Source organism: Janthinobacterium longum (assembly GCF_051380735.1).
Lineage (GTDB): Bacteria > Pseudomonadota > Gammaproteobacteria > Burkholderiales > Burkholderiaceae_D > Janthinobacterium.
On sequence record NZ_JBNYXQ010000012.1, the window covers coordinates 56,908 to 112,448 of the forward strand.

At 62.6% G+C, this 55,541-nt stretch carries 54 protein-coding genes and 1 tRNA gene (2 of these 55 only partly in view); 26 read left to right on the plus strand and 29 right to left on the minus strand.

The annotated features are described in order from the left end of the window. Nucleotides 1-154, plus strand: partial view of a hypothetical protein gene (locus tag ACQ4WM_RS22510; protein ID WP_436548884.1) — the 3' portion only. It extends 437 nt beyond the left edge of the window; the window shows 154 of its 591 coding nt (coding positions 438-591); its start codon lies beyond the left edge, outside the window; its stop codon occupies nt 152-154. Between the two features lie 91 nt (nt 155-245). Here the strand turns inward: ACQ4WM_RS22510 and ACQ4WM_RS22515 are convergent, their stop codons facing one another. The 5 genes from ACQ4WM_RS22515 to ACQ4WM_RS22535 all read right to left on the minus strand — a co-directional run bounded on the left by ACQ4WM_RS22515 (nt 246) and on the right by ACQ4WM_RS22535 (nt 4,121). After that, the gene (locus ACQ4WM_RS22515) at nt 246-1,367 is read right to left on the minus strand and encodes a DUF1906 domain-containing protein (protein WP_436548885.1); all 1,122 of its coding nucleotides are present in this window, start codon (nt 1,365-1,367) and stop codon (nt 246-248) included. Nucleotides 1,368-1,391: 24 nt separating this feature from the next. Further along, on the minus strand, nt 1,392-2,081 hold the full coding sequence (locus tag ACQ4WM_RS22520) for a hypothetical protein (RefSeq protein ID WP_436548886.1): 690 nt from the start codon (nt 2,079-2,081) through the stop codon (nt 1,392-1,394). 6 nt (nt 2,082-2,087) lie between these two features. Beyond that, nucleotides 2,088-2,750: a RhiA family protein gene (locus ACQ4WM_RS22525; RefSeq protein WP_436548887.1), complete on the minus strand. Its 663-nt coding sequence runs from the start codon at nt 2,748-2,750 to the stop codon at nt 2,088-2,090. Then, nucleotides 2,747-3,418: a RhiA family protein gene (locus tag ACQ4WM_RS22530; RefSeq protein ID WP_436548888.1), complete on the minus strand. Its 672-nt coding sequence runs from the start codon at nt 3,416-3,418 to the stop codon at nt 2,747-2,749. The genes ACQ4WM_RS22525 and ACQ4WM_RS22530 overlap by 4 nt, the downstream gene beginning before the upstream one ends. A gap of 88 nt (nt 3,419-3,506) precedes the next feature. Then, on the minus strand, nt 3,507-4,121 hold the full coding sequence (locus ACQ4WM_RS22535) for a RhiA family protein (RefSeq protein WP_436548889.1): 615 nt from the start codon (nt 4,119-4,121) through the stop codon (nt 3,507-3,509). A 347-nt stretch (nt 4,122-4,468) separates the two neighbouring features. Here ACQ4WM_RS22535 and ACQ4WM_RS22540 point away from each other — a divergent pair, with 347 nt between their 5' ends. From ACQ4WM_RS22540 to ACQ4WM_RS22560, 5 genes are all read left to right on the plus strand, one after another. After that, a complete protein-coding gene (locus ACQ4WM_RS22540) occupies nt 4,469-7,258 on the plus strand; it encodes a hypothetical protein (protein WP_436548890.1) in 2,790 nt (929 codons plus the stop codon). Next, the gene (locus ACQ4WM_RS22545) at nt 7,255-7,926 is read left to right on the plus strand and encodes a tail fiber protein (RefSeq protein ID WP_436548891.1); all 672 of its coding nucleotides are present in this window, start codon (nt 7,255-7,257) and stop codon (nt 7,924-7,926) included. Before ACQ4WM_RS22540 ends, ACQ4WM_RS22545 begins: the two co-directional genes overlap by 4 nt. Continuing rightward, nucleotides 7,923-9,371, plus strand: a complete 1,449-nt coding sequence (locus tag ACQ4WM_RS22550) for a glycosyltransferase family 2 protein (protein WP_436548892.1) — start codon at nt 7,923-7,925, stop codon at nt 9,369-9,371. Before ACQ4WM_RS22545 ends, ACQ4WM_RS22550 begins: the two co-directional genes overlap by 4 nt. After that, entirely contained in the window at nt 9,368-9,847 is a 480-nt protein-coding gene (locus ACQ4WM_RS22555) for a hypothetical protein (RefSeq protein ID WP_436548893.1), read from the plus strand. Before ACQ4WM_RS22550 ends, ACQ4WM_RS22555 begins: the two co-directional genes overlap by 4 nt. Before the next feature lie 69 nt (nt 9,848-9,916). Beyond that, nucleotides 9,917-11,413: a sigma 54-interacting transcriptional regulator gene (locus ACQ4WM_RS22560; protein ID WP_436548894.1), complete on the plus strand. Its 1,497-nt coding sequence runs from the start codon at nt 9,917-9,919 to the stop codon at nt 11,411-11,413. Nucleotides 11,414-11,452: 39 nt separating this feature from the next. Here ACQ4WM_RS22560 and ACQ4WM_RS22565 read toward each other — a convergent pair whose 3' ends face one another. The 6 genes from ACQ4WM_RS22565 to ACQ4WM_RS22590 all read right to left on the minus strand — a co-directional run bounded on the left by ACQ4WM_RS22565 (nt 11,453) and on the right by ACQ4WM_RS22590 (nt 17,542). Then, nucleotides 11,453-12,058, minus strand: a complete 606-nt coding sequence (locus tag ACQ4WM_RS22565; RefSeq protein WP_436548895.1) for a glutathione S-transferase — start codon at nt 12,056-12,058, stop codon at nt 11,453-11,455. A gap of 40 nt (nt 12,059-12,098) precedes the next feature. Continuing rightward, nucleotides 12,099-12,779 (minus strand): DUF1906 domain-containing protein, encoded by a 681-nt coding sequence (locus tag ACQ4WM_RS22570; RefSeq protein WP_436548896.1) that lies wholly within the window; start codon nt 12,777-12,779, stop codon nt 12,099-12,101. A gap of 67 nt (nt 12,780-12,846) precedes the next feature. Beyond that, nucleotides 12,847-13,980 carry an ABC transporter permease gene (locus ACQ4WM_RS22575; protein ID WP_436548897.1) on the minus strand — a complete coding sequence of 378 codons (1,134 nt, stop codon included), beginning with the start codon at nt 13,978-13,980 and terminating at the stop codon, nt 12,847-12,849. Then, complete coding sequence (locus tag ACQ4WM_RS22580; RefSeq protein WP_436548898.1) at nt 13,977-15,158, minus strand: ABC transporter permease; 1,182 nt, start codon at nt 15,156-15,158, stop codon at nt 13,977-13,979. The genes ACQ4WM_RS22575 and ACQ4WM_RS22580 overlap by 4 nt, the downstream gene beginning before the upstream one ends. A 6-nt stretch (nt 15,159-15,164) precedes the next feature. Then, nucleotides 15,165-16,139 (minus strand): HlyD family secretion protein, encoded by a 975-nt coding sequence (locus ACQ4WM_RS22585; protein WP_436548899.1) that lies wholly within the window; start codon nt 16,137-16,139, stop codon nt 15,165-15,167. Next, on the minus strand, nt 16,136-17,542 hold the full coding sequence (locus tag ACQ4WM_RS22590) for a TolC family protein (protein WP_436548900.1): 1,407 nt from the start codon (nt 17,540-17,542) through the stop codon (nt 16,136-16,138). Before ACQ4WM_RS22590 ends, ACQ4WM_RS22585 begins: the two co-directional genes overlap by 4 nt. Nucleotides 17,543-17,791: 249 nt before the next feature. Here ACQ4WM_RS22590 and ACQ4WM_RS22595 point away from each other — a divergent pair, with 249 nt between their 5' ends. After that, nucleotides 17,792-18,067, plus strand: a complete 276-nt coding sequence (locus ACQ4WM_RS22595) for a heavy-metal-associated domain-containing protein (protein WP_436548901.1) — start codon at nt 17,792-17,794, stop codon at nt 18,065-18,067. Here the strand turns inward: ACQ4WM_RS22595 and ubiT are convergent. From ubiT to ubiU, 3 genes are read right to left on the minus strand one after another with little or no spacing between them, the layout of a single operon-like run. Continuing rightward, on the minus strand, nt 18,064-18,552 hold the full coding sequence (gene ubiT / locus ACQ4WM_RS22600) for a ubiquinone anaerobic biosynthesis accessory factor UbiT (protein ID WP_436548902.1): 489 nt from the start codon (nt 18,550-18,552) through the stop codon (nt 18,064-18,066). The two genes, ACQ4WM_RS22595 and ubiT, sit on opposite strands and share 4 nt — an antisense overlap. Nucleotides 18,553-18,567: 15 nt before the next feature. Beyond that, nucleotides 18,568-19,470 (minus strand): U32 family peptidase, encoded by a 903-nt coding sequence (locus ACQ4WM_RS22605; protein WP_436548903.1) that lies wholly within the window; start codon nt 19,468-19,470, stop codon nt 18,568-18,570. A gap of 9 nt (nt 19,471-19,479) precedes the next feature. Further along, complete coding sequence (ubiU, locus tag ACQ4WM_RS22610) at nt 19,480-20,526, minus strand: ubiquinone anaerobic biosynthesis protein UbiU (RefSeq protein ID WP_436548904.1); 1,047 nt, start codon at nt 20,524-20,526, stop codon at nt 19,480-19,482. Between the two features lie 160 nt (nt 20,527-20,686). On the opposite strand from ubiU, the gene ACQ4WM_RS22615 reads away from it, so the two are divergent. From ACQ4WM_RS22615 to ACQ4WM_RS22640, 6 genes are all read left to right on the plus strand, one after another. Then, entirely contained in the window at nt 20,687-21,103 is a 417-nt protein-coding gene (locus tag ACQ4WM_RS22615; protein WP_436548905.1) for a hypothetical protein, read from the plus strand. Nucleotides 21,104-21,362: 259 nt separating this feature from the next. After that, nucleotides 21,363-23,123, plus strand: a complete 1,761-nt coding sequence (locus ACQ4WM_RS22620; protein WP_436548906.1) for a ribonucleoside triphosphate reductase — start codon at nt 21,363-21,365, stop codon at nt 23,121-23,123. Beyond that, entirely contained in the window at nt 23,120-23,323 is a 204-nt protein-coding gene (gene nrdD, locus ACQ4WM_RS22625; RefSeq protein WP_436548907.1) for an anaerobic ribonucleoside-triphosphate reductase, read from the plus strand. The genes ACQ4WM_RS22620 and nrdD overlap by 4 nt, the downstream gene beginning before the upstream one ends. After that, nucleotides 23,323-24,030, plus strand: coding sequence for an anaerobic ribonucleoside-triphosphate reductase activating protein (locus ACQ4WM_RS22630; RefSeq protein WP_436548908.1), 708 nt, complete (start codon nt 23,323-23,325; stop codon nt 24,028-24,030). Before nrdD ends, ACQ4WM_RS22630 begins: the two co-directional genes overlap by 1 nt. 148 nt (nt 24,031-24,178) lie before the next feature. After that, nucleotides 24,179-28,225, plus strand: coding sequence for a Pls/PosA family non-ribosomal peptide synthetase (locus tag ACQ4WM_RS22635; RefSeq protein ID WP_436548909.1), 4,047 nt, complete (start codon nt 24,179-24,181; stop codon nt 28,223-28,225). Next, complete coding sequence (locus tag ACQ4WM_RS22640; RefSeq protein WP_436548910.1) at nt 28,222-28,749, plus strand: 4'-phosphopantetheinyl transferase family protein; 528 nt, start codon at nt 28,222-28,224, stop codon at nt 28,747-28,749. Before ACQ4WM_RS22635 ends, ACQ4WM_RS22640 begins: the two co-directional genes overlap by 4 nt. A 43-nt stretch (nt 28,750-28,792) precedes the next feature. On the opposite strand, the gene ACQ4WM_RS22645 is transcribed toward ACQ4WM_RS22640, so the two are convergent. Further along, complete coding sequence (locus ACQ4WM_RS22645) at nt 28,793-29,470, minus strand: phosphoribosylanthranilate isomerase (protein WP_436548911.1); 678 nt, start codon at nt 29,468-29,470, stop codon at nt 28,793-28,795. Between the two features lie 109 nt (nt 29,471-29,579). Between ACQ4WM_RS22645 and ACQ4WM_RS22650 the strand changes: the two genes are divergently transcribed. Beyond that, nucleotides 29,580-29,984 (plus strand): hypothetical protein, encoded by a 405-nt coding sequence (locus tag ACQ4WM_RS22650; RefSeq protein WP_436548912.1) that lies wholly within the window; start codon nt 29,580-29,582, stop codon nt 29,982-29,984. Between the two features lie 221 nt (nt 29,985-30,205). Here the strand turns inward: ACQ4WM_RS22650 and ACQ4WM_RS22655 are convergent, their stop codons facing one another. The 3 genes from ACQ4WM_RS22655 to ACQ4WM_RS22665 form a co-directional block, all read right to left on the minus strand. Beyond that, nucleotides 30,206-31,231: an RNA methyltransferase gene (locus tag ACQ4WM_RS22655; protein ID WP_436548913.1), complete on the minus strand. Its 1,026-nt coding sequence runs from the start codon at nt 31,229-31,231 to the stop codon at nt 30,206-30,208. Nucleotides 31,232-31,256: 25 nt separating this feature from the next. Further along, entirely contained in the window at nt 31,257-31,598 is a 342-nt protein-coding gene (locus tag ACQ4WM_RS22660) for a zinc ribbon domain-containing protein YjdM (protein ID WP_436548914.1), read from the minus strand. A 100-nt stretch (nt 31,599-31,698) separates the two neighbouring features. Then, nucleotides 31,699-32,577, minus strand: a complete 879-nt coding sequence (locus ACQ4WM_RS22665; RefSeq protein WP_436548940.1) for an alpha/beta fold hydrolase — start codon at nt 32,575-32,577, stop codon at nt 31,699-31,701. Nucleotides 32,578-32,739: 162 nt separating this feature from the next. Here ACQ4WM_RS22665 and ACQ4WM_RS22670 point away from each other — a divergent pair, with 162 nt between their 5' ends. Then, nucleotides 32,740-33,315 (plus strand): CGNR zinc finger domain-containing protein, encoded by a 576-nt coding sequence (locus ACQ4WM_RS22670; protein WP_436548915.1) that lies wholly within the window; start codon nt 32,740-32,742, stop codon nt 33,313-33,315. 65 nt (nt 33,316-33,380) lie between these two features. Continuing rightward, complete coding sequence (locus ACQ4WM_RS22675; protein WP_436548916.1) at nt 33,381-34,826, plus strand: NAD-dependent succinate-semialdehyde dehydrogenase; 1,446 nt, start codon at nt 33,381-33,383, stop codon at nt 34,824-34,826. Nucleotides 34,827-34,831: 5 nt separating this feature from the next. On the opposite strand, the gene ACQ4WM_RS22680 is transcribed toward ACQ4WM_RS22675, so the two are convergent. Continuing rightward, entirely contained in the window at nt 34,832-35,476 is a 645-nt protein-coding gene (locus tag ACQ4WM_RS22680; protein ID WP_436548917.1) for a TetR/AcrR family transcriptional regulator, read from the minus strand. A gap of 125 nt (nt 35,477-35,601) precedes the next feature. Between ACQ4WM_RS22680 and ACQ4WM_RS22685 the strand changes: the two genes are divergently transcribed. Beyond that, nucleotides 35,602-36,756 carry an epoxide hydrolase family protein gene (locus ACQ4WM_RS22685; RefSeq protein ID WP_436548918.1) on the plus strand — a complete coding sequence of 385 codons (1,155 nt, stop codon included), beginning with the start codon at nt 35,602-35,604 and terminating at the stop codon, nt 36,754-36,756. Nucleotides 36,757-36,768: 12 nt separating this feature from the next. Here ACQ4WM_RS22685 and dmeF read toward each other — a convergent pair whose 3' ends face one another. Continuing rightward, complete coding sequence (gene dmeF, locus ACQ4WM_RS22690) at nt 36,769-37,728, minus strand: CDF family Co(II)/Ni(II) efflux transporter DmeF (RefSeq protein WP_436548941.1); 960 nt, start codon at nt 37,726-37,728, stop codon at nt 36,769-36,771. A 22-nt stretch (nt 37,729-37,750) separates the two neighbouring features. After that, a complete protein-coding gene (locus tag ACQ4WM_RS22695; RefSeq protein WP_436548919.1) occupies nt 37,751-38,029 on the minus strand; it encodes a metal/formaldehyde-sensitive transcriptional repressor in 279 nt (92 codons plus the stop codon). Nucleotides 38,030-38,268: 239 nt separating this feature from the next. Here ACQ4WM_RS22695 and ACQ4WM_RS22700 point away from each other — a divergent pair, with 239 nt between their 5' ends. Together ACQ4WM_RS22700 and ACQ4WM_RS22705 are read left to right on the plus strand one after the other, a co-directional pair. After that, complete coding sequence (locus ACQ4WM_RS22700; RefSeq protein WP_436548920.1) at nt 38,269-39,837, plus strand: methyl-accepting chemotaxis protein; 1,569 nt, start codon at nt 38,269-38,271, stop codon at nt 39,835-39,837. Nucleotides 39,838-39,878: 41 nt separating this feature from the next. After that, entirely contained in the window at nt 39,879-40,469 is a 591-nt protein-coding gene (locus ACQ4WM_RS22705; RefSeq protein ID WP_436548921.1) for a hypothetical protein, read from the plus strand. Between the two features lie 5 nt (nt 40,470-40,474). Here ACQ4WM_RS22705 and ACQ4WM_RS22710 read toward each other — a convergent pair whose 3' ends face one another. Continuing rightward, entirely contained in the window at nt 40,475-41,176 is a 702-nt protein-coding gene (locus tag ACQ4WM_RS22710; protein ID WP_436548922.1) for a DUF2325 domain-containing protein, read from the minus strand. 193 nt (nt 41,177-41,369) lie between these two features. On the opposite strand from ACQ4WM_RS22710, the gene ACQ4WM_RS22715 reads away from it, so the two are divergent. Next, nucleotides 41,370-41,843 carry a hypothetical protein gene (locus ACQ4WM_RS22715; protein WP_436548923.1) on the plus strand — a complete coding sequence of 158 codons (474 nt, stop codon included), beginning with the start codon at nt 41,370-41,372 and terminating at the stop codon, nt 41,841-41,843. Here ACQ4WM_RS22715 and ACQ4WM_RS22720 read toward each other — a convergent pair. From ACQ4WM_RS22720 to cysS, 7 genes are all read right to left on the minus strand, one after another. After that, nucleotides 41,786-43,072, minus strand: a complete 1,287-nt coding sequence (locus tag ACQ4WM_RS22720) for a glucoamylase family protein (RefSeq protein ID WP_436548924.1) — start codon at nt 43,070-43,072, stop codon at nt 41,786-41,788. The two genes, ACQ4WM_RS22715 and ACQ4WM_RS22720, sit on opposite strands and share 58 nt — an antisense overlap. A gap of 260 nt (nt 43,073-43,332) precedes the next feature. Then, nucleotides 43,333-43,425, minus strand: a tRNA-Ser gene (locus ACQ4WM_RS22725). A 110-nt stretch (nt 43,426-43,535) separates the two neighbouring features. After that, nucleotides 43,536-44,783 carry an aspartate kinase gene (locus ACQ4WM_RS22730; protein ID WP_436548925.1) on the minus strand — a complete coding sequence of 416 codons (1,248 nt, stop codon included), beginning with the start codon at nt 44,781-44,783 and terminating at the stop codon, nt 43,536-43,538. A gap of 154 nt (nt 44,784-44,937) precedes the next feature. Beyond that, nucleotides 44,938-46,365: a tRNA lysidine(34) synthetase TilS gene (gene tilS, locus ACQ4WM_RS22735; RefSeq protein WP_436548926.1), complete on the minus strand. Its 1,428-nt coding sequence runs from the start codon at nt 46,363-46,365 to the stop codon at nt 44,938-44,940. A 152-nt stretch (nt 46,366-46,517) separates the two neighbouring features. After that, nucleotides 46,518-47,492 carry an acetyl-CoA carboxylase carboxyltransferase subunit alpha gene (locus tag ACQ4WM_RS22740; protein WP_436548927.1) on the minus strand — a complete coding sequence of 325 codons (975 nt, stop codon included), beginning with the start codon at nt 47,490-47,492 and terminating at the stop codon, nt 46,518-46,520. Nucleotides 47,493-47,565: 73 nt separating this feature from the next. Next, a complete protein-coding gene (locus ACQ4WM_RS22745) occupies nt 47,566-48,258 on the minus strand; it encodes a DNA-3-methyladenine glycosylase family protein (RefSeq protein ID WP_436548942.1) in 693 nt (230 codons plus the stop codon). After that, nucleotides 48,258-49,655 (minus strand): cysteine--tRNA ligase, encoded by a 1,398-nt coding sequence (cysS, locus tag ACQ4WM_RS22750; protein ID WP_436548928.1) that lies wholly within the window; start codon nt 49,653-49,655, stop codon nt 48,258-48,260. The genes ACQ4WM_RS22745 and cysS overlap by 1 nt, the downstream gene beginning before the upstream one ends. A gap of 285 nt (nt 49,656-49,940) precedes the next feature. Here cysS and ACQ4WM_RS22755 point away from each other — a divergent pair, with 285 nt between their 5' ends. The 6 genes from ACQ4WM_RS22755 to ACQ4WM_RS22780 all read left to right on the plus strand — a co-directional run. Continuing rightward, nucleotides 49,941-50,579: a peptidylprolyl isomerase gene (locus ACQ4WM_RS22755; protein ID WP_436548929.1), complete on the plus strand. Its 639-nt coding sequence runs from the start codon at nt 49,941-49,943 to the stop codon at nt 50,577-50,579. A 79-nt stretch (nt 50,580-50,658) separates the two neighbouring features. Then, nucleotides 50,659-51,150, plus strand: a complete 492-nt coding sequence (locus ACQ4WM_RS22760) for a peptidylprolyl isomerase (protein WP_436548930.1) — start codon at nt 50,659-50,661, stop codon at nt 51,148-51,150. 78 nt (nt 51,151-51,228) lie between these two features. Further along, nucleotides 51,229-51,975 (plus strand): UDP-2,3-diacylglucosamine diphosphatase, encoded by a 747-nt coding sequence (locus ACQ4WM_RS22765; RefSeq protein ID WP_436548931.1) that lies wholly within the window; start codon nt 51,229-51,231, stop codon nt 51,973-51,975. 69 nt (nt 51,976-52,044) lie between these two features. After that, entirely contained in the window at nt 52,045-52,764 is a 720-nt protein-coding gene (locus ACQ4WM_RS22770) for a DUF72 domain-containing protein (RefSeq protein WP_436548932.1), read from the plus strand. A 110-nt stretch (nt 52,765-52,874) separates the two neighbouring features. Continuing rightward, nucleotides 52,875-55,211 carry a T6SS effector phospholipase Tle3 domain-containing protein gene (locus tag ACQ4WM_RS22775; protein WP_436548933.1) on the plus strand — a complete coding sequence of 779 codons (2,337 nt, stop codon included), beginning with the start codon at nt 52,875-52,877 and terminating at the stop codon, nt 55,209-55,211. Between the two features lie 40 nt (nt 55,212-55,251). Then, nucleotides 55,252-55,541: the beginning of a type VI lipase adapter Tla3 domain-containing protein gene (locus ACQ4WM_RS22780; protein ID WP_436548934.1), read on the plus strand. Its footprint extends 1,333 nt past the window's final position; the window shows 290 of its 1,623 coding nt (coding positions 1-290); its start codon is at nt 55,252-55,254; its stop codon lies beyond the right edge, outside the window.

Genomic DNA, 55,541 nt, shown 5'->3' on the forward strand with positions numbered 1-55,541 from the left:
AGGTTCGCTGGACATCGGCGTGAGTCCCGGCATGTGGGATTTATCACTGGTACTGACGGTGCGCATTACGCGCGGTCCCGGCGCCATCAGCGAAGTCCGTGTATTCTGGTTTGATCCGGAAACCGAAGTGGGCAGCACCGGCACAATGAAATAGCGGCTGCGAGCGATGTCAGACGGTCCGTAAAGGGCGGATCTTGCCGGGCATCGCTCCAGGCCCGGGATCCGCTTGCCTGGCAGCCAGTGTGTCAGTGCGCCTTGGTCCACCATTGCGCCACCCCACCATACTGGTCGGCCATGGCCGTATTGTGGTCTATCTCCAGCCCGTTGACGACGCGGTCAGGATTTTTCTGCACCATCTGGTAGCCCCGGCCCGGTATGTCGGGCACCTCCAAAGATGCCGATTTCCAGTAGTGCTCGAATGGAAGTTCGTACAGTTGCCGACCGTCCAGTCCGCAACCGTAGCCGACATACAGGCCAGGCAGGTATCGATAGATTTTCACCGCCTCATACCAATTGGTGCAATAGGCAATCACATCTTTAGCCTTGGCCCTGGAACTCACCCCCTCCAGGTCCAGCCAGATATTGGCGCAGAACGGCAGGCCTATGCTTTGTGCCTGGGTCGCGGCATGGGTACCGTATTGCGCACCGAGCAGCGCAGTCGGCATCCAGCCGGGCCTGCGCACATGTTGCACCGGCATCAAGGCCAGCCCTCCATTGAGGATATCCTGCGCTTCGCCGGCGGTAAGGTCGCCCGGGGCCGTCTTGTCATGCAAGGACAGATACCGCAGGCAGAAGCGGTAACCCTGCTCGGCAAACTGCTGCGCGGCGGTTTGGGTCAGGACCGCGTCGGTGTCGAAACCATGCGCACCGTTGGCTGCGCCCTGGACCGTCCCCGCAAACGTGCCTGACGGATAATTGACCGGTACGGGTATCCTGGCAAAAGCGTTCGGATGCGCCCTGGGGCCAAGCAGGCGATCGCTCGCGGCCAACACACTGACGCCGCCATCCTTGCGGGCAAACACCCCATGGCCGGCATAATTTTCCGCGGCCGCGAAAAAGTGCTGCATGCCTTTCCAGATGGCCAGGGTTGCCCCTGTCGATTCAGCTGTGGTCGCGGCGACCAGCCGCCGGGGTTGCTGGCGCAGCGCATTGGTCAGCATGGAGAAGGTGGCAGCCTGAATATCGGCGAGTTTGTGCTCGCCTTTATGGCAACTGGTATCGAAGTTGGCGCACCATTTGGAGCCGTCCGGCATGATGGCGACCATACCCACGCCAACGGCGCAACTGTCGGTACCGACAGACTGCTCTTGCATTGCTTGATTGAGTGAGCCTGGCGGCACCAGAACGTCAACCTTGAAATCAGTCATGGCTATCCTTTTTCGGTCATGGATTCAGGGTGCGCCGATCACGAAGGCGGTATAGTTCATGCCAGTGAGCTGGGATGCCAGGCCCGTGGTCAGGTGGCCTGTGGTCGCACGACCGTAGTTGGAATCGTACGCCGTGTAGGTGCCCGGAGCTCCAGTCACCGGATTGGCCACTGCGGTGATGATGAAGCCCAGCACGTGATTGTTGTTGCCGGCCCATATCCTGGTCCCCACAGGGTAGCCAGGCAGCGCCGCAGCCAGGGCCGAGGCACTGGCAAGAGTGCTGCTGTGTGCGATGCTGTTGGCCGCCTCCGTGACCTGGTCTTGCAGGCTGTTCAGACTGATCAACTGCCCCGCCATCGATAACTGAACCGTGCTGCTCAGTGCCTGGATGCCATAGGTCAAAGGCACATTCGGGTCATTGAGCCAGCAGGTGGTAAGCAAAGAGCAGAATTGATTTACGTAATACCAGTTTCCGCCAGGGGCGGCGGTCTGAATCAGGTAGTTGACGACTGGTCTACCGAGTGTCGTGAGGTCGACCCACAGTGAAGGATTCGACGAGTTGATCGTGCCGACATTAATATGGTTGACCGGCGGCGCTGTTGCGGGAACCGGCGCGGCAGGTAACGCCGGTGCAGGTGCAGGTGCAGGTGCAGGTGCAGGTGCAGGTGCAGATGTGGCGGCAGTGGGCTTGGCAGGCATTTTGGGCATGATCATCTTTCTCTAGGATTGAAGGGGTACCGGCGGCACACAGGTGACGCCCCCGGCTTGCTGTGTAGCGGACAGGCATGGACGCCATTGGTCCTGCTGGTCCAGGTAAAAACTGAGCGTGCTGACGTTGGCCGGAAAGCGTAGATCCAGCCAGGGCGCCTGCATGCCGGGATCCATCACGCCAGCCGGCGGCACCTCCTTGCCGGCCGCGATACGGTAACGCGGCGTAAAGTCGTAGCTCTGCGTCATCAGCGCGGGCGTGGTCAGGGTGGCCATGCCATCCATGCCAGTGCCGATGGCGTATATCTTGTTAGGTACGTTGGCGGCCACCGTCACCGTCATCGAACCCGGCGCCAGGCCGCTGGAACAATCCTCGAAACCGGGTGCATTGCGGTCCAGATTGAACAGCACGCCATGGCTTGCCGTGCGATCGACACGGCGCCTGCCGCCGGCCTTGAATGGCATGCCGGATGCATGTTCCGAACCGGCGCACCAGATGAAGTTGAGCTCGTCGCTCCACATCAGGGTCGCATGCGCGCCAACCGCCACAGTGCATGGGCTGCGTATCCACACCCGCGAAACGATGCGCGCATCGGGCGTGGCAGGCACCTGGTAAATGAAAAAAAACCAGTCCCGTAACGACGCGTTGTACAAATGCAAGCAGTAACAATTCATGATCGATAGCGCCCCACTGTGCTGCGGTGCGAGTCGGGGCTGCCGACATGCACCTGCCACTCGTTCTGTTCATCGAGCACGGCAGTGAGGGTATCCACATTGGCGGGAAAGCAAATCCGTGCAGGCGGGTTCAGCACGGCCGTGTCGAGCACGGCATCGGGCAGCAAGCCATATGCCCCAAAGCTGATCCAGTAGACCAACTGGGCGTCCGGCACCGGCGTAAAAACAGTAACGATATTGGGACTGGCCGGCACGGCAAAACTGCCACCGCCATCCATGCCGATACCCAGCCGCAGCGAGCCGCCCGCCTCGATGCTGCGATCGGCGTGAATAAGCACTTGCCCGCGCGCGGACTGCTCAGGCAGGGCCCGGAACTGGCAGCCGTAGAGATTGCGCTCCAGCATGACCGAGCTGCCCGCCAGCGGGTCGGCGCGCTCGAACTGGCGCGCGCTGGCGCTGCCCGCCTGCTCGAACCACACGCATTCGTAGGCCGCCTCCCATACAAAGCACAGTTGCACCTGCGGATGGGCGGGCGCCAGGCGCCAGGCCAGTTGCGCCACCTGGGGCAGGCTGCATGGCGCATTGGCGTGATCCTGGTAGACGCAGGCCTGGCCACTGAGCAGGGATTCGTTGACGAACCAGAGCGTGTATCGCCGGTTGCTGCGCATAGTCAGATTTCCAGTGGAAAAATTCGCTGATGAATGCCCCCCGACAGCGCACGCCAGCCCGCGACTGACCATGCGCGCCGGTGACGAATCAGACTTTGTTCCAGACGTTGTCCTGGCCCAGGCTGTAGGTCAGCGCGTAGGTATTGACCGGGAACACAATTTCGGCATTCTGGTTGACCGTGGTGATGTCGAGGATGGTGCCAACCTGCACGTTGGTGCCGGCTGCGATCCAGTAGGTCGGCGTCGGGGTAAAGGTGTGGGTCAGGTTCGGGCCGGCGGGGGTAACGAAGGTGCCGGTGCCGCTCATGCTCACGCCGACCGTGAAGACATTATTGGGGACGTTGGAGGCATCGCTGATGACCAGCGAACCGGATGGGTTGCCGGTGATCTGGTTGATAAAGCTGGGAGTGTTGTTCGAGTTGGCGAAGCAGATGGTGTTGTTCGAGGTCAGATCGGCCGGCACGCAATCGGATGCGTTGAAGGTCACGCCTGGGCGTACGGAGCCGCACGCGCCCCACACGAAGCCATAGTCGACCGTCCAGTCAAAGGTAATCTGAGTACCGGGTGCCATGGTGAAAGGGCTGGCGAACCATGCCAGGGAGAACACGTTGCTGCTGGCCTGGTTCGGCGCCTGCTGGTAGACGTAAAACGTCCATGGCATGGCCGAGTTGTTTTCCAGGGTCAGGTTATAGGCGGTTGACATATGAGTGATCTCCGATAAATGGTGGGTTGGTTACGGCCTGCTTGGTCCGTGGAAAAATTATCGCCGCATGCCGTGGACAAAACCATTACACCGCATTACACGGCATTACACCGCCATGCCTGGCCCCGCCCCGTGACAGCGCCTGCAAGCCAAGCGGACAAACCATGTAAAGCGCCGTGTTGACATGTAAATCAAAAAACGATGCTCGCGTGCTTACATGCGAACAGCGACGATAAGGTGCATTTACCGGCCTGCGCGGCGCCGCAGATGCTGGCACGCATCCTGCTGAGGGTATCTCGCATCGTTTTTTCATCGAATCTATACGGAACCTCCCAATGGCATTTGCAATGAACACCACATGGACCAGCCCTTGCGGTGCATTGAGCATGGATGGCAGCGTGCAGGCAAGTAGCATGGACTTGTCGGTACGCATTTACCGCAGCGCCCTGCCGACACAGTGCGACACTGTTGCCGTCGTGCCGGGAGTGCCGGCCCAGTTCAGCATCCATTTCCCCGGCGGCTACTACGCCTACGGCTACCTGAACCTGGAACCGGCGCCTGCCGGCTTCGGCGCGGTCTGCCTGATCGATGTCCACCATGGCCCCGGCAATGGCACGCCCGAACTGAGCGCCAGCGGGCACTTGGGGCCGTTTCCTGTTCCCGTGCCGCCCACCCCAACACCCTGCCCACCGCAGCCGAAATCCGATCCTGCTCCCGATCCAGATCCCGCCCCTGATCCGGACCCCGATCCGGCCCCGGAACCGGACCCGGATGCTGGAAACCATGACAACGCGCTGTTTCCGTATATGTATATCCGGACATGGCCACTGGTCAAACCGCTCCAGGCACAGTTGCGCTTTGTGAACTACACGCCGCTGATGAGCAGCCCGCCGCAAGACAGCTTCTATGGCAGCCTGGCATGCGCAGCCACCAGAGCCGAGATGGAAGCGTGTGCACTTGACTTCATCGAGGGGGCAGCGCCATATCAAGGCCAGTTCCTCACGGCCGCCGAGCTGCAGGCCGCCCCGTTCCTCCAGCTTGCCGAACTGGCTGACGCAGTCATCGGGCTGGAGTACGTCCCCGCCGCCGTCCAAGCCTGGATTGCTGACAACCAGTTGGCGGCCCTCGCGGGCACTGCCGCCTACACATCCGCTCTGGCACGCCTGTGGGACAGCTATTTCGCTCTCGTGATTGCCCCCTGGAGCGAGCCGGCCTTGCTGCCGCGCTATGGCGCACTACTGGTATCGGCCCACACGCTGGCCTGCGTGATGACGCCGCCGCCAGCAACCGTGCCCGACCGGAAAATGCTGCGGGAACTGACACAAGCATCGATCGTGCTGCCCAAGGCCGTGTTCCCTTTGCCGGCAGCCACCAGCTCGCCGCCAGCCGCCTCGCCGCCGTCCGGCGTCAGCGGCTGGATCGGACCGTACGCCATCGGCGATCTGCATATGGTACGCCAGCGCCTGCTCGCTTACGCCCCCGGGGAGGTTGCGGCGATCGAAACCGTCATGCGTGGCGAGCGCAAGGAAGTGAGCCGGCACCATGCACGCCACCAGATCGAGGTCGACGTGGCGCAACGTGGCTCAGGCGAACAACTCGACAACAATACCGCTGATACGCGCAGCGACCTGCTGAGTGAAACGCTGAGGACTATTGCAGAAAAGACCACCAACAAAAACTACAACAACCTCAATTCAAGCTATGGCCCGCCTACCACCGCCACCGTCAGTGGCGGCCCGGTCGTGACGACCGTCCAGCAAGGCCCCAACAGCGACGACATGACGCGCTTTGCACGTGAAGTGCTCAACAAGACCGTCAACCGGATCAGCCGCAGCGTCGGCGCCCTGCGCTCAAGCAGCCTGGCGCTGGAGTCGACCGAGACCGTGACCAGCACAGTCGATAACACCGAAGGCACGGACAGCCAAATGTGCGTCTTTCGCTGGATTAACAAAGTCTATACAGCGCGGGTGGTCAACTACGGCCAGCGCCTGATGATCGAATTCATGCTCGACACCCCGGCGCTTGCCTACCGACGCGAGGTGGAGCTGGGACAGCGCGCGGCCCTGTATGCGCCGCGCTCACCGGCGGCGCAAGGCATCCTGAGCTTCGAAGACATCGAGCGCGACAACTATGCGCGCCTGGCGGCCGAGTACCACGCCACCGATATCGTCCCGCCGCCGCCGGAAATGAGCTATGTGTCGGCGGTGCTGGGAGCGGGCGAAGCAAAGCTGGTGGGCCTGCCACCGGCCTGCCGCGCCAGGTTCGCAGTAGTCAACGCAATCGTCTCGCCCGGCAGTACCGCGCCGGCGGTGATGGTCGGCAACAAGACCGTACTGGCGCCGTATGGCGCGGTGGCCATGCCCGCCGGCTGCGGCAGTAGCCTGCCGGTAGCAGTAGCCGGTACGCCAGCATCACTATCGCCGCCCGCAGTTGGCCCGGCAGACACGGCCCAGGTACTGGTCACCGTCACGATTACCTGTGTGCCGAGCGACAGCGCGATGGCCGAGTGGCGCATCCAGACCTACAAGACCCTGATGCAGGCCTACAGCGTGCTGTGCACCGGGCGCACGGGCCAGGAACTGCCCGGCCATCCTGATTTTCGGCAACGCCCTGCGCTGGCGGCGCGACGCATCGAGACAAGTGAGCTGCGGCGTGCTTGCCTGCGCCTGGTGCAGGAGCGATGCGCCGCACTGACCGGCCTGCCGTACGCGGCCAGGCCGATGCGGCCGGGGCCGGGGCATGGCGAATTTATCGATGACATGTTCGAATGGAATGAAATGAGTGTCCGTTATTACCGCAGAGATGGCGTCGGCGCGCCTCTTCCAGACCTCGACCAGGAAGCGGATGGGGCAATGCCACTGGCCGCTTTCCTCGATGCCGGCCTGGCGCGTGTCATGGTACCCGCGCGACCGCAGCAAGCCATGGAATTACTGTACCTGCTGTCGAGTGGCACACCGTGGCAGGGCGGCGCCGGTCTGGTGCCGGTCGACAGCGTCGATGTGCCGGTCGTCAACGAACTAAAGACGCTTGGCAGCGCCCCCCGGCCGGCAGGACAATGTGTCGGCCAGGCCTGGCAGGTAGTGGTGCCAACCGCCATGCAAGTCATCGACGGTATTCCTCTCGGAGCACTGCAATGAACCGGCACCGTCATGAAGAACACGACATGGTTCCGTTTGCCGTGCTGGGCGCAGGCCAATTGCCGGTGGGCGCCGTGACGGCCTTCGCTGGTGCGCTGGGCACGCCGATACCGGCCACTGCCGCGCCGCCCACCAGCGTGCCGCCCGCCGGCGTGCCTGTGACCAACGCCATCGAAGCGTGGGGCTGGATGTTGTGCGACGGACGCGCACTCGATTGCGGCCTGTATCCGCAATTGTTCGCCGTGCTTGGCTATACCTACGGCGGCAGCGGTGGCAGTTTCAAGCTGCCCGACTACCGCGGCAACTTCCTGCGCGGCACGGACTGCGGCGCAGGCACAGATCCGGATGCCGCCCTGCGTACCAGCGCGGCCGGTGGCAACGCGGCGGATGACGGGGTCGGCTCGCGCCAGACTGCAGCCATGTTGAAACATGAACACAATTATTCGACCGTACCATCGGCCGTCACGCCATCGCAGGATGGCAGTACGGCCAGCGGCGCGCCGGCCAAGGGAATCACGTCCGCGCCGACCAATGCCAGTGGCACGCTGCTGAACAACGATACCGGCGTGAGTGCGAACGAAACGCGCCCGGCCAATATCGCCGTCAACTTCCTGATCAAATTCACCTACGGTGCGCAGCGTGGCGCGATGCACGGAGCATGGGCATGAACACGCCATTGCCACTGGTTTCGTGCGTGATGCCCACCGCCGGACGAGCCGATATGGTCGCGCGTGCAGTGCGTTATTTTTTGCGCCAGGATTACCCGCGCAAAGAATTGTTGATCGCTTACGACCACCCGGGTGACCTTCCGGAGAATCTGGACGATCCGCGCATCGTCCTTCTTTCGTGCGTGCCTGGCACGAGCATCGGCGCCAAGCGCAACAATGCCATACACCATGCGGCCGGCACGCTGATTGCCCAGTGGGACGACGATGACTGGTATGCGCCGCAGCGCTTGTCGCATCAGCTTGCCCCCATCCTTGAAGGCTCGGCCGACATCAGCGGCCTGCATGACACCTTGTTCCTGTCGAGCGGCACGGCGCGGTGCTGGCAGGCAAGCGAAAAACTCTACGCGCGCCTGTTCGCCGAAAATATACATGGCGGCACCCTGGCCTACCGGCGTAGTGTGTGGGAGCACCAGGCGCGCTATCCTGACCGGTCGCTGCGCGAAGACGCCGATTTTCTGCAGGCGGCTATGGCCAACGGCGCGCGCCTGGGCCGGGTGCCCGGCCGTGAACTGTTCATCTATGTACGGCACGGCGGCAACAGCTGGCAATTCGAAGCCGGACACTACTTGGCCGCCACCGACTGGCGCCAGGTGCCCGCACCCGCCTGCCTCGGCACGGATGCTGCCTGTTACGGCGTGTCCGTCGCTGACGTCCCCAAACCACCCGCCTTGCCGTCCACCGCAGCGCCTGCCGATGGCGTGCTGGTCTCGTGCATCATGCCCACTGCCCAGCGCCGCTGTTTCGCCGCGCGCGCCATCAGCTACTTTCTGCGGCAGGATTATCCGCACAAAGAATTGATCATCGTCGACGATGGAAGCGACCCTATGGAGGATCTGATACCGCCCGGCGAACCTGTACGCTATCTGCGTCTGGAGCAGCGCGCCAGCGTCGGCGCCAAGCGCAATCTGGCCTGCTCCATGGCCAGCGGCAGCATTGTGGCGCATTGGGACGACGATGACTGGATGGCGCCGACATGGCTCTCATCGCAAGTGGCGACGCTGTTGGGCGCGGCCGCCGACGTGTGTGGGCTGGAGAAAGTGCTGTTTCACGCGCCGGCCCTACAGCAAGCCTGGAAATATGTCTACGACGGCGCGCGCCCCTGGGTGTACGGCGGCACGCTGTGCTACACCAAGTCTTTCTGGGAGAACAATAAATTTCCCGACATCAATATCGGTGAAGACAATACCTTCGTCTGGAGCCGGCGTCCAAAGCGCATCGTCTGCAATCCCGCGCTGCGCTTGTACGTCGCCACTGTTCACTCAGGCAACACCAGCCCGAAACACACTGGCGACCGGCGCTGGCACCCTCTGCCAGCCCGGGAAATCACACGCATCAAGCAATCTTTCGATGACATCGACCAACTTCATGGCGTACACCTATCATGACACCATCAGAAACCGTCACGCTTTCCACAGAAGAACGTCAGCAGCCGCTGCCGGTGGCGCGCGCACCAGCCTTGCACCTGGATTTTTCGGTGAGCCAGAACGAGGAGCATGTCACGTTGCAGTTGTCGACCACGCACACCAGACTGGCGTTGGGAGAACGCACCCACCACTACAGCTTGCTGGCATTGGCACGCCAGCGTCTGCACGACGCGCGGCGCGGGCTCGACGCCTCCAGCCAGGGATGGATGGAAACCGGACAGCTCGCGCTCAGCCTCGGCCTGGATCCGGCGCATTTGAACATCCATATTTTTCGCGCCCGCAGCCAGTTCCGCGCCGTAGCGGGCCAGACCGGCGAACTGATCGAGCGGCGACGCGGCGAACTGCGCTTCGGCGAGCTCAGTTTCCGCATAGTGCGAGGCTCGCTTCTCGAAGGAATTTTCCAGTCGGCAACAACATCTGCATATGGGGAAGAATAAAGTGTGTAACATATACAACTTGTATTCATCATGCTTTCAGCCGGTTCGTGCCCTGTCCTCCCCATTCTCATGCCAGATACCGATCTCACCCTCAGCTCGCCGCTTGCGGGCAGCTTTCTGGAGGCGCCGGCTTTGCTGTGCCTGACGCTGCTATGGCATCCCGATCCGCGCCGGATCGGCGCACAGGTCACCACCAGCCTGGCCCAGGCGCCAATCGCCTTGTCGCGCTACAGCCCCGCCTTCCAGCATCCGGGCCAGGAAGAAGGCGCGGCGCTCGGCTATGGCGGGATTTCACGCGCACCCTTGCATATTGAGGCGGGCGATGACGACGGCGTGCTGCTGCAGGTGCCGCACAGCCGCATGACCGTCGAGCTCAATGGCGCCGCCATTGAGGGCGAAGTCAATCTGACATTCAGCCAGGTAGCAGCGGGGGCGGTGCTGGGCTTGGGTGGCGCAGTGCTGATCTGCCTGCACTGGATGCATGGCTTGCCCAAGGACAACCGCATTGCGGGGCTGGCTGGCGTCGGCACGGCGGCGATCTGCATGCGCGATCTGATATTGCAGGTGGCAGCCACCGATACCACCGTGCTGTTGCTGGGCGAAACTGGCTGCGGCAAGGATGTTGCGGCGCGCGCCATCCATGCCCTGAGCCGGCGTGCGCAGCACCCGATGGTAGCTGTCAACCTGGCTACGCTCAATGAAGGCCTGGCCTCGGCCGAACTTTTCGGATCAGCCAAGGGGGCTTACACCGGAGCACACAGCAGCCGCCCGGGCTTGTTTGCACAGGCAAACGAAAGCAGTCTTTTTCTTGATGAAATTGGCAATGCGCCAGCCAGCGTGCAACCGATGCTGCTGCGCGTGCTGGAAACCGGCGACTATCGGCCGCTGGGCTCGGTCCAGGACGCGCACGCAAATGCACGCCTGATTGCCGCGACCGACCAGAACCTGTACCAGGCCAGTTTCAACCAGGCCTTGCTGCGCCGCCTGGAAAGTTTCGTCATTGCCGTTGAACCCCTGCGCCACCGGCGCGAAGATATCGGCGTGCTGATCCTGCAACTGCTGGGGGAAGCGGCCACCATGCTGACGTTCGACCTGGTCACCTGCATTGCCTGCCATGACTGGCCAGGCAATGTACGCCAGCTCAAGCATGTGCTACAGCGCTGCGTGCTGGCCTTGCAGGCAGGTGAACCGGCCGACTTTGCGCGCATGATCACGCCACACCCGGGCCACAGCGCTGCAGTCTCGGGCAAGGCGGCGACACCGATGGCATTGCCGCGCAAACGCCTGGCCCATATTGACAACGCGGCGGTGCTGGCGGCCATGCAGGCGCATGCCTGGCAAATCAGCGCGGCCGCAGTTGCCCTGGGCGTATCGCGCCCATCCATGTACAAGCTTTTGGAAGGTCACCCCGACATCCGCCGCGCCGGGCAGATTTCTGTCGATGAGATCAGACAGGCGCTGGCCGCGTCTGGCCAGCAGCTTGAGCACTGTGCGGCCCTGCTCAAGACGCCATGCGAAGCGCTGCGGCGTCACTTGCAGACGCTGGGCATGCCCGTGCTGTACTGACATCGCCGGGCCTGCACCGCCATCGACAAACCCGGCAAATCAGCCAGCCATCGGCGTGGCCAGAAATACCGGCTGCTGTTCGGCAAGGGCCGTCAGCGCTGTCACGGCCGGATAGTCGCTGCCCGCCATCACATCGGGCACCAGCCGATGCGCAAAGCTCCAGCCCACGGCGATGGTGATGCCGGCATTGCTCAGGCAGTCGGGCGTCTGCTCGTGCAGCGATTGCTCCAGTTGCCGCCACGCCCCATGCAGCTGCAGTTGGACACGGTCCAGCCAGGGCTGGTGCTGCTTTTCCTGGGGCCGCAGGCGCCGTTCATAAACGATTTGCACGGCTTTTTCACAGGCCGCCAGCGCGTAGCCGACCTGGCACAGCCCGCGCAGCCTGGAATGGCCCGGTTCCGGGCTGATGCGCTGACCATTGACCGCCAGCTCTTCCAGGTAAGCCAGGATCAGGCTTGAATCCATCAGCACCTGGCCGTCGCCGGTGACCAGGGTCGGCACCTTGACGGCGGGGTTGATGGCGTGCACCTGGTCGAAATCGGCAAACACCGACAGCGGGCGGTGCTCATGGTCCAGGCCCAAAACTTTCATGGCGATGGCAACGCGCCGCACATAGGGTGAATCGAGCATTCCTATCAATAGCATGGTCTGTTTCTCGCTATATCAGGTAAACGCATGTGCAACCTCATGTGCCAGCCCTGACCCACCATTGCGGCACGCCGCCGAGCTGGTCCAGCATGACAGTATCCACATCGATCGACAGGCCGTTGACCAAGCCGGAATGACCTGTCTGCACCATTTGGTAGCCCCGGCCGGGAATCGCCGGCACATTGCTCAGCGACTGCCAGTAGTGCTGGAACGGCAGGTCGTACAGTTGCTGGCCATCGAGGCCGCAACTGGCGCCGACATACAGGCCTGGCAGGTAGTTATCGATTGCCACGGCACTGAACCAGTTGCTGCAATAAGCGATGACGTCCTGCGCGCTGGCGCTGGTGCTGACGCCTTCCAGATCCAGCCACAGATTGACCTGGGCTGGCACACCGATGGCCAGCGCCTGGGCGGCGGCATTGGCGCCATGCTGCTCACCGAGTTGCGCCGTCGGCTGCCAGCCTGGGTCTAGCACGTGCTGGACAGGCATCAGGGCCAGGCCGCCATCGAGAATAGCTTGGGCTTCGCCGGCGGTCAGGTCGCCCGGAGCAGTTTGCGCCTGCAGGGAAAGATAGCGGGCGCAGAAGCTGTAGCCCTGGCTGGCGAAGGCCTGCGCTGTGGCCAGGCTGATGATGCTGTCGGCGTCGAAGCCGCGGGATTGATCGGGTGCTGGCTGGACGATTCCTACTGAACTGGTAACGGACTGATTGACTGGCATCGCTATCCTCGCAAGTGGTGTGATCGGCTGTTGATCGTACCATCTGCCAAAAGAAAATAAAGACCACTCAGCCGGTTTTTTCGTCGTTGCACCAGCGTCGCCATCCCAGCGCAGCGCACACAATGAACAGCGCCGACAAACCCGCCACTTCATGGCGTATGTCATGCATCGACGCGCCCATCTGGTTCAGCGCCACAAAGCCCTGGATGCCGGCCGTCGACGGCAGCAGCCAGCGCAGCGCCTGCAGCGGCGCGGGCATGGAACTGACGGGCCAGGTCAGGCCGGCCAGGAACAGGACAGGCATCGAGGTGGCGATCATCAACTGGGTACCCCGTTCGCGCGTACGAAACTGCATCGCCAGCAGCATGCCGAACGCCGCAACCGTCAGAGAAAACAGCACCAGCAACAGCAGCAGTCCGCCAAAATTGCCGCCGCGCGGGTAGTCCTGGAACCAGAACACGAAGCCGAAGAAATAGCAGCAGTTCAACAAAACCACCGAAGCGAACGCCAGCAGCATGCCCATATAGCCGCCCGCCGTGGGTGGGCCGGGCAGCGGAAACGTCTTGCTTTGGCACCATGTGCCGAACAACATGGTCATGCCGATCAACAGGGTCTGCTGCACGATCAGGGTGGCCACGCCCGGCACCACGTAAGCGCCATAGCCCTCTTTCACATTGAACAGCGGTACGGCGTCAAATGTGATCGGCGAGCGCTGGTCTGCCACTTGGTAGCTTGACGGCGTGGCGGCCGCCAGGCGCTTGAGTTCAATCCCGGCCGAGACGGTGCCCACCACTTCGGCCAGGCCATTGAGCGCCACCTTGTTGAGCATCAGGTACAGGCCATTGCCCGCCACCTGGGCCTGTGCGGCGCGGCCGGCCAGCACGTCTGTCTGCAAGCCTTCGGGGATGATCAGCACCCCCATGACTTGCCGGCGCCACAGCAGGTCCTGGGCGGCTGGCAATTCGGGCGTGACGGCCACCACCTGCAAGGCCGGATGGGCCATGGCAAAGCGCGTCATCTGGCGCGACATGCTGCTGCGGTCCTGGTCGACTACCGCCACCGGCACGCGCTGTACCACTTCTTTCGTGTAGGGCAGCGGGTAGAAGAATGAATACAGTACCCCGCCGACGAACAGCAAGGTCAGGGCGCCCTTGTCGGTCAGCATGGCGCGCCAGGTGGCAAGAAATGATCGCCAGATCATGTTTTTCCCCATGCCGCGGGCTCATTCGCGCGGCGCGCCAGCAGCAGCATGCCCAGCGCGCCGCAGCCGATGGCAAAACCGGCAAGCACCAGCAGTTGCACCACGCCATAGCGCCACGGCGCGCCGCCCAGCCAGTAAATCGTCTGCAGTTCCAGGTAATGCGTGAGCGGCAGCGCTTGCGCCCAGGCGCGCGCCACCGGCGGCATGGCCATCAGCGGAAACGCCTGGCCGGCAAACGCAAATGCCGGTGCAGTGATAAAGGCGGTGCCCGACAAGGACAGCCGCAGCGACAAAGTGGCGGCGATCAGCAGCAGGCCCAGGCCACAATACGCCAGCACCAGCAGCAGCATGGCCAGCAACAGGCCAGGCATGCTGCCGGCCACCGCCCAGCCGCGCACCACGCTGAAAAACAGCAGGTACAGCAAGGCCAGCGCCGCATAGGCGAGCAAGGGGAACAGCAGTTTGGCGCCCACCGCCCGAGACCAGCTGCCCTTGGCCGCCGCCAGCCACTGCGGCACGGTGGCGTCGCGCAGCTCGCGCCCGATGCCAGTTACCACCGCAATCACGATAAAGATCTGCAGCATCGATGGCATCAACGCCAGGGTCAAAAACGCTTCGTAGCTGATGTTGTCGTTGTACAGGCTATTGAGCCGAGTGCGGATCGGTTCGAACTGGGCGCTGGCCTGCACGCCCGAGACACCCTTCTTTGCCCGCGCCGTCATCTCCACGCCGGCCGACAAGGTGGTCGACACGGTGCGCACGTCGCGCAGCAAGGCCCCCGCGTGCGAAGAAAACTGCGCGTTGTACAACCATTGCACGGTGGCCTGGCGGCCAGCGAGCAGTTCTTTTTCAAAGTCGGCGGGAATCACCAGATACCCATACGCGCTGCGCTCGCGCAGCAGTTGCAGCGCTTCATCGCTCGACCCCACGCTGGCTGCGACCTGCACGCCCGGCGAGGCGTCGAGCCAGCGCGTGAGCTGTCGCGACAGGCTGGAATGGTCATGGTCGATCACGGCAATCGGCAGGTCGCGCGCAATGCCGGCAGAAAAAATCCACCACAGCAGGCCGCACAGCAGCAGCGGAATCCAGCTCAGCATGGCCAGATCCCAGAAGTCGGCACGCAGCCGCGCCCATTCGCGCGCCAATGCGCCAGACTGCGGCTTGAACGCTTCAGTCATGCCGCTTCACAGTGGCGGAAACACGACCGACATGCCGGGGCGCAAGCCCTCGACCCTGATGGCCGGGCGCAAGCGGATCTCGAAGGTGCGCAAGTCGGTGCCGCCCGGGCGCGCCGCGCGCCAAGTGGCAAAGTCGGGCATCACGGCCACCGAGCTGACCTTGAAAGTGAGCTGCTGGCGCAAAGCCGGCACATCGGCCGTATGCGTGCTGCCCATGGCAAACGCCGCCATCTCGTCTTCGCGCACCTGCAGCACGGCCCAGGCGTCAGCCAGGTTGACCAGGGTGAGCACGGGGAATCCCTGCGGCGCCAGTTCGCCGGGCTGGATCTGGATCTTGCTGACCTGGCCGGCCACCGGCGCGATGATTTTCGTTTCCGCCAGCGCCACCTGCGCTTCCGTCAGCACGGCGCCCACCTGGCGCGCCTGGGCCTTGGCAGCGTTCTTGTCTTCGGGCCGTGCACCGGCGTTGGCCATGTCGTACTGGGCGCGCGCTGCCTGCGCCTGCTGTTCGGCGGCGCGCCACTGGGCTTCGGCATCGTCGCGCTTCTGGCGCGCGAGCACGCCTTCGGCAAACATATTATTTACTCGCTCATAGGTCGTCTTTGCAATTGCCGCGCCGGTCTGCGCGCGCTGCCAGTTAGCCTTGGCCGCCCGTACCTCATCGGGCCGCGCGCCAGCCTGCGCTTTTTGCGCCACGGCGTCGGCCGCCTGCGCAGCAGCAGTCGCCTGCGCGATCTTGGCGTCCACTTCGGGGCTAGTCAGCTGGAACAGCAACTGGCCCTGGCTGACGGTGTCACCGAGTTTCACGTTGACCTGGCCAACCCGGCCCGCCACCTTGGACGAGACATTGACTTCCTGCGCATCCATCTGTCCCTGCAAGGGCAGGCGCTGCGGCTGGAAAGCCTGGTACAAGCCCCAGGCGATAAAGATCAGGATGACCATGCCGAGCAAGCCGGCAAGTTGTTTTTTGGAGGTGCTCATTGCGGGGTATCCAGAGGTAAGTGTATGTCGGCCTGGTCGGCCAGGCTGCCCAGGCGCCGTGTTTCGCCGGCCGCTTCGAGCAGCTGCGCCAGACCCATCACATAGTTGTAGGCGCTCTGCGCGCGCTGGGTTTCAATCTTCGCCAGGTTCAGGCGCGCATCGACCACTTCCAGCGACGCCACCTGTCCCTGCTGGAAAGCCACGGTCTGCAGGCGGATATTTTCACGCGCCAGTTCCACCGATGAAGCGGTCGACAAAAACTGGATGCGCGCGTTTTCCAGCGCACGCCAGTTCTTTTCGATCAGCGTGGGAATATCGCGTTCGGCCTGGCGCGCCGTCACTTCCACCCGCTTCTGGTCCAGCTTTGCCGCTTCTATCAGCTTGCCCGTATTGATACGATGCACCAGCGGCACCGACACCACCACCCCGACCGCCCAGTTGGAACGCACCACCCGTTCGCCGCCGCGGTTCAGATTGTAGTTGCCGACGGCGAACACGGTGGGGCTGTACTCCTTGCCGTGCAGGCGCAGCGCCTGCTCCGACTGAAAACGCTTGCTGGCGATCTTTTTCCAGGCTGCGTTCTCGCGCATGCCGGTGTCGATAAACGATTGCAGCGAACCAACCGGCAGCGAGTTGACGAACAGCGGCGTGGCGGGCCGTACCTGGGCGCCGGTGTTCAGCAGCCGGTCCAGCGCCACCTGTGCGATTTCCGCGTCGCTGCGCGCCTGCGCTTCCTCGCTGCGTGCAGCATCGAGTGCCACGTCGGCGCGCAGGCGTTCGGCGCGCGAGATCAGGCCGCCCTTTTCCAGCTTGGCCGCGTCGCGCTGGTGCTCCATCACACCTGCGGTCACTTCCGCGCGCACCGCCACCACCCGTTGCGCCAGCAGCAGCTGGAAATAGCGCTGCGCCACCTGTGTGCCGAGTTTTTCCTCGGCTTCGAGCCGCTCGGCATCGGCCTCCTGCGCCATGCCGGCCGCCACGCCCTTGACGGCGTCGAGCCGCCCGGCGGTATAAATCGGCCACATGCCGACCAGGCCAAACGAAGTGAGATTGGTCACGACGTCGCGGTCGAGCGAGTTCGGGATTTCAGGTATCGGCAAATTCGGCAGCGCCGCGCCGATGCCGCCCGCCACGCCAGCCAGTCGACTGGTATCGAGACTCAGGTCGGTCGACAGCCTGCCGCGAAAGGCTGTCAGGTCCAGCGAGGGGCCGTCAATATTCGACAGCGCTTCCGCTTTCAGGGTCTTGGCGCGCACGTCGAGCGAGGCGCCCTGCACGGCGCCCGAAGCGCCGGTCGCCTGCCGCAGCGCTTCGTCAAAACTGACGCTCTGCGCCTGCGCAGAGGGGGCCGGAGCCAGCGCCATGGCAGTGGCGGTTAAAAAAAATAGTGCGGTGGGGCCCATGAGGTGTCCTGTCAATAAAAAACGAAAGCACGGGAAGGCCATGTTTATACTTTCACAATAGCAATTATAGACAAGGATGCCGACGCCAGCCTGCACGGTTGAATGGATGGCGGGGGCGTTACCGGGCCTGGCAAATTGGATGCAGATCAAGGAATCATAAAAAAGCGGACAAAGCTGCCGCGCTGCTCTGGACGGAATATGGCGCCCTCGCCTACGCTGTTTTTTTATCTGAAAAGCAAGAGGCAAGCGATGCAAACAGCGCGACTGACAATTACCGGCATGGACCACGAGGGCTGCGCCGATGCACTGACGGAGGTACTGGAAAACGTCAAGGGAGTCGAAACGGTTTGCGTGTCGCTGGCGCGCAATGACGCCACGGTGCAGTTCGACGAAACGGTGGCCCAGGAAGGCCTGCTGGCCGCCGTCATCGACGCCGTCAATGACGCCGGCTTTATCGGCGAGATGGAACAGGCGCAGGCGGCAATACCCTGCACCGGCGCCTGCGGCCATTGCCGCCGCAGCTAGGCGTTATCCCTGCGTCCGCACAGCTGCGCCAGCACGCGGCGCGGATGCAGCGACTGCATGTCGAACGGCGGCAATTCCAGCGCATCGAGCGTGTTCTTGAACAGCAGGCCCAGTTCCGTATCGCCCTCCAGCAGCAGGCGGCGGCTGAAGAACAAGGTGTCCGGGTCTTCCTGGCGCCGCGCCAGCAGCAGCAAATCATGTGCGCTGGCGCCGATGCTCAAGTCCGGCGCCTGGCCATGGCGGGCCGGCGCAAACGCCGACCCACGCCAGCAAAAATCGACCGCCACACCGGCGTCGAGCACGCGCAGGCGCAGGCTGCGCCCCTGTAACAGCGCGCGCACATCGTCGGGCAGTTGCGGCGCCAGCAAGCGGTTCAGGCCCTGCACGAAAGCCCAGGACGCGGGGTAAGGCGGCAGTTTGGCCAGCAACGCGGCCAGGGGCGCCGGCAGCCGGAATGGCGGCAGTGTTTCAATCTTGTTCAGCATATGATTCCTGTAAGTTCAATGGGGTGCGGCGGTCTGGCTATGCATGCCCGGCTCGCCATGCCAGTAGCCGTCGCAGGTACCGGCCGCATGGCAGGCCGCCAGTTGCGCCTGCGCGTCGTCGGCGCAAAGCTGGCCGCGCCGGGCCTGGTCGAAGATGCCGATCACTTCCACCGTATGGTGTTCCTGCGCACTGATACGGGCCACGCCCACGCCCAGCGCGGCCATCGCACCGAGCTCGCGCACCAGGTTGTACACCAGCGCCGACTGCGTCTGCGTGCCGTTCAGCACCAGGAAGGGCTGCGCATCGCGCGTGCGCAGCAGCAGGCCATCCGGCTCCTGCAGGCAGCTGTACTGGCAATCGTCTTTCGGCAGGTTGCGGTTACGCGCCGTAAAGCAGCGCGCGGAAAACGCCAGCGGCATGCGGCCGTACGAAAACACTTCGGTCTCGATGCCATCGGGCACCTGGCGCAGCAGTTCGGCCAGCGCCTGCTGGCTCATCTCCAGCGGCATCACCCAGCGCCGCGCCCCGAGGCTGGCCAGCAGTTGCAGGCTGGCGCCGTTGAAAAGGTTCAGGTGGGGGCCGGCGACGAATTGTGCGCCCTTTTCCAGGCAATGCACGGCGCCGAAATCGTTGGCCTCCACGCCATGGCGGCCGTTGCCGGCGATGCGGCGCAAGGTGGCCAGTTCCGCGCTCGATTCGATCAGCGCCTGGGTCGACAGCACCACTTCCTTGCCGCTGGCCGCCAGCAGGTCGGCAATATCGAGCCAGTCCGACAGGCGCAGCTCGTGGCGGCGCGAGCAGACCGTCTCACCCAGGTAGACAATATCGACGGCAGTGGCGGCGAGTTGCTGGTAGAACTCGAACACGGTGGCGCGCGGCCAGTAGTAGAGCAAAGGCCCGAGTGACAGTTTCAGCATAATTTTCCTTTATTTCCATGAGCGGTGATAGGCACCCAGGGTGTGCTGCTGGCCTTCGGCCAGCTTGTCCATGGCCGCCATCCAACCCGGCTTGACGGCGTAGCGCTGCTGGCCTTCGCGGCAAGCGTCCAAGCTGTCGATGGCCTCGCGCCAGACCCGCGTGACCTGCGCCACATAGGCTGGGCTGCGCTGGCGGCCTTCGATTTTCACGGCTTTCACACCCATGGCCACCAGTTGCGGCAGCAGCGCCAGGGTGTTCAGGCTGGCCGGCTCTTCGATCGCGTAATACTGTTCTCCGTCGACGTCGAAGCGGCCCTTGCACAGGGTCGGGTAGCTGGCGTTTTCGCCGGGACCATAGCGGTCGATCAGCACGCCGTTCAGGCGCGACTCCAGGCCGCCTGCGGTTTCCGCCCAGCGCACCGCCTTGGCCGGCGAGCACACGCCATGGGTATTGGGCGCTTCGCCGGTCGCATACGACGACAGCGCACAGCGCCCTTCGACCATCACGCACAGGCTGCCAAAGCCGAACACTTCGATCTCGACCGGCGTGTTGGCGATCAGTTGCTCCACCTGCGCCATCGACAGCACGCGCGGCAGCACCGCGCGCGAGACGCCGAAGTGTTCATGGTAAAAGTTGATGGCCTCGTAGTTGGTGGCCGAGCCCTGCACCGACAGGTGCAAACGCAGTTGCGGATGGTGCTCGCGCGCATACGCCATCAGGCCGGGGTCGGCAACGATAACGGCGTCCAGGCCCGCGTCGGCCGCGCGGTCGATGGCGCTGCGCCAGACCATCCAGTTATGCGGCTGCGGATAGGTATTCAATGCCAGCAACACCTTGCGGCCGTGCTGTTGGGCGTAGCGCACACCTTCGGCAATCGCCTTTTCGTCAAAATTGAGGCCGGCGAAATTGCGCGCATTGGTGGCGTCGCGAAAGCCGAGATAGACGGTATCGGCGCCATTGTCGACAGCCGCTTTCAGGGCCGGCAGGCTGCCGGCCGGGCAGACCAGTTCCAGCGCTCCGGCCACGCGCTGGGCGGTAGAATGTTCAAGCTTCATGATGAGGACTTTCTGTATCGGCTCAGGGTCGAGACTATAGCCCCGCGCCATGTGAGCAGTCCTTGACACAGGTGAAGGAATGCATGCATGGGGGTCCTCCTTGCGCTGTAGAATGCGCCCTGCCATCGTGCCTGATCCTCTACTCACAACAGCCATCTCCATGACCCGAAAACCCCTGCTGATCCTGCTCCTGACCCTGTTCCTCACCGCGCTGCAAGTGCAATGGGCCTTGCCCGTCGAAGGCTATGACGCCAACAGCACGCACATGTTTTCACCAGAAATACTGGGCGTGTATCCGGGCGTGGTGCTGCTGTTTTTGCTGGCCGTGTTCGCCCGCCGCCAGCTGCCGCTGCTGCGCCAGAGCGCCATCTGCACCGCCATCCTGGCCGCGTACTGGCTGCTGGCGAACTACATCACGTTCGACATCCGCGTGGCCGGCTGGAGCACGTTTTCGCCGATGGAAATCTGGCTCCATGTGCTGCCTGCTTCCGTCATCAGCATCGCTACCTGCGGCGGGGCGTTTTTTGCGACCACGTACATGATTTTGCGCGAGACGAGGTGGGACAAACATCGCTGAGATCAATGCTGAAATTTTTACCCCAAGTGCAGAATCTGGGGTCGGACCCCCGCGACCGTTGGCGCAAGCCTCTGAGTCAGCGGCATTGAGGGTCTGACCCCGGCACTTTCGCCGTTAGGGGTGAAAGAAATGCCTGCCACGGCCTCGAATTTCACCTCGATCAAGAATCCGCCACTCGCCTGCAAGCACCCTTTGACGACACTACATTTAGTCGATATTCTTCAATAAAACACCGCATGTTGTGGTTATTGGAGGTTTCATGTCAGCTAGCGCACTATCCGTCACGCCGTCTAAAAAACACAGTCAGGTCGACGTCGCCGCATCCATCAACGAGTACCTGGAGCGGCGCGACTGGCGGGTCAACGCCAACGCCAACCAGGGCTATTCGCTGGGCGGCCTGATACTCAATGTATCGGGCAAGGTAATCGCCAACTACTGGCTCGACCAGGTCTATCCGCCGGAAGTGGGCGCAGCCCACCGCGAGGCGGCGCTGCATATCCACGACCTCGACATGCTGGCCGGTTACTGCGCCGGCTGGTCGCTGCGCACCCTGCTGCATGAAGGCCTGAACGGCGTGCCGGGCAAGGTCGAATCAAGCCCGCCAAAACACATGTCGTCGGCGATCGGCCAGATCGTCAATTTCCTCGGCACCCTGCAAAACGAGTGGGCCGGTGCGCAGGCTTTCAGCTCGTTTGACACCTATATGGCGCCGTTCATCCGCAAGGACAAGCTGGCGTACGCCGATGTGCTGCAGTACATGCAGGAGCTGATCTACAACCTCAACGTACCGTCGCGCTGGGGCACGCAAACACCCTTCACCAACCTGACCTTCGACTGGGTCTGCCCGGAAGATTTGCGCCAGCAGATTCCCGTGATCGCTGGCGTGGAAATGCCTTTTTCCTACGGCGAACTGCAGCTCGAGATGGACATGATCAACCGTGCCTATATCGAGATCATGATGGCCGGCGACGCCAGGGGCCGCGTGTTCACGTTTCCTATCCCGACCTACAACATCACCGAGGATTTCGACTGGTACAGCGACAACGCCGAGCGCCTGTTCGAGATGACGGCCCGCTATGGCCTGCCCTACTTCCAGAACTTCATCAATTCGGAACTGAAACCGAACATGATACGTTCGATGTGCTGCCGGCTGCAGCTGGACCTGCGCGAACTGCTCAAGCGTGGCAACGGGCTGTTCGGTTCGGCCGAGCAGACAGGATCGCTGGGCGTGGTGACCATCAACTGCGCGCGCCTGGGCTATCTTTGGCGCGGCGACGAAGCGGCGCTACTGGCCGACCTGGACCGCTTGCTGGAGCTGGGCAAGACCAGCCTGGAAATCAAGCGCGCCACCATCGACAAACTGATGCAGGAGGGGCTGTTTCCGTACACGAAACGCTATCTGGGCACCTTGCGCAATCACTTTTCCACGCTGGGCGTGAACGGCATCAACGAGATGATCCGCAATTTCAGCGGCAATGAATATGACATTACCAGCCTAGATGGCCATGCGCTGGCGATACGCCTGCTCGACCATGTGCGCGCACGCATGGTCCAGTTCCAGGAACAGACGGGGCATATGTACAACCTGGAAGCGACACCGGCCGAAGGCACGACCTACCGCTTCGCGCGCGAAGACCGCAAGCGCTATCCGGCCATCCTGCAGGCAGGGACAAGCGACAATCCCTACTACACGAATTCCTCGCAGCTGCCGGTCGGCCATACCGACGACCCGTTCGAGGCACTGGAACTGCAGGACGCACTGCAGCGCAAATACACGGGCGGCACCGTGCTGCACCTGTACATGACGGAGGCACTGTCGGACGCCAATGCCTGCCGCGAACTGGTGAAACGGGCGCTGTCGCGCTTTTCGCTGCCGTATATCACCGTCACGCCCACTTTTTCGATCTGTCCGCGCCATGGCTACCTGGCGGGAAAACACGAGTTTTGCCCAACCTGCGATGCGGAGCTGATCGCCCGCAAGCAGGCCAATCTGAACGCCATACTGGAGGAAACACCATGAACGCACGTCCCAACCTTGCACCTGCGATTGAACTTCACAACAGCGAACGCCAGCGCTGCGAAATCTGGACCCGCGTGATGGGCTATCACCGCCCCGTTGCCTCGTTCAATATCGGCAAGCAGGGTGAATTTCACGAACGCCAGTACTTCAGCGAAGCGTGCGCCTCGGTGTCGGGTCCCTTGAGCCGCACCTGCCGCTGATGGCCAGGCAACTCAGGGTGGGCGGCGTCACGCCGTTCTCCGCCACCGACTATCCCGGCCAGCTGGCGGCCGTGGTGTTCGTGCAGGGCTGCCCATGGCGCTGCGGCTATTGCCACAATCCGCATCTGCAGCCGCGCTCCGGCGACGCCCTCACGCCGTGGACCGACGTGATGGCGCTGCTGCGCCGCCGCACGGGCCTGGTCGATGCAGTGGTGTTCAGCGGCGGCGAAGCGTGCATGGACCCGGCCTTGAAAAACGCCATGCTCGAGGTGAAAGCGCTGGGATTCAAAGTGGGCCTGCACACGGCCTGCATCTATCCGCAGCGATTGAAGGAAGTGCTGCCGCTGGTCGACTGGGTGGGTTTTGATATCAAAGCCGCTTTCGCGGATTACCGCGCGATTACCGGCGTGGCGGGCGGCGGCGACCCGGCGCGCGCCTGCCTGGACGCCATCGTCGCCAGCGGCGTGGCCCATGAATGCCGCACCACCATCCACCCAGCCCTGCTGCCCGAGTCAGCGCTGCTGGAACTGGCTGAAACGCTGGCAAAAAAAGGCGTCACTCACTATGTGCTGCAGCAGTTCCGCGCCGAAGGCTGCACCGACGCCAGGCTGGCCGACGCCACATTGCACGGCTACCCGGCAGCGGCCACGCTGGCACAAATTACCGCCATGTTTCCGCGATTTACATTCCGTAATCATGGCAATTGACGCCAGGGCCACTTGATTGCAAAAAAAATACTTGAAATCCCCGTTCTGCAACGCTGAAATCGCTTGCTTGCTGTAATGTATCAACTGCGCCGCGCACCAAGTTGGCGCAAGTTTGATCTTTCACCGAGCATTACAGATAAGCGTCATCATGAACGATTTCACCGCCGATAGCCCCACCCTCCATACCGATATCCTGTACGGCCCCCAACGACCGGATCTGCTGCAAGACGAAGTGCTGGCCGACCTGCTGGAGGCCACCGCACGCCGCTGTCCCGACCAGATTGCACTGATAGCCGGCGAACGCCGCATCAGCTATGGCGAATTCGATGTACTGGCCAGCCTGGCCGCCTCGCGCCTGGTGGCGGCAGGCGTACGGCCCGGTAATATCGTCGGCCTGTGGCTGCCGCGCGGCGCCAACCTGCTGTTGATGCAGGCAGCGATTGCCAAGGCGGGCGCCGCCTGGCTGCCGGTCGATGAAGATACGCCCGTCGAACGCCTGCAAGTGTGCCTCGACGACGCCAACGGCGCGGGCATAGTCAGCTGCACGCAGTTTGCGCCGCGCCTGGCGGACGCAGGCGTCATGCGCCCCGTGTGGACGGCGGAAAGCCTGCTGGCGCCGCGAACCGATGGCGAAACGCTGCACCCGCGCCACGCCACCCTGCCGGCACACCCGGCCTACGTGATCTACACCTCGGGTTCGACCGGCAAGCCGAAAGGCATCCTGATCAACCAGCGCAGCATCTGCCACTTCCTGCGCAGCGAGAATGCGGTGCTGGGCGTGACGCAGGACGACACTGTCTACCAGGGTTTTTCGGTCGCCTTCGACATGTCGTTCGAGGAGATCTGGATCGCCTGGCTGGTCGGCGCCACCTTGTGGCTGGGGCCGAAAGAGATCTCCGGCGACCCGGAAGCGCTGCCGCGCGCGTTGGCAAGCAACCAGGTGACGGTGCTGCACGCGGTGCCGACCCTGCTGGCGCTGTTTGCCGAGGAAGTACCAAGCCTGCGCCTGATCAACCTGGGCGGCGAGATGTGCCCCGAGTCGCTGGTCGAGCGCTGGTCGCGCCCTGGTCGCGCCATGTTCAACACCTATGGCCCGACCGAGGCGACCGTCTCGTGCAGCCTGGCGCGTCTGCTGCCGGGCCAGCCGGTGACCATCGGCACGCCGTTGCCCAACTATGGCCTCTTGGTACTGCAGGTGGCGGAAGCGGGCGAAAACCAGTCATTGAAGCTGCTGGCGCGCGGTGAAACCGGGGAATTGTGCATTATCGGCCCCGGCCTGGCCGAGGGCTACCTGGGCCGCCCCGACCTGACAGTGGAAAAATTCCTGCCCAATCCGTGGGCGACGGGGGCTGACGACGCGCGCCTGTACCGCACCGGCGACCTGGCCCGTATCGACGCCGATGGCCAGGTGATGTGCCTGGGCCGCGCCGATGACCAGGTCAAGATACGCGGCTTTCGCGTGGAGCTGGGCGAGATCGAGGCCGTGCTGGCGCAGCAAGCGGGCGTGGGCACGGTGGCCGTCTTGCTGCGCAAGGATGACGGCATCGACCAGCTGGTCGCGTATATCGTCGGCAGCGACCATGCGCCGGACGACGCCCTGACGCCAAAGACCCTGCGCGCAGCACTGAACCTGCACCTGCCGCCGTATATGGTGCCGGGGCGGTTTGAACTGCTGCCGCTGATGCCGCGCCTGACCTCCGGCAAGATCGACAGGAAGGCCTTGAAAGCGATGCCACTGTCCGCTCCACCAGCAGGCGAAGCGGGTGAATCGGATACACCCGAAACGCCGGCCGAAGCAGCCCTGTTCGCGGCGCTGGCGCAGCTGTTCCCGGGCCAGCCGATACTGCGCAGTGCCGACTTTTTCAGCGACTTGGGTGGCCATTCATTCCTTGCCGCGCGGCTGGCCTCAAGCCTGCGCGCCGATCCCCGTTACGCCCACATGACAGTGCGCGATATCTACCATAACCGCGAAATCGGCAAGATCGCCGCCGTGCTGGGAGAAGCGCCCGCGCTGGCCGTACCGGAAGCCGACTGGACGCCACCGTCGCGCGTCAAGCGCTGGGTATGCGGCGCAGCCCAGGCGGCTGCCGTGCCGGTACTGGTGACCCTGCGCATGGCACAGTGGCTGGCGCCCTTCTTTACCTATCATTATTTTACGGGCGACCCGGGCGACACCGTGGCGCGCGCCGTGGCCGCCTCGATCGGCGTGTTCCTGCTGGCGACGCTGGGCGAATTTGCGATTGCGATTGCCGGCAAATGGCTGATCGCCGGGCGCCTGAAAGCGGGCAGCTATCCGCTGTGGGGCGTGACTTATTACCGCTGGTGGCTGGCTGACCGGCTGGTCGAATCGGCGCCTGCCTATCTGCTCAGTGGCTCGTCCTTGAACAGCTGGTGGCTGCGCGCACTCGGTGCAAAGGTCGGCAAGGAAGTGGTAATCGGTTCGATGACCTTGCGCGCGCCAGAGCTGCTGTCGATCGGCGACAACGTCAGCGTCGGCAATGCCGTCAATTTTGAAAACGCGCGCGTCGAACGGGGCCGTTTGCTGCTGGGGCAAATCAGCATCGGCAACGACGCCTGCATCAGCTCCTACGCAATTTTGGAAGGCAATACGACAGTCGGCGACTTTGGCCACCTGGAAGGCCAGTCCGCGCTGGCCGATGGCGCTCAAGTGCCGGCCGGCCGCATCTGGACAGGTTCGCCGGCGCGCGACGCGGGCGCGTTTGACCGGGCCAGCCAGCCGGCGCGGCCCGCAGTAAGCAAAGCCCGATTGAGCGCCGAGATGCTGTTTTTCTGCTTTGGCATGGTGCTGATCGCGGTGCTGTTCTTTATGCCCGTGTTCCCCAGCTTTGTGCTGATCGACTGGTTCGACGAACGCGAAGTGATGCCGTGGCTGCAGGGTCGCGAGGCCACCACGCAACTTGCCCGCTATTTCATCCTGGCCTTCCCGGCCAGCGCCGTGCTGATCGTGCTGACCGCCCTGCTGTCGGCCGCCATCCGCTGGGGTGCGCTGCCGCGCCTGAAGCCCGGCGTTTCTGCCGTGCACAGCAATGTCTATTGCGCCAAGTGGCTGGTCAGCCATATTCAGGAATCGAGCCTGAACGTGTTGCACGGCATTTACGCCACCGTATTCGCACCGTACTGGTATCGCCTGCTGGGCGCCAAGGTCGGCAAGGGCGCCGAGATTTCCACCGCGCTGGGCGTGGTACCCGACATGCTGACCCTGGGCGACGACACCTTTATTGCCGACGCCGTGATGCTGGGCGACGAGCAGATCGACGGCGGCTGGATGACCATGCGGCCCACCGTCATTTCGCACCGCAGCTTTGTCGGCAACGGCAGTTATATCCCCGACGGCACGGTGCTGCCCGAGCATGTGCTGATCGGCGTGCACACGCATGCACCGCGCAATGATCAGATGCATGGCGGCGACACCTGGCTCGGTTCACCGCCGATGCACCTGCCGGCGCGCGAACAGGTCAGCGGTTTTGCCGAGCACCTGACCTTCAAGCCGTCGCCACTGCGCCGCCTGGGCCGCAGCCTGATCGAAGCGTTCCGCATCGTCGCGCCGCATGCGCTGGTGATCGCCGTCGGCTATACGCTGGTGCTGGACGTGATGCCGCTGGCCGGCGCCGGGCGCTGGAGCGAGGTGGTAGCCGACCTGGCGATGGCCGGCGTCGCTTACGGCATCGGCAATTTCCTGCTGGTGGTAGCGCTCAAGTGGCTGCTGCTGGGACGCTACCGCAAGCACGCGGCGCCGATGTGGACGCCGTTCGTGTGGCTGTCCGAAGGCGTGACAAACCTGTACGAAGGCATCGCCGTACCCAACTTCATGCGCTACCTGCGCGGCACGCCGTGGCTGCCGATGGCCTTCCGCCTGTTCGGCTGCAAGATCGGCCGTGGCGTCTACATGGACACCACCGACATCACCGAATTTGACTGCGTGCATATCGGCGACCATAGCGAACTCAATGCGCTGACCTGCCCGCAAACCCATTTGTTCGAAGACCGCGTAATGAAGATCGACCACGTGGAAATCGGTGAGCGCGTCTACATGGGCCCGCGCAGCTCGGTGCTGTACAGCGCCAAGGTAGGCGACAACGCGCGCCTGGGTCCCTTGACCCTGGTAATGAAGGGCGAGCATATCCCGGCCGGCAGCAACTGGGCCGGCTGCCCGGCGGCGCCCCTGCGTACATGAGTTTTACGCAGTACTGGCTGGGCGATGGACTGCTGGCAATCGGCATTGCCGGCGACATGGCGCGCACCGTTGCGCGCCAGCGCATCCGTATTGCCATCTGCGAGGCCGTCGCACAATGGCTTTCCATCGACAGTGAGGCGGTCAGCATGCAATCGCAGCCAGGTCATGCACCGCGCTTGCTGCTGCCCGGCCGCACTGCCGGTCTGGCGATCAGCCACGACGACGGCATCTCGCTGGCCGCCATCCATCTGCACGGTGCGGTGGGCATCGATGTAATGCGGGTGGTCGCGGTTACAGATTGGTTTGCCGTGGCGACCGACTACCTGGGGCCGCAAGTGGCAAGCGAATTGTCCGCCTGCGCCGAAGCGCAGCGACCGCTGGCCCTGGCGCAGGCGTGGACGGCGCGCGAAGCAGCGCTCAAGCATGCCGGCCGGGGACTGAACGAATGGGATGGCGCCGCCATCGATTGCCGCTTGCAAACGCTGGCCGTGCCGCCAGACTATGTGGCAACGCTGGCGTATTGATGGCAAAACTTTGGCAGACGGCGCGTGCAACGGCGGCGCTGGCTCAGCCCTCCGCATAAAGCAGCGCATCGGCTTCGCGCACGGCCGACGTCAAGAGCGCCAGCTTCACGATATCGAGGTGGCCGGCGGTACGCACACGCGAGCACAGGTCGATGCCGTAGGGGCGCACCTGGCGCAGGGCGGCGGCGACATTGCTGTCGTCGAGGCCACCGGCCAGGAACACGGGCACGGGGCTGGCGCGCACGAAGCGCGCGCTGATGGCCCAGTCGTGGATGCGGCCGGTACCGCCCAGCTCCTGGATGGCACCGCAGGGCTTGCCCGAATCGAGCAAAAACGCATGCACATGGGGCGCATAAGCGTCCATCATGCCGAGCGCCTGTTGGTTCTCCACATGGATCACTTGCACCCGCCGCACCTGCGGCAGCATTCGCGCCAGCTCGGCCACTTCACGCGGGTCGATATGGTTGACGATCTGTACCGTGGTCGGCAAGGTGGCCGCGATATGGTCGGCGATACGCGGCGCCGTCGTTTCGGCCGTCAGCAAAAAGGTCGATACCGGCGGCGGCGCCCAGGCAGCGATGCGGGCAATGCGCGCGTCGGGAATCACGCCTGGGCCAGATGGCATGGCAGCGACCAGGCCCAGCGCATCGGCGCCGGCGGCGATCGCCAGTTGTGCTTCATCGATGGAAGCGATGCAGCAGATCTTGATACGGGTTCTCATAATGGCCAACATTACAACATGGCCACGGCTGTGCGACAACATACGCGGTCAAGCGCACGCACGATTTGTGACAGAATAGGCAGGTCGCCCAATACAATAAAATGCGTCCATGCACACCGTTGACTTCGAAATCCGCAAGCAATGCCCGCCGCAGCTGTGCGACTGCGCGCGTGCAGAGCTGATGCAAGATGCGAAGGCCAACCTTGCCATCCTGCGGCTGAACCTGACGGAAGAAAAGCGTTTGCTGGCCCATATCGAGACCATCGCGACGCATGAACAGCTGAAAAAGCTGGAAACAAATTTGCAGAAAAACCTCGGCGTGGTGCTGCGCATCGCCCCCGGCAACGGCGAAGTGCGCACCGTGCGCGGCTTCCAGATTCAGTTGCAAGAGCAGCCCGGCCTGTGCCGCAAGACCCGCGCCGCCATTCCCGCTGCCGTGCGGCGCTGCCTGGCCGCGCATCCGGAGATAGCGTTTGCAATATTGAATGAAAATGATTTGTTGGGCGGAATTTAAACCGATAGCAACTGCCGGTCCTGCTCCACAAGCGTATCAGCAGAATGTGTTGGAAACCCGGGACGCCCGCACGGGCTCTCCGGGCCAAGCGGGCCTGAAAAATGTCGAGGGCAAGGCGCAGCGACGACGACAGTACGCTAGTACGCCTAGGAGCTGCAACGCAGCCATCGGCATTTTCTCGGGCTCGCGTCTCCAGCCCGCCATTTTTACGTTTTTACTCTTCAAGCCGCCTTGATCGGAATTACCCTGCCCTTGGCCTCGCGCGCCCGCAACTGTCCACAACCTCCCTCCACATCCTGCCCGGCCGAATCGCGCAACTTGGTCAGCACACCACGCTCATGCAGGCGGGCCGCAATCGCGCGCGCCTTGTCCCAACTGGGGCGTTTGAACGGCAGGTCGGCGATGGTGTTATACGGAATCATGTTCAGCACGGCATACTTGCCCTTCAACAGTGACACGATGCCGTCCAGTTCATCGTCGCCATCGTTGACGCCTTCCATCAGGGTCCATTGATACTGCACCGGATAGCCGGTCAGGCGCGCATACCACTCGCCAAAATCGACCAGTTCGCGCGGGGAAAGCTTCGGTGCGCGCGGCAGCAGTTGCTCGCGCAATGCAGGTTTGGTGGTATGCAGGGACAGCGCCAGCGCTGGCTTGACCCTGCCCTGCGGCAAACGCTCGAAGGCACGCGGGTCGCCAACAGTGGAAAACACCAGGTTCTTGTGGCCGATATTGCCTTCCGTGCCCAGCAACTCGATCGCTTCCATCACGTTGGCGAGGTTATGGGCCGGTTCGCCCATGCCCATGAAGACGACTTTTTTCACCGGCCGCATGGTGCGCGCCAATACCACCTGCGCGATGATTTCGCCGCTGGTCACTTGCCGTAGCAGGCCGTCGCGGCCCGTCATGCAGAACTGGCAACCGACCGCGCAGCCCACCTGGCTCGATACGCACAGCCCATCGCGCGGCAGCAGCACGCTTTCCACCGTCTGCCCGTCGTGCAGGCCCACCAGCAATCTAGCCGAACCGTCGGCGCCGGGATGGGTACTGAGCAGCCTGAGTATGCCCTGCAGTTCCAGGTCCAGTGCCGGCAACGCTACGCGCACCGGCAGCGGCAAAAAGTCTTCGGCGCGGCGCCGGCCGCAGTCGTGCGGCTGCGCCTGTATCCAGTCGCGCAGCACGCGCTGTTCGTGCAGGGGCTTGGCGCCCAGCGCGCGCAGGCGCTGGCGGATGGTCTCGATCTGCATGGTGGATGACTGGAAAGCGACCGCCTTATACCTTCTTGACGAACTCGGTCTTCAGGCTCATCTGACCGAAACCTTCGATCTTGCAGTCGATATCGTGGTCGCTGTCGACCAGGCGGATGTTCTTGACCTTGGTGCCCATCTTGACGACGCCGCCGCCACCTTTCAGTTTCAGGTCCTTGATGACGCTGACCGTGTCGCCGTCCTGCAGGATATTGCCGGCCGCGTCACGGTAGACTTTCGCACCCTCTTCCACCGCCTCGCCGGCCGTGGCCGACCATTCATGCGCGCATTCAGGGCAGACGAGATTGTTGCCGTCTTCGTACGTGTATTCGGACTGGCATTGCGGGCATGGAGGTATTGTGCTCATTCGTTTCTCTGTCTGGTGAACGGCGCTTGGGCCGTAAAAGCCGACATTATAAGCGCTACGCCCGCCATCGGCGGGCTTTTTCACATATGGCGTCGCAGCCTTATTTGATATTCCTGTCCAGGAAGGCGCGGATCACCGGCACGATCTCGCGGGCATGCGTTTCGAGGGCGAAGTGGCCGGTGTCGTAAAACCGGATATCTGCGTTCGGCAGATCGCGTTTCCATGTTTGCGCACCGGCCGGCAGGAAAAACGGATCATTCTTGCCCCATACGGCCAGCAGCGCAGGCTGCTGCTGGCGGAAATAGGCCTGGAATTGCGGGTACATGCGCACATTGGACGCGTAATCGAGCAGCAGGTCGAGCTGGATCTCGGCGTTGCCCGGACGCGCCACGCGCATGCCTTCCAGGGTGTAGCCGTCTGGCGAGACGCTGTCCGGATGACTCACGCCTTCAAGGTATTGCCACTTGATCCCGGCCGGCGTCGGAAACTCTGCCAGCGCCGCGCGGTTTTGCGCCGTCGGCGCCTGCCAGTATTGCTTGATGCCGTCCCAGCCCTTGGCCAGCCCCTCTTCGTAGGCATTGCCGTTCTGCGAGATGATGGCCGTGATGCGGGAAGGATGGGCCAGCGCCAGGCGCCAGCCAACTGGCGCGCCATAGTCATGCACCATGATGGCATAGCGGTCGAGCTTGAGCTGCTCGGTGAAGCGATCCATAGTCTTGCTGATGTTCTCGAAGGTATAGGCATACTGTTCGCGCGCCGGCGCTTCGGTGTAGCCGAAGGAAGGCAGGTCCGGCGCCACCACGTGATAGCGGTCGCTCAGTGCCGGGATCACATCGCGATACATGAATGAGGAGCCACCAAAGCCGTGCAACAGCAGGATGGTTGGCGCGGCAGGGTCGCCCGCCTCGCGATAAAAAACTTTCACGTCGCCGACGTTTTCGTAGCGGTAATGCACCTGCGCCTTGTCGGCTGCCGACATGGGGGCGGCGCTGGCGCCGACGGCGGCCACGGCCAGAGTTGCGCTGACAGCGAGTGTGGTGGTGTTGATATTCATGGTTTTTCCTTGTAACCTTTAAAGTGAGTATTTGAAGGTTACATCCATTTATGGTAACCTGTCAATATTATTTTTTAAGGTTACAAAATGACGCCGCATACCACCCCAACTCCGCACTTCATCGGCAACGACTTGGCGCTCGATTTCATCAATAGCGCCTTTGGCACCGGTGACAGCAGTTGGGATTGCCTGGCTGACGATGCTGGCGCAATAGCATGGCTGAAGGCAGCAGGCCAGATGGCGCCTGAATTCGATGCGCCTGCCGCAGGACTGGCTGCCCAGGCTCGCTCGTTGCGCACCGTGGCCGCCCGGTTGATCGACCTGGACAAACAGCGTGATCCACGCGACTTTGAAGTAGTGAACCAGATACTTGAGGCAGGCCGTCCTGTACGAACGTTGGTGCTCGATGCCAATGCCAAGCCCGTGCTGATGGAACGGCGCCGTGATGACAGCGTGGCCAGCCTGCTCGAACCTGTGGCAACCGCACTGCTCCAGCTGCTGACGCAGGGCGAGCTGGCGCAGGTGCGCCAGTGCGAGGCGCACGATTGCACGCTGCGCTTTCTCGACATCACCAAGTCGGGCCGCCGGCGCTGGTGCAGCATGGCTGTCTGCGGCAACCGGATGAAGGTCGCCGCTTTCCGCGCACGCAAGGAAGCCAGATAATGCCTGCCAGGCAAGGCGCCAGGCAGGCAGAACGATTGATTTTCCACTGACAGGAGCAAGCAGCAATGACCATATCAAGCTACCCCGACACCCGCCTGCTGATCGCCAATCAATGGGTGGACGCCACCGGCGGCAAATCCATCCCCGTGTTGAACCCCGCCACCGGGCAAGCGATCGGCACGGTGGCCCATGCCAGCATCGCCGACCTGGACCGAGCACTGGCCGCCGCCCAGCAAGGCTTCGAGACGTGGCGCACCGTGCCGGCAGCCGAAAGGGCCGCCATCATGCGCCGCGCGGCGTCACTGCTGCGCGAACGCGCCCTCGATATTGCGCAGCAGATGACGCAGGAGCAGGGCAAGCCGCTGGCCGAAGCGAAAGTTGAAATCATGGCCGGCGCTGATATCATCGACTGGTTTGCCGCCGAAGGCATGCGCGTCTATGGCCGCATCGTGCCGTCGCGCAACCCGGCCGCGCAGCAACTGGTGCTGAAAGAACCGGTCGGTCCGGTCGCCGCCTTTACGCCGTGGAACTTCCCGATCAACCAGATCGTGCGCAAATTGTCGGCCGCGCTGGCCACCGGCTGCTCCTTCCTGTGCAAGGCGCCGGAAGAAACCCCGGCCTCGCCGGCAGCGCTGATGCAGTGCTTCGTGGACGCCGGCCTGCCAGCGGGCGTGCTGGGCCTGGTGTTCGGCGACCCGGCCGAAATCTCGGGCTACCTGATACCCCATCCGATCATCCGCAAGGTGACGTTCACCGGCTCCACGCCAGTGGGCAAGCAGCTGGCCGCGCTGGCTGGCGCCCACATGAAGCGCGTGACGATGGAACTGGGCGGCCACGCCCCGGTGATCATTGCTGAAGACGCCGATGTGGCGCTGGCCGTCAAGGCGGCCGGCGGCGCCAAGTTCCGCAATGCCGGCCAGGTGTGCATTTCACCGACCCGCTTCCTGGTGCACAACGCCGTCAAGGCCGAATTCACCAGTGCGCTGGTCAGGCATGCCGAAAGCCTGAAAGTGGGCGATGGCCTGCAGGCCGGCACCACGCTGGGGCCGCTGGCGAATGCGCGCCGCCTCAGCGCCATGGCAAAGGTAGTCGAAGACGCGCAGGCCAGGGGCGCCACCCTGGCCACCGGCGGCAGCCGGATTGGCGACACCGGTAACTTTTTCGCGCCCACGGTGTTTGCCGATGTGCCGCTCGACGCCAGCATCTTCAACGACGAACCGTTCGGCCCGATCGCCGGCATCCGCGGCTTCGACAGCCTGGAAGAAGCGATTGCCGAAGCGAACCGCCTGCCATACGGCCTGGCCGGCTACGCCTTTACGCGCTCGATCAAGAACGCCCACCTGCTGATGAACCGCATGGAAGTGGGCATGTTATGGATCAACCAGAGCGCCACCCCGAGCGCTGAAATGCCCTTCGGCGGCATCAAGGATTCCGGCTATGGCACGGAAGGCGGACCGGAGGCGCTGGAATCGTACCTGAATACCAAGGCCGTATCGCTGGTGGGGGTGTAAGCGGTTCAGGCCCAGTCCTCGAGCGCCCCACTGGTACGCAGCAGGGCAATCACGGCCTCGATGCGGGCAGGGGCGCTGGCCAGCAGCGGCGCCACCGCCTGGCCCAGCAGGGCGCGCAGCAGCAGAGGCGCCAGCACCATCTCGATAAACTGGCCAGCCAGCGCCGAGGCGGCAGCAGCACGGCCGGTATCATCGGGCGTAATGGCGTTGGCCACGCGTGTTACTCCCGCCTGCCAGAACAGCTGTTCGGCACGCGCACTGGCCTGGCCAGGCTGGGGCAGCCCCGCAACCAGCAGCCGCAGCAGCGCCAGTGCGTCTGCTGCCAGGGCATCTTCCAGCACCCGCATGGCGACCACCGCCAGCCGCTCGTCCAGCGGCGCGCCTGGCGCTACCGCATCGCGGGCAGCCGGGCCTGCCAGCAGGTGGTCGATCACGGCCGAGAACAGCGCGGCCTTGTTGGCATAGCGCGCGTAAATGCTGGCCTTGCCGGCACGTGCATCGATTGCCACCTGGTCACAACTGGTGCCCTCGTAGCCCCGCTCCAGAAACAGCCGCGTTGCTGCGGCCAGCAAACGGGCCTCCACTTCGCCCTCGCTTCCTGCGCGCGGACGCCCGCCGCGCCCTCGCTTCGCCTGCACTTCTCCTTCCATGCCGCCTCTTTTCCACTGAAATGACTGTACAAAGTTTCAAAGCCGCTGCTAAACTAGACTTAACAGTTCAGTTTAATTTATCCGGTTTGTACCGGCCAGCAGCGTAACACACCAGGAAATCCCCCATGTCCACCACCATCCATCCATTTCACCTGGCCATACCCGAGGCCGACCTGGCCGACTTGCAGTCGCGTCTTGCCCTTACCCGCTGGCCCGACGCCGAAACGGTGGCCGACGCCAGCCAGGGCCCGCAACTGGCCAGGCTGCGCGCCCTGGTCACGCGCTGGCGCGACGGCTACGACTGGCGCAAGTGCGAAACCATGCTCAACGGCCTGGGGCAATACCATACCGACATCGACGGCCTGGATATCCACTTCCTGCATGTGCGCTCGCCTGAACACGATGCCATGCCGCTGTTGATGACGCATGGCTGGCCGGGCTCGGTGCTGGAATTTCGCGACGTGATCGGCCCGCTGACCGACCCGGTGGCCCACGGCGGCCAGGCCGGCGATGCGTTTCACCTGGTCATTCCGTCGTTGCCTGGTTTCGGCTTTTCCGGCAAGCCCGTTGCCACCGGATGGAACGTGAACCGTATCGCCGACGCCTGGATAGAACTGATGACGCGCCTCGGTTACCAGCGCTGGGCGGCACAGGGCGGCGACTGGGGCGGCGCCGTCACCACCACCATCGGCTACAAGGCGCCGGCTGGCCTGGCCGGCATCCACCTGAATATGCTGATGTTCCAGCCGACGGCGCAAGAGCGTGCCGAGGCCACGCCGCACGAGCAGGCGATGCTTGACGACGCCCAGCGCTACGACCAGCAATTTTCGGGCTATTTCAAGGTACAGGCCACGCGCCCGCAGTCGGTCGGCTTTGGCCTGGCCGATTCGCCGGCCGGGCTGGCGGCGTGGATCTATGCCCTGTTCCAGGACGTGTCGGACAACGACGGCAAGGTGGAAACGGTATTCGCGCTTGACGCCATCATCGACGACATCATGCTGTACTGGCTGCCAAATACCGGCGCCAGTTCCGCGCGGCTGTATTGGGAAACCATGCAGGCGATGCGCCATGGCGGCATGCCTGCAGCGCCGATGGCCGTGCCTGCGGCGATCAGCATGTTCCCCGGCGAGCAGGTACGCCTGTCGCGTCGCTGGGCAGAAAAGCGCTTTGCCCGTCTGGTGCACTTCAATGAACTCGACCGCGGCGGCCATTTTGCGGCCATGGAGCAGCCGGCGCTGTTTATCGACGAACTGCGCACCGGCTTGCGACAGCTGCGCTAAGCCGGCCGGGCCTTACGCACGGCGCACTATTTCAATGGTGCTGTGGACGACTTCCTCGTGGATGCCGATGCGCGCACGCAGCCGTTCCGGCGTCAGTGCGGGGTCGCGGCTAAGCACCGACAGCGCGCACGAATACAGCTGCTTGCCGACGCGCCAGACATGCAGGTCAACGATGCGCGGCGTGTCGCCGCCCTCTTCCACTTCCACCGCCTCGCGGATTTCCTGCACTACCGGGTGGTCCATCTCGCGGTCCAGCAAGACCTTGCCAGTCTGCTGCATCAGCTTTTTCGCCCACAGTGCCACCAGCACCGCGCCGGCGATGCCCATCACGGGGTCGAGCCAGTTCCAGCCATAAGCCCACGCGCCGGCCAGCGCGACGATGGCCAGCACCGACGTGGCCGCATCGGCCAGCACATGGATATAAGCGGCCTTCATGTTCAGGTCTTCGCCGTGGTGGTGGTGGTGGTCGTGATCGCTGTGGCTGTGGCCGTGGTCATGGCCATGATCGTGATGACCACCGAGTATCAGCGCACACACCAGGTTGACCGCCAGGCCGAAGCCGGCCACGGCCATGGCTTGCGGATAATGAATCGCCTGCGGCGAGAACAGGCGCTCGACCGAGGCCACCACCATCAGTACCGCCACGCCCAGCAACAGAATGGCGCTGGTGTAGCCGGCCAGTATTTCGATCTTCCAGGTACCAAAGGCAAAGCGCGGGTCGCGCGCATGGCGGCGCGAGGCGGCATACGCGAACGCCGCCAGGCCGATCGCCAGCGCGTGCGAGCTCATGTGCCAGCCGTCGGCCAGCAGCGCCATCGAGTTGTACCACCAGCCGGCCAGGATCTCGAGCGCCATGGTGGCCAGCGTGATCCACATGACGATGCGCGCGCGGCGCTCGGCCTTGCCGTCGCTGCTGTCGAATAGGTGTTCATGGGTCCAGGCAGACAAGTCCTCGGCTGCGTGGGTGTGCAATTGCGTCATGGTGGCCTTTCGCTTATTTGAGATAGGTGCGCAGGATGGCGACGATTTCATCGGCACCTTTGGCCCGGTCGGCGTCGCTGGCGATATCGGGGCTGGCGACATGCTCGCGCAGATGCTCTTCGATCACCTCGGCCATCAGGCCATTGACGGCGCCACGCACGGCGGCGATCAGTTGCAGCACGTCGCCGCAATCACGCCCTTCCTCCAGCCCCCGCTCTATGCCTTCCACCTGCCCCTTGATGCGTTTGACGCGGTTCAGCAGCTTGTCTTTGTTTGCCAATACATGACCCATTCTCGCCTCGTAAAAAATACTATAGGGGGTATGGCATCAGAAAGTACTTTCCTTCGTCTTGAAGTGGCAACAAAGCCATTGGTGTTGCTTTTTGAACCCATACAGTAATTGATATTAAGCACTAAAAATTAATGATTGGAAAAATACCGGAAAGCGCTCTACCATCGGCCATCCGCCGCCATTTTGTCGCCTGTCGACGTGCCAGCCGGTGGACCATAAAAATATCGGAGACTAGCAATATGAAATTCAATAACTTGAAAATTGGCCGCCGGCTGGGCCTCAGTTTTGGCGCCATCATCGCCCTGCTGCTGATCCTGGCAGTGGTCGCCATTACCCGCGTCAGCGTACTGGGCAACGAAATTCGCCGCATGAACGAAGACAGTTATCCGAAAACCATGCTGGGCCATGCCATCAAGGATGACGTCAACGAAACCATGATCGCCATGCGCAATATCTTCCTGACGGTCGACGCCGAACTGGCCAAAAAAGAAGTGCAGCATGTCGACCAGATCGCGCGCCGCATCGATGCTTCGATCGGCAAGCTCGAGCGCCTGCCGGCATCCACCGACAGCGCCAGCCTCATCAAGCAGCTCAACGCGGCGCGCCAGCAGTTCGACAAGGTAAGAAAAGACGTGCTGACCCTGGTAGCGGAAGACCGCAAGTTCGAAGCCAAGAGCCTGATGCTCAAGCAGCTGCTGCCGCGCCAGCAAGCGTACTTCGCCGCGCTGGAACAACTGGTCAACTACCAGACTGGCCTGATGGAAGCGTCGGGCAAGGCTTCGGTGCAGCAGGCCGACCAGACGCGCCTGATCATCCTGCTGCTGTCGAGCGGCGCGGCGCTGGCCGGCATCTTGCTGGCGATCCAGGCCAGCAACAGCATCACACGCCCTTTGCAGCAGGCGCTGGGCGTGGCGCGCCAGGTGGCGGCCGGCGACCTGACCAGCAAGGTGGTCGTCGGTACGCGCGATGAAACAGGCCAGCTGCTGCAAGCCCTGAACAGCATGAACACCAGCTTGCAGGACATCGTCGGCCAGGTGCGCGGCGGCACCGATACCATCGCCGACGCTTCGGCACGTATCGCCAGCGGCAATCTCGATCTGTCGTCGCGCACCGGCCAGCAGGCCGATTCGCTGCGCGAGACGGCCGAATCGATGGCGCAGCTGACCTCGACCGTCAAGCAGAATGCCGACCATGCCAGCCAGGCCAACCAGATGGCGGCGCGCGCGTCGGAAGTGGCAGTGCGCGGCGGCGCCGTGGTGGCGCAGGTGGTCGGTACCATGGGCGCCATCAATACCTCGTCCAAGAAGATCGTCGACATTATCGCCGTGATCGACGGCATCGCCTTCCAGACCAATATCCTGGCGCTGAATGCCGCCGTCGAGGCGGCGCGCGCCGGCGAACAGGGCCGCGGCTTTGCGGTCGTCGCCAGTGAAGTACGCAACCTGGCGCAGCGCTCCAGCCAGGCCGCGCGCGAAGTCAAGGCGCTGATCGACGATTCGGTCAGCCATGTGGCGGCAGGCAGCGTGCTGGTCGAGGAAGCCGGCACCACCATGACGCAGATCGTCGACCGCGTGCGCAGCGTAACCGACATCATGGGCGACATCAACGGCGCCAGCCACGCCCAGGAAGCGGGCATCGAACAGATCAACCTGGCCCTGGCCGAAATGGACAAAGTGACGCGCCAGAACGCCGCGCTGGTGGAACAGGCCGCCGCCGGCGCCGAATCCTTGCAGGACGAAGCGAGCCGGCTGGCGCAGGTGGTCAGCCGCTTCAGGCTGGAACGCGGCGTGGTGATGCAGGGCGCGTAAAGCCGTGCGACAATCAGTTTTTACTTAATCGGAAAGCAGCCATGGCCAGCCTGCGTGTTGAACTCGATGGCTCCCGCGTCACCACCATCAATCTTGCCGAAATGGGCGTTGTCCATGTCTCGGTGCATGGCGCGCTGGACCGCAATCCGAAGGCGGCACTGGACGCAGGCGGCGGCAGCCATGCGCAAGGTGGACGCGGCTACCTGATCTGGGTACCCGAACTGTCGGTACAGGCTGGAGCGGTGTTGAAGGTAACCTTGCATGAGGCGTGCGAGAGCCCGGACGAGGGCAAGACCATCCGCGAGCTCTATCCTGACCACGAACCATGCACGCGAACCGACTTCGCGCTCAATGACGAGATGGCCGCAGAAATACGTGCCCGGCCACAGCTGCACCAGGCATTTTCCGTACAGGCCGCCACGTCCCAGGGCCAACAGGCAATGGCAGCGAGTGACATCAACAATACAAGTTTCACTTTCGGAGTCGTCTGGGACTATACCCGCCCAAGCCAGGCGCGCGTACACCTGTCAACGCACTGCCTGGACGACTTGCTGGCAAGAAGAATTGGTACTTATCATCTGCAGGCCGTACTGTCTTATGGCGACAGCGCGTCGTTCGTGCTGATTGATTGACAGTGTCAGCGCTGGCTGGCCAGCACTTCCTTGCGCAGGAAATGCATGGCTTGCGGCTGGTCTACCAGCACGCACTGCTTGCCGGTACGCTGGCAATGGTCATGCACGCGCCAGTAGGCATCGTGGCTGACGCAGCCAGTCTGGCAGATCACCAGGTCGGCCGCCACCAGGCTCGCTTCGAGCGCTGCCACATCGTCGATGCCATCGCCGCCGCCTGCATGATGGAGGAAGTGCCCACCTGCCTGCTCGATGGCGTGGCCGGCTTCCCGGCCCGAGACAGGACCAACATAGAGCACGGATTTTTCACGCATGCCGGCCAGCAGATCGGGCTGCAGCACCGGCCTGTTTGACACCGAAGGCGCCGCCCCCCATTGCAGCCGCAACAGCTCGCGCATCAGGTCCTGCACCCGTTCGGCCAGCCACTCGACCCGGCGTGCCAGCTTGACACGCGTCGGCAAGCCCGGCGCAGCGGCAGCCAGCTCGGCCAGTTCCTCGCGCACCAAAGCCAGCTTCGTGTCGCGTATCACCACCTGCGCTTGCGTGCGCATCAGCTGCGCTTCGAGCGCGGCAATGCGCGCCGCCTGCGCTGCCTGCTCGTCGAGCTGGTCGCTGCAGCGCGCCTGCGCACGGCCGTAGGCGTTCAGCAGCGCGCGATGTTCCTGCGCCATCATGCCCTCGATGCCATCCATGTCCACCATCTTGCCCATCTTGCCTCCTTTGCCAGCAGCCATCAGCCACGGTAGCTCACATTATAAATGGGACTTATTCGCATTTGTGAATGAGCCGTGCTTGCGGTAGGGGTATAGTCTGGTTTTAGCCATTTCGCGAACATTCCCGATGCGATATTTCCCAGCCGCTTTGACCATCGCCATGCTGACACTGCCCTTGCAAGGAAACGCCATGTCCGACGCGCCGCTGCAGGTTACTGCCCGCTGCATCGATCATCCTGGCTGCGTATTTACCGGTGAAGACATGCGCATCGAAATCCTGATCACCAATACCAGCAACTACATGGTCGGCTATCCGCTGGCCTATATGGAGCGGCGCGGCCCCACCATCATGCTGCGCGACCCCGCCAGCGGACGCAGCCAGCCTCAGCGCATCTCGCTGGCCGACCGTGCGCTGCGCAGCACGTTGACACCGATCGCGCCGGGCCAGTCGGTCAAGCTTGACGATGTGATCCGGGCCAGCCAGTTGCGCCAGTTTGGTGTAGCTGTCGACGTAACGGCCGAGATCGGCGTGTCAGCCACCATTACCGCAGGGGTCAATGGCGAGCCGCAGCCGTTCACGGGGAAGGCAACCTTGCGCATCGCCGCTCAAGCAGCAAGCCATCCGCCGGTAAATCCCGCCTTGACCAGTCCGTCGCGCAAGTAGCGATTGCCGCGCATCAGTCGCCATGGAAAATCGTGCAGATGGTTATCGAGCATCAGCAGTACCGGCCCGTCGTTGATGCCGAAGCGCCAAGGCGAGACCCAGTGCTTGCCCTGCTGCGTGACGAACACGGTCGAGCGGGCATGGAACACATCGTGCTGTTGCGCCAGCGCCGGCAGCACGATTTCGGGCGCGAATGGCAGCGAAGCGGCCACCGCCCATGGCGCCAGGGTGCCGTCGTCGAAGCCGTACGGCGCGCCGCGACCCACATAATCGCGAAAGCAGCGCCGCACCCCCATGGACTGCTGCGTGGCGGGGCCTGGCCCATCACTGGCGCTGATACCCCAGCCGTGTTCACCATAGCCGGGAAAACCCAGCGGATTATCGATGGCATAGCGCTGCTGGACCAGCGTTGCACGCCGGGTATTTTCCGCATAATCGAGACCGTGGGCGCGCATGAAATCGTCCTGGGCGCCGCGCAAATCGAGCCAGGCATGCGACATCTGGTGAATGAACAGCGAGCCGGCGTACAGGTAATCGATGCCATACACCGATTTCCATTCGAAGCTGGCGGTCCAGGCGTCATAGCTGGGCCGTTCGATGGGAAAGCTGGGCGAACCGAGCGCCAGCACATACAGGATCAGCGCCTCGTCATAGCCGCGCCAGCACTTGCGCAGGAAACCCGTTTCCGGCTTCCAGCCATGGCGCAGCAACTGGCAGCGTGCGCGCATCCATTGCCAGTCGACGCGCCGGTACAGCAAATCGGCCAGCGCGCGGATCTCCAGTTCATCCTTGTCATCGCCATCGAAGTACTGGGCAGCGGCCAGCACGCCGGCCATCAGCAGGGCCGTATCGATGCTCGATAGCTCGCAAGCCCATACGCGCCGGCCATTGTCCATATCGAGGAAGTGATAGTAAAAACCCTTGTAACCGGTGGCGGCGGGAGAGTCGCTCTGCTCGCTGGCAGCCAGGAAGCGCAGCGTTGCCAAGGTGCGCGCGATGGCGTCGCTGCACGTCATGAACCCGCGCTCGACACCGACGCAGTAGCTGGTCAGCGCCAGGCCGACGGCGGCGATGCTGGCTGGCCAGCCAGTTTTATCCTTGTCGCGGACCAGGCCGTTGGCGGGGTTGGACTGCTCAATAAAATAGTCGAAGGCCTGGCGCTGCAGGGCCGGCAGCATGGCTTGTTCGTCAATCAGGTCAGGCGGCAGGGGAAAGCTGGCCGGTTTCATGGAGGTGGGCGCGGGGCGCTTGGTGGCGATACGGAATAGTATGGCAGCGAAAGGCTTTTGGTGCCGGGGCTTGAGCGGGGTAGTTTGAAGTGAGGGGACGGCGTTGGCCGCTACACGGCCAACGGGGCCGCGCGGGGCGCGGCAGATGGGCGATTCGGAGAGCCTGCGCGGCCCTTAAGGGCGCGCAGTCTTCGAATCCCACCGTTTCCGTCCGTCATAAACAAAAAAGCCTCCCGCAGGGGAGGCTTTTTTGTTTATTCTGGCGGAGACGGTGGGATTCGAACCCACGATACAGGTATAAGCCGTATGCATCCTTAGCAGGGATGTGCCTTCGGCCACTCGGCCACGTCTCCTAGCTGATTACTCAACTATGTCGTTGCAGCTGACTGCGCTGCAGCGACGAACGTCATAATATCGACTGCACCCCCTTTGGTCAAGGGCGTGCGGCGATATTTTTGCTTGTTCAGGCTTTTTCCAGCTCGAACGCCTTGTGCAGGGCGCGCACGGCCAGTTCCATGTACTTTTCGTCGATCAGGACCGAGATCTTGATTTCCGAGGTCGAGATCATCAGGATATTGATGCCCTCTTCCGACAGGGTGCGGAACATTTGCGAGGCGACGCCGACGTGGCTGCGCATGCCCACGCCGACCACCGACAGTTTCGATACCTTGGCGTCGCCGGTGATGCTGGCCGCGCCCAGTTGTTCGCGGTTCGCTTCCAGCACGGCCAGGGCGCGTGCGTATTCGCCGCGCGAGACGGTGAAGGTGAAATCCGTTTTACCGTCGACCGACTGATTCTGTATGATCATGTCGACCTCGATATTGGCGTCGGCCACCGGTCCCAGGATGTGGTAGGCCACGCCTGGACGGTCGGGCACGCCGAGCACGGTGATTTTGGCTTCGTCGCGGTTGAAGGCGATGCCGGAGATAACTGCTTGTTCCATATTGGTGTCTTCCTCAAACGAAATCAGGGTGCCTGAATTGGCTTCTATTTCCAGGGGCAGCAGCGGGTCGGTCAGCGACGACAATACGCGCGTGGGCACGCGGTAGTTGCCGGCAAATTCCACCGAACGGGTCTGCAGCACCTTGGAGCCCAGCGAAGCGAGTTCCAGCATTTCTTCAAAGGTGATGGTCTTCAGGCGGCGCGCCTCGGAGACCACGCGCGGATCGGTCGTGTAGACGCCGTCCACATCGGTAAAGATCAGGCATTCCTGTGCCTTCATGGCGGCGGCAATCGCCACGGCCGAGGTGTCGGAGCCGCCACGGCCCAGGGTCGCGATGTTGTCGTTTTCGTCCACGCCCTGGAAACCGGTAATGATGACTATCTTGCCGGCATCGAGGTCACGTTTGACTTTTTCGTCATCGATCGACTGGATGCGGGCCTTGGTAAAGGCAGAATCGGTTTTGATCGCGACTTGCCAGCCAGCGTAGGATACGGCTTGTTTGCCGATCGCCAGCAGTGCCATCGACAATAGGCCGACGGACACCTGTTCGCCTGTCGAGGCGATCATGTCAAGTTCACGCGGATCGGGTTGATCCATGATTTCCCTGGCCAGTCCAATCAGGCGGTTGGTTTCGCCCGACATGGCCGATGGCACCACCACGATTTGATGCCCCGCGTCGTGCCACTTGGCAACGCGCTTGGCGACATTCTTGATACGGTCAGTCGAGCCCATCGACGTACCGCCATATTTGTGGACGATTAAAGCCATAAGAGTGAAGTTTCCGCTCAAGAAGAATAAAAAGGGGTCTTCACTTTACATGCCGCAATGCAAAATAACAAGCGATTAGGCGCATTAGCTCATACCGAATGCGCATATGGAAATAACCGATCCATGCAGTGCGCAGGCCCATGCGTACTGCTATTCAAGCCGCCTGGCAGGCGCTCCAGCGCAGGTTCACGCGCGGCTGGCCTGGCAAACCGAGGCAATGGCAATCGAGGCCGATGCCGGCCGCAAACAGCAGTTGTTGCGCCGCACTGACAAGCGGCAGGCGCTCGCGCTCCCAGGCCGGCACGTCGAACGCCTGGTAATGGTATTTCAGGCTTTTGGTCGGGCGGTTCAATGCCAGCTTCAGGCGCTCGCCGCCCTGGCGGAAATCGATGGTCAGCAGCTGCGCCTTGAGCCAGGCGATATCGATGCCCTGCCCGCCTTCTGTCACCGGGTCGAAATGCAGCACGCCGCCGTATGCGGGGAACGCCAGGCTCGCTTCGCCCTGCCAGTGAAACTGCTGCCCGGCTTTTTCCAGGCCCGGGATGTTCGCGTCATCACGCTCGCGCATGCCGGCCAGGTCATCCAGTTTCGGCGTCAGGTACAGCCGGTCGCGGTGGCGCCGCACATGGCATTCGGGGTGCGTCACCAGCAGCTGCGCATCGGGCCGCGCTTCCAGCAACTGCGCCAGCATTTCCGCCAGCCAGGCCGTTGATGGCATGCGCAGGCCACGCGTGCCAAACCAGTGGCGCAACAGGTTGTAACAGCGGTCCTGGCTCAATTCATGCAGTTTGGCCAGTTCGATGCAATCGCCATCGAGGCAGTTGGTCAGGTCCTGCGTCGCCAGTTCCGTCAGCAAACGCTGCGCCGACTGCGCATGCTGGGCGCTGCGCGCAAAGCGTTCCTGGAAGCCGGGAAAGGCCTGCGCCAGCACCGGCATCACCTGGTGCCGCAGGGCATTGCGTGCAAACCGTGCGTCGTCGTTCGATTCATCGTGGATATGCGCGATGGCGTGTTTTGCCACATACGCTTCGAGCTGCTTGCGCGACACCGGCAGCAGCGGGCGCGCCATCACCAGATCGGCATTGCCCAGCAAATCGGGTGCGCTGTTGGCGCCATCCATGCCCGACAAGCCGGCCGTGCCCGAGCCACGCAGCAACTGCAGCAGCACGGTTTCAGCCTGGTCATCCTGATGGTGGGCGGTCAGCAACAGGCGCACGCCATGCTGCGCGCACAAGGCGCCCAGGGCGGCGTAGCGGCGCTTGCGGGCTGCCTCTTCGGTGCCGGTCTTCGGATTGATCTCGATGCTGACACGGGCGGCGTCGAACGGCACGCCGAGCGTAGCGCACAGAGCCTCGCAATGGGCCAGCCAGGCGTCGGCGTTCGCACTGAGGCCATGGTGCACGTGGAAGGCATGCAATGCCACGCCCTGCTCCTGCGCCCAGACATGGGCCAGGTGCAGCAGCGCCGATGAATCGAGACCGCCGCTCAAGGCGATGCCGATGGCGGCGCCGGGCTGCGGCGCGCAGTCTTGCAAGGCGCGGGCAAAGACGTCGGCCACGCTGGCGGTTTGTTGCTTTTTCAATTCGGACTCCGGTAATGCAAAGAGGGACAGCGGCTAAACGGATGGGTTCGTTTAGCGGACTGTCCCTGCAAATATTTATTCATTGCTGGCAAAAATCAGGGGTCAGACCCGACGGGTCTGACCCCTGATTTTTGCTGCTCCGCCAATAACGTTTACTCGCTCGGCGTGGTTTCCTTGAACTTGCCATAGCTCAGCAGCTTTTCATGGCGCGCTTGCAGCAGGTCCTTGGTTTTCATGCCCTGGAACTGGCGCAGCGTATCGGCCAGCGCGCGTTTCAGCAAGGTGGCCATCTGTTTCGGATCGCGGTGGGCGCCGCCCAGCGGTTCGTTGATGATCTTGTCGATCAGGCCCATGGCTTTCAGGCGGTGCGCGGTCAGGCCCAGCGCTTCGGCCGCGTCGGCGGCGCGCTCGGCGCTCTTCCACAGGATAGAGGCGCAGCCTTCCGGCGAAATCACGGCGTAGGTCGAGTATTGCAGCATCAGCACGGCGTCGCCCACGGCAATCGCCAGCGCGCCGCCGGAGCCGCCTTCACCGATAATGGTGGCGATCAGCGGCACTTTCAGTTCGGCCATCACATACAGGTTGTGGCCGATGGCTTCGGACTGGCCGCGCTCTTCGGCGTCGATGCCGGGGAAGGCGCCTGGCGTGTCGACAAAGGTAAAGATCGGCAGGTTGAACTTTTCAGCGACCTTCATCAGGCGCATGGCCTTGCGGTAGCCTTCCGGTTTCGGCATGCCAAAGTTGCGCATGGCGCGTTCTTTGGTGTCGCGGCCCTTCTGGTGGCCGATGACCATGCAGGGCTGGCCGTTGAAACGGGCCAGGCCACCGACGACGGACAGGTCGTCGGCATAGCTGCGGTCACCATGCAGTTCGTGGAAATCGGTAAAGATTTCGTTCACATAATCCATGGTGTAGGGGCGCTGCGGGTGGCGCGCGATCTGCGCCACTTGCCATGGCGTCAGCTTGGCGTAGATATCCTTGGTCAGCTGCTGGCTTTTCTTGGCCAGGCGGTCGATCTCTTCCGAGATATCGACGGCCGAATCGTCCTGCACGAAGCGCAGCTCTTCGATCTTGGCATCGAGTTCCGCGATCGGCTGTTCAAAATTGAGGAAAGTCGTTTTAGTCATTGTACCTCCAGGGTTTTACCAGCCGCGTCGCCAGGGCGCGCGGCGTTATTGATGGTTATTTTACCGTACCGGCTCATGCGGCGGGGGGTGCATCGCTGGCCGCAGGGGCCGCAGCAGGATCAAGGCTGCGCCATAAATACCAGGTGGCCACGGTGCGCCACGGCTCCCAATTGGCGGAAACTTCACGCGCATCGCTGCGGGAAACCGGTTCGCCGGAAAAGTAATTGACGCTGATGCCCTGGATCAGGCCGGGGTCGTCGAGCGGCAGCACGTTCGGGCGCAACAGATTGAAGATCAGGAACATCTCGGCCGTCCAGCGGCCAATGCCGCGGATTTGCACCAGTTCGGCGATAACGGCTTCGTCATCCATTTCGCCCCACTGGTTGGCGTGCACGCGCTTGGCCTTGAAGTGATCGGCCAGGTCTAGCAGGTATTCAGTCTTGCGCTTGGACAAGCCGCAGGCCGACAATTGCTCGGCGCCAGCTTTGAGCACTTGCGACGGCGTGCATTTCGGGCAAGCCAGCAGCAGCTTTTTCCAGGCCAGGTCGGCGGCCTTGGGGGTGATCTGCTGGCCCACCAGCGAACGGGCCAGGGTGGTAAACGGGTCGCTATGGCCGACCAGGTGCAGGTCGCCAAATTGCGGGATCAGCTTTTTCATGATGCGGTCGCGCTTCATCAGCTCGATCTTCGCCTCTTCCCAGTAGGCCGGCACCTGTATCACTTGCGCCGGCGCCACGGCTTCGCCGTTGTCCCTGGTGTTCGACATCATGCGCGGCGCCAGTTGGTCGAGCCGTCAGGCTTGTCTTCCAGGATAATGCCCGCTTCCAGCAATTCGGCACGGATCTTGTCGGACTCGGCAAAGTCGCGCGCTTTTTTCGCGGCGCTGCGCGCGGCAATCGCGTGCTCGATGGTGGCCGTTTCGTCATTGCTGCCGGCGGCGCTACCCACGGTGGCTTGCAGGAATTGCTGTGGCGTACGTTCCAGCAAGCCCAATACGCCTGCCAGACCCTTCAACTGACGCGCCAGCACAGGTGACTTGCTCTTGTTGACTTCCGTGGCCAGGTCGAACAGGGCGGCCACTGCCAGCGGCGTATTGAAGTCGTCGTTCATCGCCACGGCAAAACGCAGGGCGTGGGCTTCGTTCCAGTCGATCGCGCCCTCTTCCACCGTTACACCGGCCAGCGCCGTGTACAGGCGCGTCAGTGCCAGGCGGGCGTCGTCCAGGTGCACGTCGGAATAATTGAGGGGGCTGCGGTAGTGGGCGCGCAGGATGAAGAAGCGGATCACTTCGGCATCGAATTTTTGCAGCACTTCGCGGATGGTAAAGAAATTGCCCAACGATTTGGACATTTTTTCATTATCCAGGCGCACGAAACCGTTATGTATCCAGTAGTTGACGCTGGTGTGGCCAAACGCGCCTTCGGATTGGGCGATCTCGTTTTCATGGTGCGGAAATTGCAGGTCGGCGCCGCCGCCATGGATGTCGAACTGCTCACCCAGCAAGGCGCAGGCCATGGCCGAGCACTCGATATGCCAGCCAGGGCGGCCCTTGCCCCATTTCGAGTCCCATTTGACTTCTTCGGGTTCCGATTCCTTGGACGACTTCCACAATACGAAGTCGAGCGGATCGCGCTTGCCGGTGTTGACATCGACGCGCTCGCCGGCGCGCAGGTCGTCAAGCGACTTGCCCGACAATTTGCCGTAGCCGGGGAAATTGCGCACGGCGTAATTGACGTCGCCGTCCTCGCCCTGGTAAGCCAGGTTATTGCTTTCCAAGCGCTCGATCAGGCTCAGCATTTGCGGCACATACTCGGTGGCGCGCGGCACATGGTCGGGCGTCAAAATGCCCAGCGCGGCCGTATCTTCATCCATGTACTGTGTGAAACGGGTAGTCAGCTGCGAGATGGTTTCGCCGTTTTCCACCGCACGGCGGATGATCTTGTCGTCGATGTCCGTAATATTGCGTACATAGGTCACGTCCAGCCCGGAGGCTTTCAGCCAGCGGTAGATCACGTCGAACGCCATCATCATGCGCGCATGGCCGATATGGCAGTAATCATAGATGGTCATGCCGCACACATACATGCGGACCTTGCCCGCTTCCATAGGTACAAAGGCCTGCTTTTCGCGCGCCAGGGTGTTATAAATCTTCAGATCGCTCATCGTGCTTTACTGGTGGAGCGGCGGCCAGCCCGGAAAAACGACAGACAGGCGCGGACACCGTTGGTGCCGCGCCACTGAACCGCCGTGTGCGCCGAGACTGCCACCCGCTATATTGTTGTTCTTGTTTGTTAGAATCAGGTCTTAGCGGGCAAGTATAACATTGATAAAAACCATACTGGCCCGATATGAATCAGGTTTTTACGAAGTTCGACCGAAGTTAAGCACTTCTTTCGTTTCTTTACAATTCAGGCAAGTTTAAAGAAAAACAACGATCAAGGACATTTTATGCAAGAGACCAAATCCCCGCGCCTGCCTTTCCTGACGCGCTTTTTTACGCTGTTTGCCGGCCTGGCACTGGGTGGTGCTGTGGTGGCAGCCTCGCCAACGGCCAACCCTGCGGCGCTGGACGCGACCCCGCACGTGGCCCTGAAAACCAGCATGGGCGAGATCGTGCTGGAACTGGACCAGCAAAAAGCGCCAAAAAGCGTGGCGAACTTTCTGCAGTATGTCAAAAGCGGCTACTACAAGGGCACCATCTTCCACCGCGTGATCGACGGCTTCATGATACAGGGTGGCGGCTTCGACAAGAACATGAAGCAGAAAGCCACCAAGGCGGCTATCCAGAACGAAGCCCAAAACGGCTTGCAGAACGTCACCTACAGCATCGCCATGGCGCGCACCGGCGACCCGCATTCGGCCACCTCGCAATTTTTCATCAATGTCGGCAATAACAGCGCACTCGACTACCCTGGCCGCGATGGCTTCGGCTACACCGTGTTCGGCAAGGTCATCAGTGGCATGGACGTGGTCGACAAGATCAAGGCGGTGCCGGTAGCCGACAAGGGTCCGCACCAGAACGTGCCCGTTACGCCGGTGGTGATCGAATCGGCCACCTTGCTCAAACAAGCGCCCGCAAAACTGTAAAATAGCGTTTTTGCCGCCCCGGCTTGCCGCTCCGGCATGGCCCGGGCACGAAATATTTCATCCAAACAAAAGGACTATCATGACTTCCGTAATCATCACCACCAACCTGGGCAAGATCACCGCTGAACTGGACGCTGAAAAAGCGCCGAAAACGGTTGCCAACTTCCTGGCCTACATGGAAGCCGGACACTACAACAACACGATTTTCCACCGCGTGATCGATGGCTTCATGATACAGGGCGGCGGTTTCGAGCCAGGCATGAAACAAAAGCCGGCTGACAAAACTGTCGAAAACGAAGCCAAGAACGGCCTGAAAAACGACACCTATACCCTGGCCATGGCCCGCACCTCGGACCCGCACTCGGCATCGGCCCAGTTCTTTATCAACATCAAGAACAACAGCTTCCTCGACTACCCGGGCCAGGACGGCTGGGGCTACGCCGTGTTCGGTAAAGTTACCGACGGCAAGGAAGTAGTTGACGCCATCCGCTCCGTGAAAACCACGCGCGCCGGCATGTTCGCCGATGTGCCGACCACCGATGTCATTATCGAAAAAGTCGAAGCAGCATAATCACCGCAATATGAATCACAGGCATTGCCACGTTGCTTCCATGCATAATCTTGATCAGGGGAGCGTTGAACGATGACAATGCCTGCCGCACTCTTTATTTCCGACCTGCACCTGCAGAGCTCGCACCCGCGCACCAGCGCCGCCTTTATCTCCTTTCTTGAGCACCATGCGCAACATGCGCACGCCCTGTATCTGTTGGGCGACCTGTTCGAATACTGGGCCGGCGACGATGATCTGGAAGACCCCTTCAACGCGCGCATGACGGCAGCGATACGCGCCGTCAGCGATGCGGGCGTGCACGTCTACTGGATCGCCGGCAACCGCGACTTCCTGGTCGGCTCCGGCTTTGCTTCTGCTGCCGGCGCCACCCTGCTCAGTGAACCGCATGTGACCACGATTTCCGGCCAGCGCATCGTGCTGGTACACGGCGACGCCGAATGCACGAACGACGTGGCATACATGGAATTTCGCGCCATGGTGCGCCAGCCTGCCTGGCAACAGCAGTTCCTGTCCATGCCTTTGGTGCAGCGCAAGGCCATTATCGACGGCTTGCGCAAGAACAGCCGCGAGCAGAACGGCGAAAAATCGATGGAGATCATGGATGTCAGCCCTGATGCGGTAGCGCGGGTATTTGCCGAACAAGCGACCACCATCATGATCCACGGCCACACGCACCGCCCCGCCCTGCATCAGGTGGACGGCACCCTGCGCTATGTCTTGCCAGATTGGGAATGCGATACGGAACCCACGCGCGGCGGCTGGATCGCCATCGATGAGCAAGGCAGCATCACGCGCCATGCGCTCGATGGCGCCATTATCGACTAGCACTGCGCCGACGCCGCCACGGCATGGCGTCTGACAAACCTGTCTGCCCGCCTCTGCTGTAATGACGGCATGTCTACCCTGTATATCGGCACGGCCGGCTGGGGCATTTCCAGCGCGGCCTCAAATCACTTCCCCACTGAAGGCAGCCATCTGCAACGCTATGGCCTGGTGCTGAACTGCGCCGAAATCAATACTTCCTTCTACCGGCCGCACCAACCATCAACCTATGCACGCTGGGCCGACAGCGTGCCCGATGGCTTTCGCTTCAGCGTCAAGCTGCCGCGCACCATCACGCACGAGTTGCGCTTGAAAAATTATGCGGCGCAACTGGCGCGCTTTGCCGGCGAAGTGGCGCATTTGAAAGACAAGCTGGGCTGTGTGCTGGTGCAACTGCCACCAAGCCTGCGTTTCGATGCCATTGTTGCCAGCAGCTTTTTCAATGACTTGCGTGGATACTTCACAGGCATGCTGGCGTTCGAGGCACGCCATGCCAGCTGGTTCGATGAAGCTGCCACCACCCTGCTGCGCGCATCGGCGATCACGCGCGTGCGCGCTGACCCGCCTGCCGGCCAGCCTGGCCCGCATGTGCAGACTGCGGATGTCGCCTATATCCGCCTGCACGGCAGCCCGAAGATTTACTACTCGGATTACCCGCCCGAATTTCTCGCCGCGCTGGCGCTTGAATTGCGCACGCAAGTGGCAAACGGCAGCTGGTGCATCTTCGACAACACCGCCTCCGGCGCAGCACTGTTCAATGCACTGGACCTGCAGGCGCGCCTGGCGCGGTAAATCGAGCTCACCGTTGGTCCACCTCAAACAAGTACCGATCTGCCGGTAGCAGCGATGCGCCATGGCCCTACACTGTATTTCCCAGCAGCATGGAAACATCAGGAGCGGCGATGTCATATCCGAAGATCCCCTATGTGGTGGCGCGCGGGTCGGCCTTGCTGCAATGCGACCGTGCACCGGACCAGCTCGCCCGTGTGCGCCTGCGGCGCGAGCTGCCCGGCAATGTGATCGTGATCCACGGCGTCAATGATGTCGGCACCAGCTTTGCCGCCGTCGAAACAGGCCTGTGCGAGGGACTCGACGAGCGCCTGTATGGCAAGCGAGAGGGTCGATCCGCTCTATTGCGCCCCGCTACCTACCGGCTACCGCAGCCAGCCGACAAGGACACGGTCGAACCGGACCCCGACGCGGTTTTCTTCAAGCGCCGGCTGGTCGACACCACTCATAGCCCGGTCATCCCATTTTATTGGGGCTACCGGGAGCGCAGCAATGCGAGCAAGGTGGTCAACGGCCAGAACACGGACCGCCACGGCAACCGGCTCGACAAGGACATGTCGAAAAATGGCGGCCCCTTCGGCAACGCCACCAATACCCTGCCAGACATGTGGAACAAGGGCCTGTATTCGCCGGTCGACATGGGTGGCGACCCGGTACGGCCTTTGATGACGGCACCTGGCCGCATGTACATGATACTGGCCGCAAAGCGCCTGGCAGCCCTGGTCTCCATGATACGAGACTACGACAGCAACGAAGTGGTATCGATAGTCGCGCATAGCCAGGGTTGCCTGATCTCGCTGCTGGCGCAAGCTTTTTTGCTGGACGAGGGCAAGCGGCCGGCCGACACCCTGATCCTCACGCATCCGCCCTACAGCCTGGTGGAAGACACCAGCATGTTTTTCGGTACCATAGAACTGAGCCGCATCTTTGGCGGCGGAGTTGACGCAGCGATGGCAGGCCAGTATGACGCCATCAACGACCGCCAGACCTTCCATGCGCGCTTGCAGACCTTGGTGCAGATCGTGCAGGCGGTGGTTGCTCGCAAGCACACGACACCGGCCTTTGGCCAGATCGAGGATCACGTGCTGTGCCACGGCATGACAGGCGCAACATGGAAGGCCGAGGCGGACCGCGACAACCGCGGCAAGGTGTATCTGTATTTCTGCCCGGAAGACATGACGGTCGCGCTGGACAATATGCAGGGCATAGGCTGGCAGGGCGTGCCCGATTACCTGGATGGCCACGGGCTGTCGACGACACAAGGAACAAGGCAAAGGAGCATTCGGGGTGACGCCCCCACCTTTTGGGACAAAGAGCACCAGCAGCGCCAGCCCTTGCGCGAGCTGGGTGCGGGATTCTACCAGCGTGTTTTCACCAGCAAGCGGCGGCTCGATCCGGCAAAAAAAAGCATCGGCCCTGTGCTGGTCGGCCTGCCGCCGCACGATTTCGCCCTGCGCCTCGATGGCGAGGACGACCACGCGCATGTGGCCGGCACCAACCGTGGCCATCGCGCCAGGCACGACGAGGCACCGTGGCCACCCGTCAAGCCGCACAAGTGGAATATCCTCTCGACCGAAGCACGACGGCGCGCCGGGCTGCGCACCATCAACGGTGAAGCACTGCGCGTGCCCAGGGCGGCCGTACTCGATGGCGGCGAAATCATCACGGGCCAGTTTCCCGCCACATCAAGCCAGGCCACGCTGCCGCCTGACAAGCAGGGCCCGTGCGAAGAAGTCGACCCGATCGATGCGGCCATCGCCATTACCAGCAGCGATGGCTTGCGCGACCGCCGGCAGGAGATAGCACCTGATCCGCGCCCCGTGCCGGGCCGTATCCCTGGCGAAGGCCATGGCCTTTTCGGCTCCGGCCCTCACCAACAGGTGCAAACAGCATGGAACCTGAACAAGCAAGTGGATGAGCAGTGCAAGCTGATACGCGTCAGCCGCCATCCGGGCGACGGCGACCTGCTGTATGTGCTGCGCGAAGAAACACCGAACGAGGCGCGCAGGCGCTGGCAGCATGAGGTCAGCCCCAAGTCCTTTCACGGCGCCATTATCGGCAATGCAGAAAATCATCGCCATGTGACGGCGTATGACGTGGCCATCGGTGGCGGCAAGGCGAGCAGTGATCCGAGGTTTTACCGGTATTTGTGCGCGGTGGCGGATTGGCGTTTGCAGAAGGATTTACGTAACCCGGTACGGCCATCCATTCTCAGATGGGATGATTTCCTGAACACATTTTCAATTTATTGGAACGCGGAGCCCATGCAGCGCAAACTAATCATTGAAGGCAACGCCAACTACTACAGCAATGGAGCGTTACCGGCATGGTTGCCAGGCCTGCAAGCTGGACTTCCCTCGACCGTTGTCTGCGAGACACTCAATGGCCAACGCACCGAATCGACCTTCCCATCCTTCAGCCGTCGGGCCATCAACGATATTCCAAAGTGAAAATCTTGCCATCTCAGCCCATGCTCTACAGGAGAACACGATGACCAGTCAGGTGGGGAAATACCTTCATACACTTTTGCTTGTACCGCCCATCATCGCCGCAAGCCTGCTCGGTTCGCGCTGGTTAAATCACCCTAGGGCCATTCCAGCGGCCAAGCCAATCACGCAAGCTGCACCGGTCACCGAGCAGTCCCGGCGCGAATATGTGCTGGAAGTAATCGGGATGGGCGTGACGCTGGATAAGTATCGCCAAGGCAAGCTGTGGGAAGCACTTCAGAAGGATAACGCCCATGCCAGCATTCGTGAGCAAGACAAAGAAAAATATCCATG

What these genes read in the sequence shown, in the direction of transcription:
- ACQ4WM_RS22515 (WP_436548885.1), bottom strand. Translation starts at nt 1,367, where the DNA reads ATGACTGATTTCAAGGTTGACGTTCTGGTGCCGCCAGGCTCACTCAAT.
- ACQ4WM_RS22520 (WP_436548886.1), bottom strand. Translation starts at nt 2,081, where the DNA reads ATGATCATGCCCAAAATGCCTGCCAAGCCCACTGCCGCCACATCTGCA.
- ACQ4WM_RS22525 (WP_436548887.1), bottom strand. Translation starts at nt 2,750, where the DNA reads ATGAATTGTTACTGCTTGCATTTGTACAACGCGTCGTTACGGGACTGG.
- ACQ4WM_RS22530 (WP_436548888.1), bottom strand. Translation starts at nt 3,418, where the DNA reads ATGCGCAGCAACCGGCGATACACGCTCTGGTTCGTCAACGAATCCCTG.
- ACQ4WM_RS22535 (WP_436548889.1), bottom strand. Translation starts at nt 4,121, where the DNA reads ATGTCAACCGCCTATAACCTGACCCTGGAAAACAACTCGGCCATGCCA.
- ACQ4WM_RS22540 (WP_436548890.1), top strand. Translation starts at nt 4,469, where the DNA reads ATGAACACCACATGGACCAGCCCTTGCGGTGCATTGAGCATGGATGGC.
- ACQ4WM_RS22545 (WP_436548891.1), top strand. Translation starts at nt 7,255, where the DNA reads ATGAACCGGCACCGTCATGAAGAACACGACATGGTTCCGTTTGCCGTG.
- ACQ4WM_RS22550 (WP_436548892.1), top strand. Translation starts at nt 7,923, where the DNA reads ATGAACACGCCATTGCCACTGGTTTCGTGCGTGATGCCCACCGCCGGA.
- ACQ4WM_RS22555 (WP_436548893.1), top strand. Translation starts at nt 9,368, where the DNA reads ATGACACCATCAGAAACCGTCACGCTTTCCACAGAAGAACGTCAGCAG.
- ACQ4WM_RS22560 (WP_436548894.1), top strand. Translation starts at nt 9,917, where the DNA reads ATGCCAGATACCGATCTCACCCTCAGCTCGCCGCTTGCGGGCAGCTTT.
- ACQ4WM_RS22565 (WP_436548895.1), bottom strand. Translation starts at nt 12,058, where the DNA reads ATGCTATTGATAGGAATGCTCGATTCACCCTATGTGCGGCGCGTTGCC.
- ACQ4WM_RS22570 (WP_436548896.1), bottom strand. Translation starts at nt 12,779, where the DNA reads ATGCCAGTCAATCAGTCCGTTACCAGTTCAGTAGGAATCGTCCAGCCA.
- ACQ4WM_RS22575 (WP_436548897.1), bottom strand. Translation starts at nt 13,980, where the DNA reads ATGATCTGGCGATCATTTCTTGCCACCTGGCGCGCCATGCTGACCGAC.
- ACQ4WM_RS22580 (WP_436548898.1), bottom strand. Translation starts at nt 15,158, where the DNA reads ATGACTGAAGCGTTCAAGCCGCAGTCTGGCGCATTGGCGCGCGAATGG.
- ACQ4WM_RS22585 (WP_436548899.1), bottom strand. Translation starts at nt 16,139, where the DNA reads ATGAGCACCTCCAAAAAACAACTTGCCGGCTTGCTCGGCATGGTCATC.
- ACQ4WM_RS22590 (WP_436548900.1), bottom strand. Translation starts at nt 17,542, where the DNA reads ATGGGCCCCACCGCACTATTTTTTTTAACCGCCACTGCCATGGCGCTG.
- ACQ4WM_RS22595 (WP_436548901.1), top strand. Translation starts at nt 17,792, where the DNA reads ATGCAAACAGCGCGACTGACAATTACCGGCATGGACCACGAGGGCTGC.
- ubiT (WP_436548902.1), bottom strand. Translation starts at nt 18,552, where the DNA reads ATGCTGAACAAGATTGAAACACTGCCGCCATTCCGGCTGCCGGCGCCC.
- ACQ4WM_RS22605 (WP_436548903.1), bottom strand. Translation starts at nt 19,470, where the DNA reads ATGCTGAAACTGTCACTCGGGCCTTTGCTCTACTACTGGCCGCGCGCC.
- ubiU (WP_436548904.1), bottom strand. Translation starts at nt 20,526, where the DNA reads ATGAAGCTTGAACATTCTACCGCCCAGCGCGTGGCCGGAGCGCTGGAA.
- ACQ4WM_RS22615 (WP_436548905.1), top strand. Translation starts at nt 20,687, where the DNA reads ATGACCCGAAAACCCCTGCTGATCCTGCTCCTGACCCTGTTCCTCACC.
- ACQ4WM_RS22620 (WP_436548906.1), top strand. Translation starts at nt 21,363, where the DNA reads ATGTCAGCTAGCGCACTATCCGTCACGCCGTCTAAAAAACACAGTCAG.
- nrdD (WP_436548907.1), top strand. Translation starts at nt 23,120, where the DNA reads ATGAACGCACGTCCCAACCTTGCACCTGCGATTGAACTTCACAACAGC.
- ACQ4WM_RS22630 (WP_436548908.1), top strand. Translation starts at nt 23,323, where the DNA reads ATGGCCAGGCAACTCAGGGTGGGCGGCGTCACGCCGTTCTCCGCCACC.
- ACQ4WM_RS22635 (WP_436548909.1), top strand. Translation starts at nt 24,179, where the DNA reads ATGAACGATTTCACCGCCGATAGCCCCACCCTCCATACCGATATCCTG.
- ACQ4WM_RS22640 (WP_436548910.1), top strand. Translation starts at nt 28,222, where the DNA reads ATGAGTTTTACGCAGTACTGGCTGGGCGATGGACTGCTGGCAATCGGC.
- ACQ4WM_RS22645 (WP_436548911.1), bottom strand. Translation starts at nt 29,470, where the DNA reads ATGAGAACCCGTATCAAGATCTGCTGCATCGCTTCCATCGATGAAGCA.
- ACQ4WM_RS22650 (WP_436548912.1), top strand. Translation starts at nt 29,580, where the DNA reads ATGCACACCGTTGACTTCGAAATCCGCAAGCAATGCCCGCCGCAGCTG.
- ACQ4WM_RS22655 (WP_436548913.1), bottom strand. Translation starts at nt 31,231, where the DNA reads ATGCAGATCGAGACCATCCGCCAGCGCCTGCGCGCGCTGGGCGCCAAG.
- ACQ4WM_RS22660 (WP_436548914.1), bottom strand. Translation starts at nt 31,598, where the DNA reads ATGAGCACAATACCTCCATGCCCGCAATGCCAGTCCGAATACACGTAC.
- ACQ4WM_RS22665 (WP_436548940.1), bottom strand. Translation starts at nt 32,577, where the DNA reads ATGTCGGCAGCCGACAAGGCGCAGGTGCATTACCGCTACGAAAACGTC.
- ACQ4WM_RS22670 (WP_436548915.1), top strand. Translation starts at nt 32,740, where the DNA reads ATGACGCCGCATACCACCCCAACTCCGCACTTCATCGGCAACGACTTG.
- ACQ4WM_RS22675 (WP_436548916.1), top strand. Translation starts at nt 33,381, where the DNA reads ATGACCATATCAAGCTACCCCGACACCCGCCTGCTGATCGCCAATCAA.
- ACQ4WM_RS22680 (WP_436548917.1), bottom strand. Translation starts at nt 35,476, where the DNA reads ATGGAAGGAGAAGTGCAGGCGAAGCGAGGGCGCGGCGGGCGTCCGCGC.
- ACQ4WM_RS22685 (WP_436548918.1), top strand. Translation starts at nt 35,602, where the DNA reads ATGTCCACCACCATCCATCCATTTCACCTGGCCATACCCGAGGCCGAC.
- ACQ4WM_RS22695 (WP_436548919.1), bottom strand. Translation starts at nt 38,029, where the DNA reads ATGGGTCATGTATTGGCAAACAAAGACAAGCTGCTGAACCGCGTCAAA.
- ACQ4WM_RS22700 (WP_436548920.1), top strand. Translation starts at nt 38,269, where the DNA reads ATGAAATTCAATAACTTGAAAATTGGCCGCCGGCTGGGCCTCAGTTTT.
- ACQ4WM_RS22705 (WP_436548921.1), top strand. Translation starts at nt 39,879, where the DNA reads ATGGCCAGCCTGCGTGTTGAACTCGATGGCTCCCGCGTCACCACCATC.
- ACQ4WM_RS22710 (WP_436548922.1), bottom strand. Translation starts at nt 41,176, where the DNA reads ATGGGCAAGATGGTGGACATGGATGGCATCGAGGGCATGATGGCGCAG.
- ACQ4WM_RS22715 (WP_436548923.1), top strand. Translation starts at nt 41,370, where the DNA reads ATGTCCGACGCGCCGCTGCAGGTTACTGCCCGCTGCATCGATCATCCT.
- ACQ4WM_RS22720 (WP_436548924.1), bottom strand. Translation starts at nt 43,072, where the DNA reads ATGAAACCGGCCAGCTTTCCCCTGCCGCCTGACCTGATTGACGAACAA.
- ACQ4WM_RS22730 (WP_436548925.1), bottom strand. Translation starts at nt 44,783, where the DNA reads ATGGCTTTAATCGTCCACAAATATGGCGGTACGTCGATGGGCTCGACT.
- ACQ4WM_RS22740 (WP_436548927.1), bottom strand. Translation starts at nt 47,492, where the DNA reads ATGACTAAAACGACTTTCCTCAATTTTGAACAGCCGATCGCGGAACTC.
- ACQ4WM_RS22745 (WP_436548942.1), bottom strand. Translation starts at nt 48,258, where the DNA reads ATGTCGAACACCAGGGACAACGGCGAAGCCGTGGCGCCGGCGCAAGTG.
- cysS (WP_436548928.1), bottom strand. Translation starts at nt 49,655, where the DNA reads ATGAGCGATCTGAAGATTTATAACACCCTGGCGCGCGAAAAGCAGGCC.
- ACQ4WM_RS22755 (WP_436548929.1), top strand. Translation starts at nt 49,941, where the DNA reads ATGCAAGAGACCAAATCCCCGCGCCTGCCTTTCCTGACGCGCTTTTTT.
- ACQ4WM_RS22760 (WP_436548930.1), top strand. Translation starts at nt 50,659, where the DNA reads ATGACTTCCGTAATCATCACCACCAACCTGGGCAAGATCACCGCTGAA.
- ACQ4WM_RS22765 (WP_436548931.1), top strand. Translation starts at nt 51,229, where the DNA reads ATGCCTGCCGCACTCTTTATTTCCGACCTGCACCTGCAGAGCTCGCAC.
- ACQ4WM_RS22770 (WP_436548932.1), top strand. Translation starts at nt 52,045, where the DNA reads ATGTCTACCCTGTATATCGGCACGGCCGGCTGGGGCATTTCCAGCGCG.
- ACQ4WM_RS22775 (WP_436548933.1), top strand. Translation starts at nt 52,875, where the DNA reads ATGTCATATCCGAAGATCCCCTATGTGGTGGCGCGCGGGTCGGCCTTG.